55 protein-coding genes (2 of these 55 running past the window's edge) are annotated in these 56,895 nt (G+C 63.4%); 40 read left to right on the forward strand and 15 right to left on the reverse strand.

The window, feature by feature from the left end:
- The 5 genes from K289_RS0105830 to mtnK form a co-directional block, all read left to right on the forward strand.
- Positions 1-913, forward strand: partial view of a ribonuclease J gene (locus K289_RS0105830; protein WP_027550630.1) — the 3' portion only. 758 nt of this gene lie to the left of the window's left edge; the window shows 913 of its 1,671 coding nt (coding positions 759-1,671); the start codon falls outside the window, past its left edge; the stop codon is at positions 911-913.
- 66 nt (positions 914-979) lie between these two features.
- Complete coding sequence (mce, locus tag K289_RS0105835) at positions 980-1,384, forward strand: methylmalonyl-CoA epimerase (RefSeq protein WP_027550631.1); 405 nt, start codon at positions 980-982, stop codon at positions 1,382-1,384.
- Between the two features lie 9 nt (positions 1,385-1,393).
- A complete protein-coding gene (locus tag K289_RS0105840) occupies positions 1,394-1,669 on the forward strand; it encodes a DUF1467 family protein (RefSeq protein ID WP_027550632.1) in 276 nt (91 codons plus the stop codon).
- Between the two features lie 25 nt (positions 1,670-1,694).
- Complete coding sequence (locus K289_RS0105845) at positions 1,695-2,042, forward strand: hypothetical protein (protein ID WP_027550633.1); 348 nt, start codon at positions 1,695-1,697, stop codon at positions 2,040-2,042.
- Between the two features lie 118 nt (positions 2,043-2,160).
- A complete protein-coding gene (gene mtnK, locus K289_RS0105850) occupies positions 2,161-3,450 on the forward strand; it encodes an S-methyl-5-thioribose kinase (RefSeq protein WP_027550634.1) in 1,290 nt (429 codons plus the stop codon).
- Positions 3,451-3,577: 127 nt separating this feature from the next.
- Here mtnK and K289_RS0105855 read toward each other — a convergent pair whose 3' ends face one another.
- Positions 3,578-4,462, reverse strand: coding sequence for a hypothetical protein (locus K289_RS0105855; protein WP_027550635.1), 885 nt, complete (start codon positions 4,460-4,462; stop codon positions 3,578-3,580).
- Positions 4,463-4,725: 263 nt separating this feature from the next.
- On the opposite strand from K289_RS0105855, the gene K289_RS0105860 reads away from it, so the two are divergent.
- The 5 genes from K289_RS0105860 to K289_RS0105880 are packed head-to-tail and all read left to right on the forward strand — an operon-like array spanning position 4,726 to position 10,123.
- Positions 4,726-6,315 (forward strand): ABC transporter substrate-binding protein, encoded by a 1,590-nt coding sequence (locus tag K289_RS0105860; protein WP_027550636.1) that lies wholly within the window; start codon positions 4,726-4,728, stop codon positions 6,313-6,315.
- Positions 6,316-6,374: 59 nt separating this feature from the next.
- Positions 6,375-7,298, forward strand: coding sequence for an ABC transporter permease (locus K289_RS0105865; protein WP_027550637.1), 924 nt, complete (start codon positions 6,375-6,377; stop codon positions 7,296-7,298).
- Positions 7,295-8,116 carry an ABC transporter permease gene (locus K289_RS0105870; protein WP_027550638.1) on the forward strand — a complete coding sequence of 274 codons (822 nt, stop codon included), beginning with the start codon at positions 7,295-7,297 and terminating at the stop codon, positions 8,114-8,116. The genes K289_RS0105865 and K289_RS0105870 overlap by 4 nt, the downstream gene beginning before the upstream one ends.
- Positions 8,113-9,093, forward strand: coding sequence for an ABC transporter ATP-binding protein (locus tag K289_RS0105875; RefSeq protein WP_027550639.1), 981 nt, complete (start codon positions 8,113-8,115; stop codon positions 9,091-9,093). The genes K289_RS0105870 and K289_RS0105875 overlap by 4 nt, the downstream gene beginning before the upstream one ends.
- Positions 9,086-10,123, forward strand: coding sequence for an ABC transporter ATP-binding protein (locus tag K289_RS0105880; RefSeq protein ID WP_027550640.1), 1,038 nt, complete (start codon positions 9,086-9,088; stop codon positions 10,121-10,123). The genes K289_RS0105875 and K289_RS0105880 overlap by 8 nt, the downstream gene beginning before the upstream one ends.
- Before the next feature lie 33 nt (positions 10,124-10,156).
- Here the strand turns inward: K289_RS0105880 and K289_RS0105885 are convergent, their stop codons facing one another.
- The 6 genes from K289_RS0105885 to K289_RS0105910 all read right to left on the reverse strand — a co-directional run bounded on the left by K289_RS0105885 (position 10,157) and on the right by K289_RS0105910 (position 18,484).
- Positions 10,157-13,003, reverse strand: coding sequence for a winged helix-turn-helix domain-containing protein (locus tag K289_RS0105885; protein WP_084788556.1), 2,847 nt, complete (start codon positions 13,001-13,003; stop codon positions 10,157-10,159).
- Between the two features lie 6 nt (positions 13,004-13,009).
- Positions 13,010-13,750: a class I SAM-dependent methyltransferase gene (locus K289_RS0105890; RefSeq protein WP_027550642.1), complete on the reverse strand. Its 741-nt coding sequence runs from the start codon at positions 13,748-13,750 to the stop codon at positions 13,010-13,012.
- Positions 13,751-14,365: 615 nt separating this feature from the next.
- Positions 14,366-15,394, reverse strand: a complete 1,029-nt coding sequence (locus K289_RS0105895) for an ABC transporter permease (protein ID WP_027550643.1) — start codon at positions 15,392-15,394, stop codon at positions 14,366-14,368.
- Between the two features lie 12 nt (positions 15,395-15,406).
- Entirely contained in the window at positions 15,407-16,909 is a 1,503-nt protein-coding gene (locus K289_RS0105900; protein WP_027550644.1) for a sugar ABC transporter ATP-binding protein, read from the reverse strand.
- Positions 16,910-16,915: 6 nt separating this feature from the next.
- The gene (locus K289_RS0105905; RefSeq protein WP_027550645.1) at positions 16,916-17,938 is read right to left on the reverse strand and encodes a sugar ABC transporter substrate-binding protein; all 1,023 of its coding nucleotides are present in this window, start codon (positions 17,936-17,938) and stop codon (positions 16,916-16,918) included.
- A 141-nt stretch (positions 17,939-18,079) separates the two neighbouring features.
- Positions 18,080-18,484 (reverse strand): globin, encoded by a 405-nt coding sequence (locus K289_RS0105910; protein ID WP_027550646.1) that lies wholly within the window; start codon positions 18,482-18,484, stop codon positions 18,080-18,082.
- 481 nt (positions 18,485-18,965) lie between these two features.
- Here K289_RS0105910 and K289_RS0105915 point away from each other — a divergent pair, with 481 nt between their 5' ends.
- The 15 genes from K289_RS0105915 (at position 18,966) to K289_RS0105985 (ending at position 33,039) form a co-directional block, all read left to right on the forward strand.
- On the forward strand, positions 18,966-19,343 hold the full coding sequence (locus K289_RS0105915; RefSeq protein WP_027550647.1) for a DUF2946 domain-containing protein: 378 nt from the start codon (positions 18,966-18,968) through the stop codon (positions 19,341-19,343).
- A gap of 2 nt (positions 19,344-19,345) precedes the next feature.
- Positions 19,346-20,398 carry a hypothetical protein gene (locus K289_RS43935; protein ID WP_245283849.1) on the forward strand — a complete coding sequence of 351 codons (1,053 nt, stop codon included), beginning with the start codon at positions 19,346-19,348 and terminating at the stop codon, positions 20,396-20,398.
- Between the two features lie 39 nt (positions 20,399-20,437).
- Positions 20,438-20,770, forward strand: coding sequence for a copper resistance CopC family protein (locus K289_RS0105925; protein WP_245283850.1), 333 nt, complete (start codon positions 20,438-20,440; stop codon positions 20,768-20,770).
- Between the two features lie 14 nt (positions 20,771-20,784).
- Positions 20,785-21,717, forward strand: a complete 933-nt coding sequence (gene copD / locus K289_RS43940; RefSeq protein WP_051310500.1) for a copper homeostasis membrane protein CopD — start codon at positions 20,785-20,787, stop codon at positions 21,715-21,717.
- Positions 21,718-21,807: 90 nt separating this feature from the next.
- Positions 21,808-22,185 (forward strand): DUF2946 domain-containing protein, encoded by a 378-nt coding sequence (locus K289_RS0105935; protein ID WP_027550649.1) that lies wholly within the window; start codon positions 21,808-21,810, stop codon positions 22,183-22,185.
- 91 nt (positions 22,186-22,276) lie between these two features.
- Positions 22,277-24,676, forward strand: coding sequence for a TonB-dependent receptor domain-containing protein (locus K289_RS0105940; RefSeq protein ID WP_027550650.1), 2,400 nt, complete (start codon positions 22,277-22,279; stop codon positions 24,674-24,676).
- Between the two features lie 26 nt (positions 24,677-24,702).
- Positions 24,703-25,914 carry a sialidase family protein gene (locus K289_RS0105945; RefSeq protein ID WP_027550651.1) on the forward strand — a complete coding sequence of 404 codons (1,212 nt, stop codon included), beginning with the start codon at positions 24,703-24,705 and terminating at the stop codon, positions 25,912-25,914.
- Positions 25,911-26,408, forward strand: coding sequence for a TlpA disulfide reductase family protein (locus tag K289_RS0105950; protein ID WP_027550652.1), 498 nt, complete (start codon positions 25,911-25,913; stop codon positions 26,406-26,408). Before K289_RS0105945 ends, K289_RS0105950 begins: the two co-directional genes overlap by 4 nt.
- A gap of 29 nt (positions 26,409-26,437) precedes the next feature.
- Positions 26,438-26,971, forward strand: a complete 534-nt coding sequence (locus K289_RS0105955) for a copper chaperone PCu(A)C (protein WP_027550653.1) — start codon at positions 26,438-26,440, stop codon at positions 26,969-26,971.
- A gap of 11 nt (positions 26,972-26,982) precedes the next feature.
- Positions 26,983-27,405, forward strand: a complete 423-nt coding sequence (locus K289_RS0105960; RefSeq protein WP_035684112.1) for a hypothetical protein — start codon at positions 26,983-26,985, stop codon at positions 27,403-27,405.
- Positions 27,406-27,425: 20 nt separating this feature from the next.
- Entirely contained in the window at positions 27,426-27,941 is a 516-nt protein-coding gene (locus K289_RS0105965) for a YcnI family protein (protein ID WP_027550655.1), read from the forward strand.
- Positions 27,941-29,503: a CopD family protein gene (locus K289_RS0105970; protein WP_027550656.1), complete on the forward strand. Its 1,563-nt coding sequence runs from the start codon at positions 27,941-27,943 to the stop codon at positions 29,501-29,503. The genes K289_RS0105965 and K289_RS0105970 overlap by 1 nt, the downstream gene beginning before the upstream one ends.
- A 153-nt stretch (positions 29,504-29,656) precedes the next feature.
- Positions 29,657-30,976, forward strand: a complete 1,320-nt coding sequence (gene proS, locus K289_RS0105975) for a proline--tRNA ligase (RefSeq protein ID WP_027550657.1) — start codon at positions 29,657-29,659, stop codon at positions 30,974-30,976.
- Between the two features lie 73 nt (positions 30,977-31,049).
- Complete coding sequence (locus tag K289_RS0105980) at positions 31,050-32,330, forward strand: lipoprotein-releasing ABC transporter permease subunit (RefSeq protein ID WP_027550658.1); 1,281 nt, start codon at positions 31,050-31,052, stop codon at positions 32,328-32,330.
- A 7-nt stretch (positions 32,331-32,337) separates the two neighbouring features.
- A complete protein-coding gene (locus tag K289_RS0105985) occupies positions 32,338-33,039 on the forward strand; it encodes an ABC transporter ATP-binding protein (protein WP_027550659.1) in 702 nt (233 codons plus the stop codon).
- 138 nt (positions 33,040-33,177) lie between these two features.
- Here K289_RS0105985 and K289_RS0105990 read toward each other — a convergent pair whose 3' ends face one another.
- Entirely contained in the window at positions 33,178-34,257 is a 1,080-nt protein-coding gene (locus K289_RS0105990) for a zinc-binding alcohol dehydrogenase family protein (protein ID WP_027550660.1), read from the reverse strand.
- A 109-nt stretch (positions 34,258-34,366) separates the two neighbouring features.
- On the opposite strand from K289_RS0105990, the gene K289_RS0105995 reads away from it, so the two are divergent.
- The 8 genes from K289_RS0105995 (at position 34,367) to K289_RS0106025 (ending at position 42,298) form a co-directional block, all read left to right on the forward strand.
- Positions 34,367-35,140 carry a helix-turn-helix transcriptional regulator gene (locus K289_RS0105995; RefSeq protein ID WP_027550661.1) on the forward strand — a complete coding sequence of 258 codons (774 nt, stop codon included), beginning with the start codon at positions 34,367-34,369 and terminating at the stop codon, positions 35,138-35,140.
- Between the two features lie 167 nt (positions 35,141-35,307).
- Positions 35,308-36,621 (forward strand): TadE/TadG family type IV pilus assembly protein, encoded by a 1,314-nt coding sequence (locus K289_RS0106000; protein WP_245283852.1) that lies wholly within the window; start codon positions 35,308-35,310, stop codon positions 36,619-36,621.
- Positions 36,622-36,632: 11 nt separating this feature from the next.
- Positions 36,633-37,136 (forward strand): TadE/TadG family type IV pilus assembly protein, encoded by a 504-nt coding sequence (locus K289_RS0106005; RefSeq protein ID WP_245283853.1) that lies wholly within the window; start codon positions 36,633-36,635, stop codon positions 37,134-37,136.
- Positions 37,133-37,510, forward strand: a complete 378-nt coding sequence (locus tag K289_RS0106010; RefSeq protein ID WP_035683984.1) for a TadE/TadG family type IV pilus assembly protein — start codon at positions 37,133-37,135, stop codon at positions 37,508-37,510. Before K289_RS0106005 ends, K289_RS0106010 begins: the two co-directional genes overlap by 4 nt.
- A gap of 520 nt (positions 37,511-38,030) precedes the next feature.
- Entirely contained in the window at positions 38,031-38,249 is a 219-nt protein-coding gene (locus K289_RS50185) for a hypothetical protein (protein WP_245283854.1), read from the forward strand.
- A gap of 121 nt (positions 38,250-38,370) precedes the next feature.
- The gene (oxlT, locus tag K289_RS43945) at positions 38,371-39,717 is read left to right on the forward strand and encodes an oxalate/formate MFS antiporter (protein WP_198024664.1); all 1,347 of its coding nucleotides are present in this window, start codon (positions 38,371-38,373) and stop codon (positions 39,715-39,717) included.
- Positions 39,718-40,238: 521 nt separating this feature from the next.
- A complete protein-coding gene (locus tag K289_RS0106020; RefSeq protein WP_027550665.1) occupies positions 40,239-41,267 on the forward strand; it encodes a putative zinc-binding metallopeptidase in 1,029 nt (342 codons plus the stop codon).
- A complete protein-coding gene (locus tag K289_RS0106025) occupies positions 41,264-42,298 on the forward strand; it encodes an ATP-grasp domain-containing protein (protein ID WP_027550666.1) in 1,035 nt (344 codons plus the stop codon). The genes K289_RS0106020 and K289_RS0106025 overlap by 4 nt, the downstream gene beginning before the upstream one ends.
- A 51-nt stretch (positions 42,299-42,349) precedes the next feature.
- On the opposite strand, the gene K289_RS0106030 is transcribed toward K289_RS0106025, so the two are convergent.
- Entirely contained in the window at positions 42,350-43,600 is a 1,251-nt protein-coding gene (locus K289_RS0106030) for an MFS transporter (RefSeq protein WP_027550667.1), read from the reverse strand.
- A gap of 26 nt (positions 43,601-43,626) precedes the next feature.
- Positions 43,627-44,367, reverse strand: a complete 741-nt coding sequence (locus K289_RS0106035) for an MBL fold metallo-hydrolase (RefSeq protein ID WP_027550668.1) — start codon at positions 44,365-44,367, stop codon at positions 43,627-43,629.
- Between the two features lie 74 nt (positions 44,368-44,441).
- On the opposite strand from K289_RS0106035, the gene K289_RS0106040 reads away from it, so the two are divergent.
- Complete coding sequence (locus tag K289_RS0106040) at positions 44,442-45,110, forward strand: metalloregulator ArsR/SmtB family transcription factor (RefSeq protein ID WP_027550669.1); 669 nt, start codon at positions 44,442-44,444, stop codon at positions 45,108-45,110.
- A 123-nt stretch (positions 45,111-45,233) separates the two neighbouring features.
- On the forward strand, positions 45,234-45,437 hold the full coding sequence (locus tag K289_RS52180; RefSeq protein WP_084788558.1) for a GDCCVxC domain-containing (seleno)protein: 204 nt from the start codon (positions 45,234-45,236) through the stop codon (positions 45,435-45,437).
- Between the two features lie 146 nt (positions 45,438-45,583).
- Here the strand turns inward: K289_RS52180 and K289_RS0106045 are convergent, their stop codons facing one another.
- From K289_RS0106045 to K289_RS43950, 3 genes are all read right to left on the reverse strand, one after another.
- Complete coding sequence (locus tag K289_RS0106045) at positions 45,584-46,894, reverse strand: MFS transporter (RefSeq protein WP_035684118.1); 1,311 nt, start codon at positions 46,892-46,894, stop codon at positions 45,584-45,586.
- A 196-nt stretch (positions 46,895-47,090) separates the two neighbouring features.
- Positions 47,091-47,390 carry a DUF3551 domain-containing protein gene (locus tag K289_RS48465; RefSeq protein WP_256379994.1) on the reverse strand — a complete coding sequence of 100 codons (300 nt, stop codon included), beginning with the start codon at positions 47,388-47,390 and terminating at the stop codon, positions 47,091-47,093.
- On the reverse strand, positions 47,347-47,634 hold the full coding sequence (locus K289_RS43950) for a DUF3551 domain-containing protein (protein ID WP_035683989.1): 288 nt from the start codon (positions 47,632-47,634) through the stop codon (positions 47,347-47,349). Before K289_RS43950 ends, K289_RS48465 begins: the two co-directional genes overlap by 44 nt.
- A gap of 256 nt (positions 47,635-47,890) precedes the next feature.
- Here K289_RS43950 and K289_RS0106055 point away from each other — a divergent pair, with 256 nt between their 5' ends.
- Positions 47,891-48,622, forward strand: coding sequence for an outer membrane protein (locus K289_RS0106055; RefSeq protein ID WP_027550672.1), 732 nt, complete (start codon positions 47,891-47,893; stop codon positions 48,620-48,622).
- Positions 48,623-49,123: 501 nt separating this feature from the next.
- Positions 49,124-52,627: a DNA polymerase III subunit alpha gene (gene dnaE, locus K289_RS0106065; RefSeq protein WP_027550673.1), complete on the forward strand. Its 3,504-nt coding sequence runs from the start codon at positions 49,124-49,126 to the stop codon at positions 52,625-52,627.
- 188 nt (positions 52,628-52,815) lie between these two features.
- Here dnaE and K289_RS0106070 read toward each other — a convergent pair whose 3' ends face one another.
- Positions 52,816-53,223 carry a PaaI family thioesterase gene (locus K289_RS0106070; protein ID WP_027550674.1) on the reverse strand — a complete coding sequence of 136 codons (408 nt, stop codon included), beginning with the start codon at positions 53,221-53,223 and terminating at the stop codon, positions 52,816-52,818.
- A gap of 41 nt (positions 53,224-53,264) precedes the next feature.
- Positions 53,265-53,765 (reverse strand): glutathione binding-like protein, encoded by a 501-nt coding sequence (locus K289_RS0106075; RefSeq protein WP_027550675.1) that lies wholly within the window; start codon positions 53,763-53,765, stop codon positions 53,265-53,267.
- A gap of 172 nt (positions 53,766-53,937) precedes the next feature.
- Between K289_RS0106075 and K289_RS50195 the strand changes: the two genes are divergently transcribed.
- The 3 genes from K289_RS50195 to K289_RS0106085 all read left to right on the forward strand — a co-directional run.
- Complete coding sequence (locus K289_RS50195; RefSeq protein WP_156917818.1) at positions 53,938-54,165, forward strand: hypothetical protein; 228 nt, start codon at positions 53,938-53,940, stop codon at positions 54,163-54,165.
- Positions 54,146-54,886, forward strand: a complete 741-nt coding sequence (locus K289_RS0106080) for a carbonic anhydrase (RefSeq protein ID WP_027550676.1) — start codon at positions 54,146-54,148, stop codon at positions 54,884-54,886. Before K289_RS50195 ends, K289_RS0106080 begins: the two co-directional genes overlap by 20 nt.
- 172 nt (positions 54,887-55,058) lie before the next feature.
- Positions 55,059-56,895, forward strand: the 5' portion of a protein-coding gene (locus K289_RS0106085) for a caspase domain-containing protein (RefSeq protein ID WP_027550677.1). It continues 833 nt past the right edge of the window; 1,837 of the gene's 2,670 nt are visible here — the first part of the coding sequence; its start codon is at positions 55,059-55,061; its stop codon lies beyond the right edge, outside the window.

Below are 56,895 nucleotides of genomic sequence, written 5' to 3' on the forward strand. Positions count from 1 at the left end.
CCGCGAGGTCGTCGTGGTCGGGCGCGCCATGGAGCGGGTGGTGCAGGTCGCGCGCGAGACCGGCTATCTCGACGGCGTGCAGAATTTCCGCTCGCCGGAGGTCTACGGCCATCTTCCGCAGGACAAGGTGCTGGCGCTGTGCACCGGCAGCCAGGGCGAGCCGCGCGCGGCGCTGGCCCGCATCGCCAATGACGACCATCCCGAGATCACGCTCAACCGCGGCGACAGCGTGATCTTCTCCTCGCGCACCATTCCCGGCAACGAAAAGGCCGTCGGCTCGATCATCAACAATCTGGTGCTCCAGGGCGTCGAAATCATCACCGACCGTGACCATCTGGTTCATGTTTCCGGCCATCCGCGCCGCGACGAATTGCGCGACATGATCGCCTGGACCAAGCCGCAGCTGTTGATCCCCGTCCATGGCGAGGCCCTGCACCTGCACGAGCACGCCAAGCTTGCGCGCGCCGCCGGCGTGCCGCGCGTCCTGGTTTGCCGCAACGGCGATCTGGTGAAGCTCGGTCCCGGCGATCCCGGCATCGTCGGCGAGGTGCCGTCGGGCCGGCTCTACAAGGACGGCACGATCCTCGAAGACTCCAAGTCGCGCGCCGTGGTCGAGCGGCGCCGGATGGCGTTTTCCGGCTGTGCCTTCGTCGCCATCGCCATGACCGAGCAGGGCGAGCTCGCCGACGATCCCGAGGTTGATCTCGTCGGCATCCCCGAGAAGAATAAGGCGGGCGAGGCCTTCGACGAGCTCGTCTTCGACGCCGTGGTCTCCACCATCGAGGGCCTGCCCAAGCCGCGCCGCCGAGATCCCGACGCGCTGGGCGAGTCGGTCCGACGCGCGGTGCGGGCGGTGATCAACGAACATTGGGGCAAAAAGCCCCCCTGTCTGGTACATGTGCTGACAGTCTAATTTAAGCGTGATCTTTTCGGAAAACCGTTTCACACTTTTCCGGATCATGCGCGAAGGGAGAGAACCATGCTGGGCCGGCTCAACCATGTCGCGATCGCGACCAAGGATGCCGTCAAGGCCGCCAAGATCTACGGCGCCGCGTTCGGGGCGCAGATATCGGAAGCCGTCGCGCTGCCCGAGCATGGCGTCACCACCGTGTTCGTGACCCTGCCCAACACCAAGATCGAGTTCATCGAGCCCTATGGCGAGGGCTCGCCGATCGCAAAATTCCTCGAGCGCAATGCCGACGGCGGCATCCACCACGTCTGCTACGAGGTGGTCGACATCATCACCTCGCGCGATGCGCTGGTTAAGGAGGGCGCGCAGGTGCTCGGCGACGGCGTGCCGAAAATCGGCGCGCACGGCAAGCCGGTGCTGTTCCTGCACCCCAAGGACTTTTCCGGCGCGCTCGTCGAGATCGAGCAGGCATAAGGCCGGCCCATGGCCTATCAGATATCAACCGCGCTCGCGATCTACTTCGTCATCTGGTGGATCGCGCTGTTTTTGACGCTGCCATTCGGCGTTCGCAGCCAGCACGAGGACGGCGGGGGCGCGCCGGGCACCGATCCTGGCGCACCAATCCTGACCGGCATGCGGAGCAAGCTGATCTGGACCACGATCATCTCGGCGATCATCTTTGCGCTCGGCATGGCGGCCTACCACGCCGGATATTTGTCGATCGAACGATTGTCGAAATTGATGGGAATGCCGTTCTAGAGTTTGTTCGTTGTTGGGGGGACAAATGACTTTTCAAAGGATCGTCATTGCGCTTCTGGTGCTGATCGTCGCGGGTCTCGGTGCCATCGGCTATGTCGAGTGGAAGATCGCCGTGCAGGCCCGGACCCTCAAGGCGTTCGTCGAAGGCTACGTCTTCAACGAGGCGGTCATGGCCTGCGAGCAGGCCAAGAGCTCGACGCCGTTCAAATGGAACGGCGGCAAAAGCACCTCGGTCATCGGGCTGAACTCGGTCAAAACAGACAAATACAACGTCAGCGCCAGCTACACGCTGGTGGCGGACAGCGTCTATTGCGACTACGATCCGATCAAAAGAAAGGCCGAGATCGGCTCGAGCTTCCTGGAGCGGGAGTAACGATCCGGCCATGACAGGCATGATCCGGAAAAGCGCGAAGCGGTTTTCCGAAAAGATCATGCTCAAACAACAACCTAAAGCGCGATGACATCGCGTTTTAGAATGGGGTGGGATCGTCATGACGCAGGGGCGGGCAGGGGGCTATCGGATTCTGCATGAGGCGGCCTTGCGGGATTATCTCGCGGGCCTGCCGGACCTCGCGGCGGCCCTCGGCGGGCAGCCCGCCGCCTGGTCGATCACCGAGGTCGGCGACGGCAATCTCAACCTCGTCTTCATCGTGAAGGGTGCGCGCGGCGGCATCGCCGTGAAGCAGGCGCTGCCTTACGTCCGCCTCGTCGGCGAGAGCTGGCCGCTGCCGCTGTCGCGGGCCCATTACGAATATCTGGCGCTGTCGCGGCAGGCTGAGCTGGCGCCCGGCCTCGTGCCGGCGTTGCTGCATCACAACGAGGTGTTGGCGCTGACGGTGATGGAGCTGCTGGAGCCCCACATCATCATGCGCAAGGGGCTGATCGCGGCAACGCACTATCCGCGCTTCGTCGAGGACATCACCACCTTCATGGCGCGGACGCTGTTCTTCACGTCCGACCTCGCGCTCGCCGCCGCGGACAAGAAGGAGGCCATTGCGGCCTTCGCCGGCAATCATGCGCTGTGCAAGATCACCGAGGATTTGATCTTCACCGATCCCTATCGCGTCGCCGAGCAGAACCGCTGGACCGCGCCTTACCTCGATGTCCTGGCCGCGAGCCTGCGCGAGGACATGGAGCTGCATGTGGCCATCTCGCGGCTGAACCTGAAGTTCATGGCGAGCCCTGAGGCGCTGCTCCATGGCGATCTTCATACCGGCTCGATCATGGTCACGGATAGCGAGACACGGGTGATCGATCCCGAATTCGCATTCTACGGCCCGATGGGGTTCGACGTCGGCGCCGTCATTGCCAATCTCCTGATGGCCTATTTCGCCTCCGCCGGCCATGAGCGCGCGCCGGGCGAGCGGCGTTCCTTTGAGGTTTGGGTGCTCGAAACGGTCGAGAGAGTCTGGAGCGAGTTCGAACGAAAGTTCCTCGAACTCTGGCGGACTGAAGCCGCGGGCGATGCGTATCCGGCCACGCTCTTTGTCGGCGAGAAGGGCGCGGTGTGGCTTGAGGCCGAACGGCAGGCCTACATGCAGCGTCTCTTCGCCGATACCGTCGGCTTCGCTGCCGCAAAAACCATCCGCCGCATTTTCGGCCTCGCCCACAACATCGATTTCGAGCTGATCGAGGACCCGCAACGGCGGGCGATCAGCGAAGCCCGCGCCGTGCGGCTGGCACGTGCGATGATGGTGGAGACGGGGACGTTTCGGACGATCGCGGACGTCACCGGCGCCGCGCGAAAATTCCGGGACTGGCAGCCGGAATTGTCAGGCTGAAGACGTCGCGCGAGGCGTACCCGCACGCTCCGTCATTGCGAGCGCAGCGAAGCAATCCAGAATCTTGCCGCGGCGGCAGTCTGGATTGCTTCGCTGCGCTCGCAATGACGAGGGAGGAAGCGGAACGTTAATAGAGGCGCATCGAGAGCGGGGCGCCATCCGGACCGACCAGGAGACCCCAGGTCTCGTTGGCCGCGACCTCGAACTCCCGGTTCTGCGCCGCGCCGCCCTCGACCTTGAGCGTGACCTTGTACTTGCCCGGCGGCAGATCGATCTTCTGGTCGTCCGGCAATTCGCCTGCCGCGTCGTCGGAGTTCGCCAGCTTCTCGCCGGCGTGCGCCGCCAGCTCGATGGTCCTCTCGTTGACGGTGATGACCGCCGCTTCATCCGTCTTGTTGCCGAGCATCAGCCTCACTTGCCCCGGCTTCGGCCGGAGGCCGGCCGTTGCGACCGCTGGCTTGCGCAGTGAAAGGTCCGCGATTGTCTTGCCGCCCTGACGGGTAAGCCGGAGCAGCGCCGCTCCATCGGTTGTCGTGAAGGTGATCACGGCCCGCTCCGGTCCGACCACCGCACCGTCATTCTCGGTCCAGCCGCGCTGTCCGAGTGCGGCGCGATAGAAGCCGAGCACGGCTTTAGGATCGAGCGGCGTCTCGACGTGAGCCGACCTGATGAAAGGCGAATTCTTCGCTGTCATCAGGTCCCAGCCTGCTGGCAGCGGCAGACCGGCCTCTTCGGACATCTTGGCCTCGAACGTCCGGCTTGTTGCCCGTGCCAGAACCCCGACGGCATCGCAGAGCAGGCGTTCACCGAGATAGTCCGGGGCGCAACGGTCCCTGACCGCCCACCAGGTGTCGTCGACATACCCGTTTGACCGCGAGGTGTGGGACCAGCCGAATTGGATGGTGTCAGTCGAACTGTCCCGGGCCGGGTCCGGCGTGACGGGCATCGCCATCGCAGCCGTCGCGACGACCAGGGTGCCGGCGAGCAAGATACCTAGCGTTCGGCGGTCCATTTCTTTCGCGATCCTTGGAGCTCAGATAACGATCCTGAGCTTGGTCGCGTTGATCAGGAAAAATGTTCACTGGTCCCGGTCGCTCGATGACGCACCGCCTCAATCGGCGGCTTGCATCGCTGGGGGATGCAACCTGACCCCGAGGTCTCCGTCGAAGGGCCACCTCAGGAACCGCCCCGTCGCCATCAAAACGAAGCTTGCTTTCGACGGGCGACGAATGATCAAATCTCTTGTCGGATTGCACCTGCGTTGTTGGGGGACACATGATGTTCAGGATGATGGCGATCGTCGCGGGTTTGGGACTGGCGCTTGCCACCTCGGCGGAGGCCCAGACACCGCGCAAGGGCGGAACCATCCGCATGACCGCGCCCTATGGCTCGAGTTTCACCAGCCTGGACATTCACACCACACAGCGCGCCCAGGACGAGATCTACGCCAAGGCTTTGCACCGGTCGCTCTACATCTGGAATTCCGCCGAAGGCAAGCCGGTTCTGGAGCTTGCCAAGGAGGACGTGGTCTCGGGCGGAGGTCTCGTTCACACCTTCAAGCTGCGCGACGATGCCTATTTCCACAACGGCCGCAAGATGACGGCCGACGACATCATCTGGTCCTACAACCGCATCATGGACGGCACCAAGGCCTATCCCGGTGCGCGTTTTGTCCGTGTGATCGAGGGCGCGGCCGCGGTCGAGAAGGGCCAGGCCAAGGAAATATCCGGCTTGAAGAAGATCGACGACTTCACCCTCGAAATGAAGCTGACGGAGAAAATCGATCCGGGCTTCTACTTCTTCACCGCGCTGACCTCGATCTATCCTGCGGACGAGGCCGCCAAGGAAAGTTTTCTCCAGAAACCGATCGGTCTTGGGCCATTCAAGTTTGTCGAGCACGTGCCGGGATCGCGCATCGTTCTGGAGCGGTGGGACCGGTTCTACAAGCCCGGCAAGCCCTATGCCGACAAGCTCGTCGTGTCGGTCATGGGCGAGGCCGCTGCACGCGATGTCGCCTTCCGCAACAAGGAGACCGACACCTCGGTGCTCGGGCCCGCGCAGTATGTCGCCTATCAGGCCGACCCGGACCTCAAGGGCACCATCGTCGAAGTCGCCGAGGTCTTCACCCGTTACATGGGGATGAATCCCGCATTCAAGCCGTTCGCCGACAAGCGCGTCCGGCAGGCGATCAACTACGCGATCGATACCGACCTGATCATCAACAAGCTGGTCAAGGGCAAGGCCTATCGCGCTACAAGCTGGCTGCCGCTGACCTCGCCGCTCTACGACAAGAGCATGAAGCCGTACCCCTACGATCCCGCCAAGGCCAAGCAGCTGCTCACTGAAGCGGGCTATCCCGCGGGCTTCGAGTTCGAATGGACCACCAGCCAGAATGAGAGCTGGGGCTTGCCGATCGTCGCGGCCGTCATCCCGATGCTGGACAAGGTCGGCATCAAGGCGAAGGTCAAGCAGGTCGAGACCGCGGTGCTGTCGGAGGTGATCCGCACCGGCGATTATCAGGCCTTTATCTATTCCCAGCAGAGCGGCCCGGATCCCCAGGCGGCGCTGAAATGCTTCCACTCGTCGATGCCGCAATCGGCCTGCAACTACATGAACTACAAGAATGCCGAGTTCGACAAGCTGATCGATGAGGCAGGGCAGGCCGACGACGCCGCAAAGCGCGGCCAGCTTCTGCAAAAGGCGAATGCCCTGCTCTATGAAGAGGCGCCGGTCTGGTTCTTCAACTACAACAAGGCGGTCATGGCGGTGCAGCCGTGGCTCAAGGGGATTCAGCTGAATGCGACGGAGCTGACCCATCAGAACGTCGAGGACCTATGGATCGACGAGACCTCGCCCGCGAAGTGACACGCATTGTCGTGCTCCCTTCATCGCAATAAGCGATGGGGGGAGGGAAGAAAGTGCCGATGCTCTCCTTCCTGATCCGTCGACTCCTGCAAACTATTCCGACCGTGCTCGCTGTCGTGCTGCTGGTCTTCGTGCTGTTCAGCGTCGTTCCCGGCAGCATCGTCTCGACCATGAGCGACGACGCCGATCCTCAGGTCGAACTGCGCATGAAGAAGCAGCTCGGCCTCGACGATCCCGTCTATGTGCGTTTCGGCGTCTACATCGCCAAGCTCGCCACCGGCGATTTCGGGACGTCGTTCCGGACGCGCGAGCCGGTCACGACCATGATCGCCAAACGGGCATGGCCGACACTGCAATTGATCTTCACAGCCATGGCGTTTGCCATCGTGCTCGGCGTGCCGCTCGGCTTCATCGCCGCATTGCGGCCGGGCGGTCTCGTCGACAGTGCCGCGATGGTCGTGGCGGTGTCGGGTCTTTCAATTGCCAAATTCTGGCTCGGACTGGTGCTGATGTATCTTTTTGCGTTGAAGCTCGGCTGGCTGCCGAGTTTCGGCTATGGCGATGGGGGGCTGAAATATCTGCTCCTGCCCGCCGTGACACTCGGCGTCTCGCCGATGGCGCTGCTGGCCCGGACGACGCGCGCCGCCGTCCTCGAGATCATGACCGCCGATTTCGTCCGTACCGCGCGCTCGAAGGGCATGAGCGAGACCCGGGTGGTGAAGTGGCACGTGATGCGCAATGCGCTCGTCATCATTCTCACCACCGTCGGCCTGCAGTTCGGCGCGTTGATGGGGCAGGCGGTCGTGGTTGAGAAATTGTTCTCCTGGCCGGGCATCGGCTCGCTGCTCGTCGACAGTGTCCTGCAGCGCGACATTCCGGCCGTCCAGGGCTCCATTCTCGTGGTGGTGCTGTTCTTTCTCGCGATCAACTTGCTGATCGACGTGCTCTACGGCGTGATTGATCCCAGGATCAGATACGCATGAAGCTCCGCGCCAATCTCATCATCGGCGGCGCGTTGTTCGCGCTCGCGATCCTGGTCGGCCTGCTCGCGCCCTGGCTGGCGCACACCGATCCCGTCCTGGACGCCAACCTGCTGAACGCGGAAGAGCCTCCGAGCTGGACCTGGTGGTTCGGGACCGACGACCAGGGCCGCGACATCTATTCCCGCGTCGTGTACGGCGCACGCGTCTCGCTGACGGTCGGCATCGTCTCGCAGCTCATCAACAGCGTGATCGGCGTGGCCCTTGGCCTGAGCGCCGGCTATTGGGGCGGCTGGTGGGACGATGTCGTCAACGCCCTGACCAATCTCATGCTCGCGATTCCTTCGCTGATCTTCGCGCTCGCCATCATGGCGGTGCTGGGCCCCGGCCTGACCAGCCTGCTGATCGCACTCGGCCTGACCAACTGGTCCTTTACGTGCCGGATTGCACGGGCCTCGGCGCTGTCGCTGAGGAGCCAGGGCTATGTGCAGGCGGCGACCGTGCTCGGCTACGGCGATCTGCGGATCATGATCACGCAGCTCCTGCCGAACATGCTCGGGCCGATCGTCGTCATCGGCACACTGGGCATGGGCAGCGCGGTGTTGTCCGAAGCCGCATTATCGTTCCTCGGTCTCGGCGTGCGCCCGCCTTTTCCGAGCTGGGGCAGCATGTTGTCGGACGCCCGCGACCAGATCACGACGGCGCCGTGGCTCTCCGTGTTTCCGGGCCTTGCCATCTTCCTGACCGTACTCGGGCTCAATTTGCTCGGCGATGGCCTGCGCGACATTCTCGACCCACAATCGCGGAGCCGGCGGACATGACGGGCGCGCCGCTGATCGAAGTCGAGGATCTACGCATCGATCTCGACGATGGATCGAGGTGCGTTGCGGCGGCCGAGGGCATTTCATTCCGCATCGATCGCGGCGAGACCTTCGGCCTCGTCGGCGAATCCGGCTGCGGCAAGAGCATCACGGCGCTGGCTTTGATCGGCCTGTTGCGGCAACCGCTGTCGATCGGCGGCGGCGTCATCCGGTTTGAGGGGCGGGAGATCCAGCGGCTCTCCGCCGCCGGGCAGCGAGAGCTGCGAGGTAATCGCATCGCCATGATCTTCCAGGAGCCGATGACGGCGTTGAACCCCGTCTCGCCCGTAGGCCGGCAGATCGCCGAGATGTTCGTGCTGCACAAGGGCAAAAGCTGGCGCGAAGCCAACCAGCTGGCGGTCGAGGCGCTGGCGAGTGTCCGCGTCCCCGCGCCCGAGCGACGCGTGAACGATTACCCGCACCAGCTGTCCGGCGGCATGCGTCAACGCGTAATGATCGCCATCGCGCTCGCTTGCGGCCCGGATCTTCTGATCGCTGACGAGCCGACGACCGCCCTCGACGTGACCGTGCAGGCCGAAATCATCGAGCTGATGCGGAACCTGTGCGCCGAGAGGGGAACGGCCATCCTGATGATCAGCCACGATCTCGGCCTGGTTGCCAATGTCTGCCGCCGCGTTGCCGTCATGTATGCCGGCCGCATCGTCGAGGAGCGCGGCTCGGCCGATATCTTCCGGGCACCCTCGCATCCCTATACGCAAGGCCTGGTCGCCTCGCTGCCGCGGCTCGGTAGTCGTGCTGCGCTCGGCCGCACCCGGCTCAAGGAGATCGCGGGCGTCGTCCCGGCGATCACGAGTTTCCCCGATGGGTGCCGGTTCAACCCGCGCTGCGCGCGGGCGACCGATATTTGCCGAACCGTCACGCCGGAGACGGATTTGCTGGAAGCTGGCGGTCTGGTGAGGTGTCACCACCATGCATGAGCCGCAGGGCAGGCCGGGCGACGATCTCATTCTCAGCGTCGAGGATCTTGCGGTTCATTTTCCTCTGAGAGGCGGCTTGCTGGGCCGCGGCCGGCGGCTGCTCCGTGCCGTGGACGGTGTCGATCTCAAGCTGAAGCGAGGCGAATGCCTTGGCCTCGTCGGCGAGTCCGGCTCTGGCAAGTCGACGGTCGCATTGTCGATCCTTGGTCTCTTGACGCCGACGCGCGGCCGCATCGAGGTGGGCGGACAGGTCGTGACGGGCCGGCAATCCGGCGATCGAAAGTCATTGGCCCGCATCGTCCAAATGGTCTTCCAGGATCCCTACGCTTCGCTCAATCCACGCCAGACCGTACGTCGCACGCTTGAAGATCCCCTGCGCGTGCATGGCGTGACCGCCGCAAGCGAGATCGAGGAGCGCGTTGCGACGATGCTGCGGCATGTGGGCTTGCGGCCCGAACAGGCCGGCCGCTACCCGCACGAATTCTCGGGTGGCCAGCGCCAGCGTATCGGCATCGCGCGCGCGCTGATCCTCAATCCCAGGATCGTCATCTGCGACGAACCGGTATCGGCGCTCGATGTGTCTATCCGCGCCCAGATCATCAATCTGCTGCTGGAATTGAAGGAAACTCTCGGTCTCTCATACATCATGATCAGCCACGATCTCGGCGTCGTCGAACATATGAGCGACAGGGTCGCCGTGATGTATCTCGGCCGCATCGTGGAGAATGGCGACTGGCGGGAAATCTTCGAACGGCCGGCGCACCCGTATACGCAAGCCCTGATCTCCGCCATCCCCGATCCGCTGCGCCATGCACCGCTCGCGACGACAGGGGGTGACCTCCCCAATCCGCTCAATCCGCCGAACGGATGCGCGTTCAGCCCTCGCTGTCGTTACGCCGAGGCCGTTTGTCGCCGCGAGCCCAGTCCATCGCTTGAAATGCGTCCCGACGGGCACTCGGTTCGGTGCTGGCGAGCTGACGAGATTGCCGGTCAGACGGCATTAGTCTCGACCGAGGGTGGACATCCCTAGATGGGATCACGACGGCGGCGGTTGGCGTCCGCGTCATGCCGATGTCTTGTCCGATTCCAGGTCCGCGATCAGGCTTCTCGCCTGGACCAGGTCGCGGGTGCCGAACCCTTCGGTGAATTTTTCGTATGTCGCGACCAGCCGATCGCGCGCCTCAACGGTTCGGCCGTGACGCTGCCACAACAGTGCAAGGCTCATCACGGCACGCAGCTCCCACGACAATGCCGACTGCGCGCCGGCCACTTCCAGGGCGCGGAGCAACTTGGCTTCCGCGGCGTCATCGGCCCCTGGCGCGCGATGCCAGAGCAGCAACATGGCATCGACCCGAAGCAGCTCCGGCGCACTCCAGGGCAGGTCGACCGGCGGCTCGCCTGGCGGCGGCACCAGGATGTGCGTCCCGATCGGCCGATCCGCGAACGGCGCGATCCGCGACGGGTCCACACGCGGTTCGACAAACGATGCGATCAACGCCTCACCCTCGCTGCCCTGCCGAAATTCGAGCGCTCGTGCATAGCACAGCCGCCATTCTTCCAGGTTCCGATTTCCACCGGCGTGTGTGGCAAACATATCGAGCAGCCGTCCCGCCTCGGGCGCGCCGGTCCACAGCGCCACCGGCAAGCCCGCAAAAGCCAATGCATAGGCGAGGGCGAACGAGTGTCCAGTCGCGCCTGCGGCCGACGTCGCCGCCGCCGCCGCCGCCAACGCCTGATCCGGGAATCCCCGAATCCACAAGATGCGAGCCAGCAGAGCCTGCATCGCAACTGGTGTTTCGACCTGATAACCCATGCCCATCGACGGGGCGAGGCGGTGCGGCTGGCGGAGCGTACGTTCAGTCCATTCCTGCGCGAGTTGTTGATGACCCAGCAGATGATGGGTCAGAGCAATGACGCGGTCGGCGAGATGGGTGGCGCCGAGATCGCCCGCCTTGCGGGCAGCATCCGCGAAGCGAAGCGCGACGTCGAGCGCGGCACGATGATCCTCCCTGCCGCGATGCGCCGCCCATAGTCCCCACAATGCCCTGGTCTGCACCGCAACGGCGCCGATGCGTTCGGCGATTTCCAGCGCACGCGCAAAGTTCGCTCCGATGGCGTGCGTAGCTGGGCCAAGGTACCAAAACGAATAACCCAGGGCGATGCGCAGTTGCATTTCGTCATCGCCGCCCATCTCGGCATGGGGCAGAGCTTGTTCGATACGACCACGGGCGACCGTCGGTCGGGACAGGTCGAACCACAAAGGAACGGCCGCGATCGTCAGCGCCACCCCGAGCGACGGATCCCCCGCGCCGGAGAATGCCCAATCCAGTGCCGCGTGAATCTCATCGGCACGGCGGCCGGACGCGGCAGGACGTTGACCGGACGACTGTGCTTCGACTTCGGCCTGGCCCAGTACCTTCAGAAAATACTCGGCGTGACGGCGGGCCACTTCAGCAAAGGCGCCGCTCTCGGAGAGCCGGTCGAAAGCATAGGCGCGCGTCATTTCCAGCAGGCGGAACTGCGGGCCGACGGAGTTCTCGACTTTCAGGAGCAATGATTTGGCGACAAGACCGCCGATCCTGTCGACAAGATCCGCCTCGGTCATGCTCGCAACCGCGGAGGCCGCGTCCACCGAAAACGGGCCGACGAAGATCGCGAGGCAATGCAGCAGCACCCGCTCTGTCTCGGGCAGGAGCTTGTAGCTCCAATCGAGCGTCGCGCGGAGCGTCTGATGCCGTGGCAGCGCCGTACGCCGAGCGCCCGTGAGCAACGCGAAGCGATCGTCGAGACGGGCGGCGACGTCCTGGATGCCAAACGTGGCGGCGCGCGCTGCGGCAAGCTCGATGGCAAGTGGAATGCCGTCCAGCCGTCGAACGATTGATCCGATCGCCGGAAGGTTCTCGTCCTGGGCCAGGACGTTTTCCTGCACTGAGCCCATTCTTGCGATGAACAGTTGCACGGCACTGCGTGCAAGAACATCGCTCGATGCTTCCTGATGCTGCGATGGCACGTCCAGCGGGGCGACGTGGTAAACGAACTCACCCTCAATCCGGAGCACCTCCCGGCTGGTCGCCAGCAGTGTCGTATGTGGGCATCGGTGAAGGAGAGTCTCGGCCAACTCCGCCGCAGCATCGATGACGTGCTCGCAATTGTCGACGACCAGCAGCACCTTCCTCTTGCCGATGGCCCGGGCGACCGAAGCCGGCGTGATATCGTCGCTACCCAATTGAAGCCCCAGCACGCTCGCCGCTGTGGACGGCACCAAGGCGGGATCCGACAGTGAGGCCAGTTCGACGAAGAAGACGTCACTGGCGATGGTCGCAAAGAGCCTTCGGGCCACCTCGGATGCCAACACGGTCTTCCCGATCCCGCCGGGTCCCGTCAGCGTCACCGCACGGTAAGCAGAGGCGAGATTGCATAGGTGCTGCACCGCCGATTCTCGACCGACGAGCGCGCTTGCCGCTATCGGAACATTTGTCCGAAACGAAGTTGGCGACGCTGTCGCTTGCTCAGGCTCGGCAGGCGCACGGTCCTGCCGGATCGTCCAGTTGCCGAGCAGGCGATAACCGCGACCGGACACTGTTTGCAGGATACCCCGATCCGCGCCAAGCGCTTTGCGGATGGCCGAAATATGAACCCGGATCGTGCCATCTTCAACGATGGTGGCGCCCGGCCAGGTGTGCCTCACGAGTTCGTCCTTGGTCACGAGCTGGCCATCTGATCTCACCAACGTCTCGACGATCTCGAAAGCGCGGCTGCCGATCGAAACGGTGACGCCATTGGCGCGCAACTGGCGCGTCGAAAGATCGAGCTCCCACTCGCTGGAGCCAAAAACGCCTTGTTCGCACGGAACCAAGTTGACGTCCTGTTTCAGAGTTTCTTCAGTTCTAATTCGCGGAACATCCAGCAACCATAATCAGCGAGAGCCAGCACGATGCGCGCAAGCAACGATATCGCCGGGAGATTTTCGATCCGCTGCTTGCGGTGGAACGAACACCGCCAAGTATCCGCCATCGCCCGCGAGCTGATATGTCGCGACCTCGCGATAGTCAACGGCGGTCAGTTCGCAGCGCAATAGCTCAATCGGCGTGCCATGCTTTGAGATCGGACGCTCGAAGTCGACAATTCCGATCTGCGCGCCCGGCTTCAGGGCGGGCGTGAGATTGTAGAGGAAGGCATAGGGCTGGGCTATCTCATGATACATGTGCCCGAGGATGGCGGCATCCAGCGAGGAAGTGGGGAGGCGGGGGTCGTGTGGTTCGCCCATCGCGAATGTGACGTTTGTCAGCCCCAGTTGGTCCGTTCGCGTATGGAGCTCGACGAGGTAATCCCGCATGACGTCCTGGGCGACGACGGAGCCGCTGGGGCCGACGAGGTGTGAGAGACGGACCGAGTAGTAGCCGCTACCTGCGCCGATATCGCCGATCGTCATGCCTGGTTTCAGCTCAAGAAGGCGTGCGACCTCGCCGACCTCATTCAGGGAGTCGCGGTGCTCATCGGCTGAGCGGCTCAGGCTGGCGATCGGCGCAACCGGACGCCGAGGTGAAGGAAACTCCTTTGCAGGGAAGCCTGGTGGGCTCAGATAACCAATGTCTGCGGCGCCTGCCCAAGTTGCACCCAGTGCCACGACAATCGTTACCGTGCGGACTAGCGTCATTGAGGATCCGCCAGGAACCAGGCGCGGTCGTCCACTTTGCGAAGATTTTCCGGTGGCCGAAAGTGCCCCGTGCCTTGTGGAGGTCCAAGCGGTCTTGGCTTTGTAGCGAAAAGATCTGTGAGCTCTCTTGGGGACCACGGGAAACCTCCGAGGTCGCTCTTGCCGAAAGCGCTCTCGCGCTTCCGTCATCGGCAGTCTCTTTCAAATCGTATAGCGAAATGGATGACGTCTGAAGTGAGTCATGAACGACAAAGTTCTAGCTGAGCACAATAGGTCTGCTGTCGACGACACAGCCGGGCGTGCCCGGCTTGAGCTTAACGCTCCAGACACGCGATCGGTGCCATGATGGAGTTGTGCTCCTGTTTTGCCCGACGTGTCAAACGCCTTCACGGCGAGGGTAAAGTCACATCGTGACGGATTGTTGAGCGATTTCCACTTTGCATGGGGTTGTTTTCGAGATTTTTTTGGGTGCGGGTATCGCGCCGTCCCTTGCACCTCTCCCCGCTTGCGGGGAGGGGTCGGATCGCTCTTGCGATCCGGGTGAGGGGGTACAGGTATCTCGCCGATCTCACGTGGGGAGAAAGGCCCCTCAACCGCCACCGTAAGAACGTCCATCTACTCCGCCGCCTTCTCCCGCAGCCGCTGAGCATAGACGTTGATGATCAGCGCCGCCAGCAGGATCAGGCCGCGGATCAGGATCTTCCGGAAGCTGTCGATGTTGACGTGGTCGAGTCCGTTGTTGAGGACGCCAAGCACGAACAGGCCGACGATGGTGTTGCCGATGCCGCCGCGGCCGCCGAACAGGCTGGTGCCGCCGACAACGACGGCGGCGATGGAATCGAGCAGGTAGGTGTCGAACTCGTTCTGCTGCGCGCTGCCGAAATGGGCCACACCCAGCATGCCGCCGATGCCGGAGCACACCGCCGAGATCACCATTACCGCGCCGAGGATGAGCTTGACGTTGAGTCCGGAATATTCAGCCGCCTCGCGGTTGCCGCCCACCATGTAGACGTAGCGGCCGAAGCGCGTGTAGGTCAGCACCAGATGGCCGCCGAGCAGCATCACCGCGGCGACGACGACGATCCACGGAATGCCGCCGATCGAGCCGGAGCCGAGCGTCGCGATCAGATCGGGCACCTTGTAGGCGATCTGGCCACGCACCAGCAGCGCGGAGATGCCGGCCGCGATCTGCATCATCGCCAGCGTCATGATGAAGGAGGGGATGCCGATCACGGTCAGTCCCAGCGCATTGACGAGCCCGAGCAGGGCGCAGAGCAGGATTGACAGCAGGATTGCGGCGACGCCGGGCAAGGGCACGTTGGCGATGTTGACGTAGGATTCCTGCAGCGTGAAGTAGGCGACCGCGATGCCGGTGACGTTGGCGATGCTGGCGATCGACAGATCGATCTCGGCGCAGAGGATCACGAAGGTGAGCCCAACCGCGATGATGCCGGTCACCGACACCTGCGTCAGGATGTTGCCGAGATTGTCGAGCGTCGCGAAGGAGGGGCTGGCGAAGGCGAAGAAGCCGGACAGGAAGATCAGGGTGAGGAACGGTGCGATGTTGCGCATCTGCGAGCGCAGGAAAGGTGCAAGGCCGCGCGCCCGCTGAGCCGCCGCTGGAACCGTCTCACTGCTCGCCATTGTGCTTCTCCGTCACGCCGCCTCCAGCAGGCGGTCCTTGCTGACCGGCTCGTTGGCAAATTCCCGCACCAGCGCGCCACGCTTGAGCACCAGGATACGGTCGGCCAGCGAGAGCACCGTCTCCGGCTCGGTCGACAGCACGATGACGGCAAGACCCTTGGCGCGGAGGTCGCGGACGATGTTGATGACGTCGTTCTTGGCGCCGACATCCATGCCGCGGGTCGGCTCGCACAGGACCAGCAGCTTGGGCGGATAGGTCAGCCATTTCGCCAGCGCGACCTTCTGCTGGTTGCCACCGGATAGCATGCCGAGGTCGAGGCCGACGACGGGCGGCCTGATCTGCAACTGCTCGACCTGGCGCTTGGCAATGTCGCGCTCCTGCACCGGCTTGAGCAGCAGCGCGGAGATGCGATCCAGGATGCTGATCGAGATGTTCTTGTAGACCGGCTCCTGGTGGAACAACATGGCGCGGCGGCTTTCCGGGACCAGCGCCACGCCCGCGCGCCGCGCCGCCGCGGTGCTGGCAAAGGTTTTTGGCGTGCCGCCCACGGCCAGCGTGCCGCTGTCCGGTTTGAGCTTGCCGAACAGGATGCGAGAGAGTTCCTGTTGCCCGCAACCCATGAAACCGTAGATGCCGAGCACCTCGCCGGCGCGCGCCTCGAAGGAAACGTCCTGGAGGCTGCGGGCCAGCGAAAGCTGGTCGACCTTCAGGACCACCTTGCTGTCGCTGGGCCGCGGCAGCATCAGATCGTCGGTATAGCTGTGCTCGAGTGCTTCGCCGCCGCGGCCGATCATGGCCTCGATCAGAGCGCCCTTGCTGGTCGCGGCGGCTGCGGTCTCGGCGACCTTCCGGCCGTTGCGGAACACGGTCACCGTGTCGGAGACGCGCAAGATGTCCTCGATGAAATGCGAGATGAAGACGATGCTGGTGCCTTCCTCGCGTAATCGTCGGAGTGTAGAGAAGAGCCGCTCGACCTCGGGCGGGGAGAGGGCGGAGGTCGGCTCGTCCAGGATGACGATGCGCGCACCCGAGAACAGAACACGGGCGATCTCGATCAGCTGCTGGAGCCCGATCGGGAGATCGGCGAGCCGCGACATCGGGTCGACGTCGATGCCGAAGCGGGCGAGCTGCTCGCCGGCCTCGCGCGCCATGCGCCGCCACTGCACGAGGCCGAATCGGTTGGTCGGCTGATTGCCCAGGAAGACGTTTTCCGCGACCGTCAGGTCGGGTGCGACGCTGAGCTCCTGGTGCACCATGGCAATGCCGGCCGCGTGAGCGTCGCGGGCCGAGCGGAAATGCGTCTCCTGCCCCTCGATCAGGAAGCGGCCGGAGAATTCGGTGTGCACGCCGGCGATGATCTTCATCAGCGTGCTTTTTCCGGCGCCGTTCTCGCCGACGAGACCGTGGATCTCGCCGGGATAGAGCGCGAAGTCGACACCACGAAGCGCTTCGACGCCGCCGAAGCTCTTCGTGATGCCCTGCAGTTCAAGGATGGGCGAGCGACCCTCGGGCATGGAGGCTCAGATCAGGAAGTGGTCTTCCATCCATTGCATGCCGGCGGCGTTGGCCTTGGTCACGACCGGTCCGTCGGTGACGACGTTCTTGGGGATGCCCTGTCCGCTCTTCTCGCCGCCGACGACTGCGGCAACGCCCGCGATGATCGCGCCGCCATGGATGCGGCAGGAGGGATTGCGGACGGTTGCGAACATGCGGCCTTCGCTCACCGCCTGGATCGCCGGCGGCATGGCATCGACGCCGCCGATCAGGATGTTGGTCCGGTTGCGGGCCTTCATGATGTTGTAGGCGGCGAGCGCCATGTCGTCATTGTGGAAGAACGCCGCGTCAATCTGCGGATATTTCGTCAGATAGGTCTCCCAGAGGCGCGCGGTCTTGGAGACGTCCCAGTCGGCCGGCTGAGTGTCGAGCACCTCGATGTTGGGGAACTGCTTGACGACCGCATTGAAGCCTTTCGCGCGGCCCTGTGCCCCGGTGTGGCCGAGCGCACCTTGCGTCATGATGATCTTGCCCTTGCCGCCCATGGCGTTGCACAGCGCCTGCGTCACCGAGGCGCCCATGAACTCGTTGTCGGGGGCAAGGAAGGAGTGGACATTGATCTGGTCGAGCGGAGCAATCAGCGTGTCCATGTCGATGACAGGCGTGCCGGCATCGATCATCTTCTGCACGGGCTGGGTGAGGGTGCCGATGCCGAAGGCCTGGATCGCGACGAAGTCCCACTTCTGCGAGGCCATGTTGTCGATCGCGGCACGCTGCTTCACGGCGTCGAGCTGGCCGTCGAACCAGGTCACCTCCACGTTGAACAGCTTGCCCCAGAACTCGGCGGCCTGCTTGCCTTGCGCGCACCACGTTGCCTGCAGGCCTGCATTGGAGAACGCTGCCTTCAGCGGCTTCTCGGATCGTCCGACTTCGGCTGCCAATGCGGGGTTTATGCCCATGCTGCCAAGCATGGCAGTCGCGGCGCCGGCGGCCGCTGCCGCCTGAAGAAGATCGCGCCTCGTCGTCGAGAAATCTTTCGTCCCGGACATCGCTCGCTCCCATATATCTTATCGTCGGCGCGTCATTGATTGCGCGGCCGAGCGGAAAGTCTCTCACAATCGATGAGTTCACGCCACCCAATCTGCAATCGCGCGGGAAATCGCCGCGGCGCCTTGGTGCAGCGCGAAGCGCTAAGCCAAAACGCTGGCGAATGCCTCGATGTCGGCGAGCAATTTGTCCCAGGCCCGCGCCACGTCAGGTGACCAGTCATCGCCGAGCAGGTCGCGCAGCGTATCCCTGATGACGGCGAAGAAGGCGATGAACAGCTCGCGGGGCGTGCCATAGGCGTCATGCGAGGACACTTCGCAGGCGATCAGCCGGAAATGCCCGCTCCGTGTCCCGGCGAAGTCGAGGATGGCCTCGATCGTCAGCGCGAGCATCGATCCCTGCACGAGTTCGCTGCCCTGCGAGCGGAACATGGCTTGTGCTTCGGGATGTTCGCGAAACAGCCGCTGATAGACCAGCGGCGTGAGGTCCGCGCAGCGCATCGCCGCGAGATCAAAGCTCAGTTCAACCGGATTGGGGGAAGCACTCATCGGCGCAGCAGGCCATGCACGCAAAAAAAGAGCGGGGCCCTGGCCCCGCTCAAAAATTGTGTCGACCCTATTATCCCCGATTCTAAGATTTGATCTTGATTGACGGGGCGACGCTGCGTTTTGCGCGTCAGGGGCTCCTCCCGAGACTTGGACCACCAGACTTCGACCTCGCGGCCAGCCTGAGCAAGAGGGATGCTAGATCAACTTTTCTCACTTGTCATCATTTTCGGCAACGATTGTTCAAAATTCGAGCAGCTGACGAAATGATCGGGCTTCTCGCTCCATAAGTATATGACAGATATAAGAAATCTGTGGATATGCCGGGCTGCGACAGCTGCCGGAAAGGCCCGACCGCGTCCTGAGCCGGGGCGCTCGCGCACAGTTTTCCGGAATTTTGCCCTAGGACAAAAAGCCGACCGAACCGACCTCGACTCGGGCTGGTTGCGGTGTTTAGTTAACGGGCGAACGAATGGTTCGGCGGATGCGCGCGCGGCTGCAAAAATTCCTACCCATCGTCCTGATCGCGCTGGCGATGCAGGTACTGGCGCCGATTGCCGCGGGCTGGGCGGCCGGTCAGGCCGTTGCCGATCCGCTCCAGATCGCCGTCATCTGTCATAGCGCAGGCGAACAGGGCGCCGGCCTCGACGATCAGACGGGAGCGCCGACTGCGCATTCCGGTGCGTGCGCGCTGTGCTGCCTCGCACAGGCCAATGCCTCCCTCGATTCGCCGCTGCCAGCGACGTTCTCGAGTCCTTTCCGCCACGCCGAGAGCGTGGTTTGGCATGACGCGGCGGACCATGTCGCCGCACCTCCTCGCGGCTCCAGCGCCCAGGCGCGCGCGCCTCCGCAGTTGGCGTGAGCATGGCGGCCGTCCGGCTGCCGAACTTGCACGTCAGTTGGCGGAGACCTTCCATGCCTATCTCTCATCCGCGTGCCAGCCTTTTGGCGGTGGCGATCGCGATTCTTCCTCTTTCCCGAAGCATGGCCCACGAAATCGTCGGCAACCGCTTCTTCCCGGCAACGCTCAGCATCGACGATCCCGGCGTCAACGATGAGCTGTCGCTTCCAACGGTCGACAGTTTCAAGACCGGCGATGTTCCGCCCGTTCGGCAGCACGACGTGTCCGGCGAGCTCTCCAAACGTATCACCGAGGATTTTGCGGTGTCGTTTGGCTCGACCTACACCTTTCTCAATCCGAGGGATCCGACTATCCCGGGCGCCAACGGATTTCAGAACCTGGAGACCACGTTCAAGTACCGAGTCTTCAGAGATCCCACGCATGAATTCGTGATGTCGGTCGGCCTCAACATCGAATGGGGCGGCACCGGCGCGCAAAACGTCGGGGCCGATCCCTTCAACACCTACACGCCGATGCTGTGGTTCGGCAAAGGTTTTGGCGACCTGCCGGACAGGTTCTCCTGGCTTCGCCCCGCGGCCATCACCGGCCAGGTCGGCTACGCGATTCCCGCCAGGAATGTCACGACCACTTTCGGGATCGATCCCGATACCGGCGATTTGACCGCCGATGCCGAATTCCATCCGCGCGTGCTGAATTGGGGGGGAACCATCCAGTACAGCCTGCCTTACCTGAAATCATCCGTCGTGGACCTCGGCTTGCCGGAGTTCCTCAATCACCTGATTCCCCTTGTCGAAGCCAATCTGCAAACACCGGTCGCGAATACGCTCACCTCGGGCACGACGACAACAGGTACCATCAATCCCGGCGTCCTCTGGGTCGGCAACAAGTATCAGGTGGGCATCGAGGCACTGATTCCGATCAACCGGCAAAGCGGAACGCATGTCGGTGTGATCGGGCAGCTGCACTTCTATCTCGACGACATTGATCCACGCGGCATAGGCAAGCCGCTCTTCGGCGGGGCGGTCCAGCCCGCCAGCCCCTTCGCAAGGAACTGACCGATGCGACGCTCATCTCTAAGTTCGATGATACCGTTCATGGTCCTGTTCCTGGCTTCGGTGATGTCCGGCGAAGCGTGCGCCCACGCCTTTCTCGACCATGCCGAGCCGCGCGTCGGCAACAAGGTCGCGAGCCCTCCGCGCGATGTGACGCTCTGGTTCACCCAGAAACTTGAGGCGGCCTTCAGTTCGATAACCGTCACGGGCCCCTCCGGGCAGCGCGTGGACGCCGGCAAGCCGCGCGTCAGCGGCGACCGGATGTCAATTTCGCTGAAGCCGGCAGGGGCGGGCACGTACCACGTGAACTGGCGCGTGCTGTCCGTGGATGCTCACACGACCGATGGGAGCTTCACGTTCCAGGTCGGTCCATGAGGGCTTAACCGCCGATGGATTGGTCAGCAGCCCAAGCGCCATTGGTCGCAACGCGCGCCGTGCATTTTGCCGCGACTGCGATCACGGTCGGAGATGTCATGTTCCGAACTGTCATCGCCGCGTCAGCCTTCCGCCCTGATGCGGCTATGCCTGCAGCGTTCAGGGCGCCGACCTTACGGGTTTCGTGGCTCGGTCTTGGAGTTGCCGTGATCTCTGGCGCGATCTGGCTGTTGCTTCAAGCCGTCTCGATGAGTGGGATGCCGCTCGATGAGGCAATGTCGGCGGACGTGTTGTCGACTGTGATCAACGAAACGCAGTTCGGTCAGGTGACGACGCTTCGGGCAGGCCTTGCAGTCTGTCTGGCCGCCTGCCTCGTCTGTCATCGCGTGACGGTCGCGCGAAGGCTCGGATTTGCGGCTGCGGTCGCATTTGCCGCCAGCCTCGCCTGGATTGGCCATGCCGGCTCGACCGCTGGCGAGGCGGGGTACCTGCATCTTGCCGCAGATGCGCTGCATCTGACGGCCACCGCGGCCTGGATCGGTGGCCTGGCGTCATTGATCCTGTTCCTGGCGGCGGCCTACCAGAGCAAGGCAGTCTCGGTCACCTGCGACGTCGTAGGGCGGTTTTCCATCATGGGCATGGTCAGTGTGATCACGCTCCTGCTCACCGGCTTCATCAACGCGGCCATCCTTGTCGGCTCGCTGCATGCGCTGGTCGTAACCGACTATGGACAGCTCTTGCTGGCCAAGCTTGTCCTCGTCGCGCTCATGCTGCTACTCGCCTTGATCAACCGATTGGTGTTGACGCCGCGACTTTCCGCGTTCGGCAACGGCGCCTTGCACTGGCTCAAGCGCAACTGCGCCATCGAGCTTGCTCTCGGCCTCGCCATTCTCGCCATTGTCGGGCTGCTTGGCACGATGCACCCTGCGATACACCTCGTGAACTGAATGATTGTTCTGCGTCAACCTGGTGCAAGAAGCGATCTCGACTCCGTGACGGATCGTGTCTAGTTGGTAAGCGAACGAATGGTTCGGCGGATGCGCGCGCGGCTGCAAAAATTCCTACCCATCGTCCTGCTCGCCTTGGCGATGCAGGTACTGGCGCCGATTGCCGCGTGCTGGGCGGCCGGTCAGGCCGTTGCCGATCCGCTCCAGACCGCCGTCATCTGTCATAGCGCAGGCGAGCAGGGCGCCGGCCTCGAGGATCAGACGGGAGCGCCGACTGCGCATTCCGGTGCGTGCGCGCTGTGCTGCCTCGCACAGGCCAATGCCTCCCTCGATTCGCCGCTGCCAGCGACGTTCTCGAGTCCTTTCCGCCACGCCGAGAGCGTGGTTTGGCATGACGCGGCGGACCATGTCGCCGCACCTCCTCGCGGCTCCAGCGCCCAGGCGCGCGCACCTCCGCAGGTTTCCTGACCTAACGACACACCGAACCGTTGGGCCGGCGCTGCCGTGCCGACGGCGTGCTCAATGAACCGGCCGACGCGCCGGACGTCAGGAATTCAAGATGTTACGTATTCGTGCGATCAGCAGCGCGAGCTTGCCCGTGCTTTGCGGCGTGCTGTCCTCGATCGGCTCCAACGCCCATGCCCAGGAGGCGCAGCAGACGCTGCCGCCGGTCACCGTTGAGGCGCCGCAGGCGGCCCGTCCCAAGCCTCCAACCCGGCCATCGAGGCCGCGCTCTGCCTCGGCCAGCCCCTCGACCAGGCCGCTCGCAGCGAATTCGACCGGCAGTGGCCCCACCCAGAATAACACCGTGACCGCCAGCGCAGCGCGAGCCAGTCTCTATCAATCGCCGACCGGTCAGACCGAAACCACCATCGATCGCTGGCAGTTCGACAACCGACCGGCGTTTTCGGTCAGCGATGTCTTGCGGGACAGTCCGGGCGTTTCGGTCAAGCAGGGGAATGGTCCCCGTGATTTCGGCATCTCGATTCGCGGATCCAACGCCCGGAACGGGTTCGGCATCCGCAATCTCGTGATTTTCGAGGACGGCTTTCCGGTGACGCAGCCGGACGGGCTGTCGCGAAGCGACCTGATCGACCCTCGTGCCTATAGCGCCATTGACGTGATCCGAGGTCCCTCGTCGGCCCTCTATGGCAACTATGCGACCGGCGGCGCGCTCAACTTTCGAACCCGGCCGGGTGGTACGATCGACGGCGTCGAATACGGAGTCGACGGCGGCAGCTATGATTACCTCAACAATTATCTGGCGGCCGGCAAGAAGGTCGGTAATTTCGAGGGCTCGCTGTTTGCGAGCGACGTGCGGGGTGATGGCTATATCGGCAACAGCTGGTTCAATACGCAGACTGTCAATTTCCTCGGAACGCTCAAGGCGACGCCGGACGATCGCTTCACGGTCAAGATCATCAACAATGATCTCAGCACGCGGTTGCCGATCCGGCAGTCGCTGAACCAGTATTATCAAAACCCCTTGCAGCAGGGCTGCGCGACCGGTGCCACGGCTGCGCCCGGATGCGGCACGGTGACCTTGTTCAACAATGGATTCAACACGGCGGCCGGCACCGACAAGGAGACGGCCGTGCAGGCCGGGCTCGGCCGCAACGACCGCCGGACCATCGTTGGCGGCCGGTGGGAGCACGATTTCGACAATACGTTGACTTGGCGAAACCAGTTCGTTTTCGACGACAGGAACATCAATCAGCCGACCGGCTCGACCAGCGCCATCGGGGATTTTCCGTCGTACAATTACATGAGCGATCTGACCAAGCGCGGCGAAATCCTCGGACTGGAGTCGACCGCGTTCTTTGGCGCCTTCTACAACACCCTGACGGCGTCGAGCGACACGCGAAACTTGATGCCCGGGGGTAACGCCACGCTCGGCCGGCTGTCGAGCAATCTCTACAGCGAAACGACCAATTACGGCGTTCGCGCGAGGGAGGAGCTCAAGCTCACCTCGTCCTTGACGGCAGTCGCGGGCATCGGGTGGGAGACCACCGTTCTGAAGGGAATAAACACGGCGTATTCATACGCTGGTCCCACTGGAATCACGACGACGGCGATCACGACTGCGGACCGCCAGTTTCAGAACACCGCACCGGAGCTGGCGCTGCTTTTCAATCTGAACAACGAATGGCTGTTTCGTGGTCGGGTTGCGACCGGGTATGGTACGCCTCAGGTTTCGAACCTCTTCGTTCTCCCGACGGGATTGTCGGGCAACAATACCCAGCTCCAAACTCAAAAAAATCTTGGCTACGACATCGGCTTCGATTGGACGCCCAACAGGACGCTTAAGCTCAGCGCAACCGGCTTCTACGAGTTCTTCCGCAACGAGATCGTCAACCAGGCAACTCCGATCGCCGGGGTAACCTTTGCGTTCAACGCGCCGCGATCGGAACATCGGGGCGTGGAGCTTGCGGCCGACTGGAAGTTCTATCCCGGCTGGCGACTCCTGGCGGCGTATACCTATCTCGACGAGGTCTATACCGAATACGTCGAGAACCTCACCAACGGGACCGTCTTCAGCTTCAATCGAGCCGGCAACAAGATTCCGGGTATCTCGCCCAACGAGCTGACGGCCCGGGTCGGCTACGACGAGTTTGCCGGGCCCCTGGCGGGCCTGGGAGCCTTTGTGGAGGTGCAGTGGAAGGACTCCTTCTACATGGACAACGCAAACCTGCTGAAGGCACCGGGCTATGAGCTGGTCAACGTGAACGTCCACTACAAGACGGATCTGCTTTCCGAGTACTTCAGATCCTTGAACCTGTTTTTTGAAGTCAGGAACGTGTTCGATCGAACCTACGTTGCCTCGGCGAACAACATCACCAACTCGGTCACAGCGGCCGGCGTTCAAAACCCCGCGAGCGTGCTGGCAAACACAACGGGATCGATCTACGCGGGCTCGCCCCGCACGTTCGTCGCGGGTATGAAGGTGGCATTCAGATGATGCGGGCTCTCGCAGGGAGTAGGGCCATGGTTCGAAGTGGCTTGCTCGGGATACTCGCTCTTGCATGTTTGCAAGGCGCAGCGCACGGACAGATGCATGGTCAGCATGCGTCCGAAGCCGCCTGCGAAGAGCCCGTGTTACGCTGTGCGACCAAGGCGACGCCTGCGTTCGGTCCCGACGGGACGCTGTGGCTGGTCTGGATGGCGGGAGGGCAGGTGTCCGTCGCAAACTCGCAGGATGCGGGACACACTTTTTCAGCGCCTGTCCAGGTCACAACAAAGGGGTTGAATCTTGATTGGGGGCCGGACGCCCGGCCCAAAATCGTGGTCGATCGTCAGGGCGGAATCGCGCTCGCGTTCGCGACATTCAGGGATGAAGCATTCAACGGTCAGGTGCTTTACACGCGCTCGGCCGACGGCGGGAAGAGTTTTGCCGAATTGAGGCCGATCACCGCAAACAATGAGAGCCAACGTTTTGAGGCGCTGGCGCTCGATCAGGATGGGACGGTCTTTGCCGCCTGGCTCGACAAGAGGAATCGTGTCCCTGCGAAGCAGGCGGGTCAGAAATACGATGGGGCAGGGCTCTTCTTCGCGTCGTCACGCGATGGCGGAGCGACCTACGCGGAGGCCCGTCTCGCGCACGACAACACCTGCGAATGTTGCCGGTTGGGTCTGGCCTTCGCGGCGGCGGGGCGGCCCGTCGTGATCTTCAGGAATATCTTCGAGGGCGGCGTACGCGATCACGCGGTGATGACGTTCACTGACGTCTCGACCCCAGGTGAAATCCATCGGGTCAGCAACGACGATTGGCAGATCAATGCGTGCCCGCATCACGGGCCGAGCCTGACGGTTGCGCCAAACGGGACCTATCACGTCGCCTGGTATACGAACGGGAAAGCGCGGAAGGGATTGTTCTACGCGCACTCGCGCGACGAGGGCCGGACATTCTCTGCGCCCATGGCGGTGGGACGGCCAGATCGCAATCCGGCGCGGCCCTTTGTGCTCGCGGGCGCAGCGGAAACGGTGATGGTCTGGAAGGAGTTCGACGGCGAGAAGACCACGGTTCAGATGATGATCTCCTGTGACGATGGTGCGACGTGGTCACCGCCCAAGACCATTTCGAGCACGACTGACACATCCGACCATCCCTTGCTCGTCTCCAATGGCCGGCAGTCCTATCTGTCATGGATGACGAAGGCGGATGGCTATCGTCTCATACCGATCGAGGACCAGCCATGAAGCGTCGAATTGCTGGCATTCTGTGCCTGGGCATCCTGCTCGCGTCGGGATCTGCTCTTGGAGCGCAGCCGGCTCTCAAACCATTCGAGCGCGGCACCTGGCAACGCGTCCTCCGGGATCATGCCGGTCGTCCAACGCTCGTGCATTTCTGGGGCGTGACTTGCGGGCCTTGCAAGGTCGAGCTGCCGCTGCTCGGGCAGTTTGCGAAAGACCACCCGGATATCGATGTCATCACGATCAGCGCCGATCTCGTGCCGAATCTGCCGGCAGCGGCGCAATCCATGCTCGACAAGGCGGGGCTGTCGTCGACCGAGAATTTCATATTCAGCGACGGCTTTGTCGAGCGATCGAGGTTCGAGATCGACCCTGCCTGGCAGGGCGACATTCCCCGGACAATGCTGATCTCTCAGAACGGGACCATCACGACGATCGAAGGTTCGGCCGAAATTGCCGATCTCGAGAAATGGTCCGCCGAACAACGCTTCTCACACTGATGCTCAGTCTGCAAAAAAGGAGACCCGACATGAAGGTTATCGTACAAAATCTGCTGCTCGCAACGTTCGCTCTCGCTCTCATCGCTGCCCCCGCACGCGCCGACGACGTCAAGGCCGGCGACCTCGTGATCTCGCAGGCCTGGAGCCGGGCGACGCCGAGCGGCGCAAAGGTCGCCGGCGGCTATCTCACCATCGAGAACAAGGGGACGGCGCCGGACAGGCTCGTCAGCGTCTCGACTGAGATTGCGGGCAAGGCCGACGTCCATGAGATGGCGATGGACAATGGCGTGATGAAGATGCGCGCGCTCGACAAGGGACTTGCGATCGATCCCGGCAAGACCATGAAGCTCGCACCCGGTGGTTTTCATTTGATGCTTCAGGAGCTGAAGGGGCCGCTCAAGCAGGGCGACAAGGTTCCGGTGACGCTGGAGTTCGAGAAGGCCGGCAAGGTCGCGATCTCCCTCGACGTCCAGGGCGTCGGCGCGCAGGCGCCCGGCGATGCAGGCCACTCCGGACACATGGAAATGAAGAAAATGCCGGATCATTCGGGAATGAAGATGTGAGGGAACCGATCATGATTCCCATGACCTTGCGCCAAACCATCAAGGGCCTTGCGCTCGGAGCAGCCGCGCTACTCGCCGTTGTCGCCACGCCGCTTGCTGCGGCGACGGACGACGACAGCTTCTTCACGCATCTGCACACCGAGAAGGCGATGGCCAATGTCACGGTCTCGCCTGGCCGCGCCGGTCCGGTCGAGATCACCATCCAGCTCGAGACCACCGACGAGGCGCCGCTAACTGCGAAAGCCGTGTCGGTGACGCTCGCGGACATGCAGACCGGCAAGAAGCTGGCGCCGGTTGAGGCCTCGCGCGACGGCGATGAGGGCTGGCGCGTGAAGGTGGCGCAGTTGACGCCCGGACGCTGGATGCTGGGTCTTGGAATTTCGATCTCCGAGGCCGATCATGTGAGCGTGGAATCGCCGATCCTGATCAAGTGACCCTGTGGAAGAGGCCGAACATGTCGAAGCGATCCTGCCTGATCCTGATCGCCGCGCTCGTCGCATCGCCGGCGGCCGCGCATGTCACTCTGGAAACGAAGCAGGCCACGGTCGGTGCATCGTACAAGGCCGTGTTCGCTGTGCCGCATGGCTGCGCGGGCTCGCCCACGGTGAAGATCCGCGTCCAGATCCCGGAAGGCGTAATCGCGGTGAAGCCGATGCCGAAGGCGGGCTGGAACGTCGACGTCGTCGAGGGCAAATATGCCAGCGAGTACGACTATCACGGCAACAAGCTCTCCTCGGGCGTCAAGGAGGTGGCGTGGTCCGGCGGCAGGCTCTCGGACAAGAACTATGACGAGTTCATCATGCATACCGTCCTCACTGACTCGCTCAAGCCGAACGCGACCTTGTATTTTCCCGTCGTCCAGGAGTGCGAGACCGGCGTCGGCCGCTGGATCGAGATCCCCACGGAGGGAGCAGGGCATTCCGAGAGCAAGTCGCCGGCACCGGGCGTAAAACTCCTGCCAAAGCCCTGATGCGCTTGCTCGGCGCGCTCGCGACGCTGCTCCTTGTCGCCGGTTTCGCGACCGGCGCCCGGGCACACGCGGCGCTGATCTCGGTCGAGCCGGCGAGCGGCAGCATCTTGACGAGCGCGCCGAAGGCGGTGGAGCTGCGCTTCAACGAGGCCGTGACGCCCGGTGCGATCCGCCTCATCGACGGTGCGGGGAGGGCGCGCGACGATACCCGCGTCGGCGCATCCGGTGAGACGATCTCGATCGCCATGCCGGCGGGCCTGCCACAGGGCACGGCGGTGGTCAGCTATCGCGTCATTTCCCAGGATGGCCACCCGGTCGCGGGATCGGTGACCTTCTCGGTCGGCGTGCCTACGGCAACGAAGCCGCCCGCAAATGCGGACGGCGGATTGAATATCCTGATCTGGCTGGCGCGGATCGGTCTCTACCTCGGGCTCTTCGTCGGCGTCGGGGGTGTGTTCTTTGCGCGCGCGATCGCCGGATCGACCGTCGGAACGGCCGTGCCGCGTGCGGCGCTCTTTGTTGGGGTGCTGGGCGCGGTGGCCTCGCTTGGTCTGTTGGGCGCCGATCTCCTCGGCCTGTCAGCTGCGGCGCTGTTGACGCCGGCGTCCTGGAAGGTCGCATTTGCGACCAGCGCCGGGCCGGCGTTGCTTGGTGCCATCGCGGCCATGCTGATCAGTCTGTTTGCGCTCCAGCGGGCGGCGCATGCATGTATGGTTTCGATGATCGCATTCGTCGGCGTTGGACTGTCGCTCGCCATGACCGGGCACGCGGCAACCGCGCCGCCCGAGATGTTGACGCGGCCGGCCATGTTCCTGCATGGCCTCGGCGTCGCCTACTGGATCGGCGCTCTCGCGCCGCTCGCCGCGCTGGCGTCGAACCCCACGGCCGCAACATTGCCAATCCTGAACCGCTTCTCTCGCATCGCCGTGCCAGTGGTCGCCGTGCTGGCTCTGACCGGCCTCGCGCTGGCGATTATCCAGCTCGAAAATCTGGCCGCGCTGGTCGAGACCCGATACGGCCTCCTCCTGTCGATCAAACTGGCGCTGGTTCTCGTGTTGCTGGCGCTCGCCGCGCTCAATCGCTTCCGTCTGACACCGGCAATCGCGGGCGATCACAAGGCCGCACCGGCGCTGAAGCGCTCGATCCTCCTCGAATGCGGAATTGCGCTCAGCATCTTCGCCGTCGTCGCCGGCTGGCGCTTCACGCCGCCGCCGCGGACCATTGTTCCGGAGACGCCACTGGCGATCCACATCCACAGCGACAAGGCGATGTTCCAGGTGCTGGTCTCGCCTGGCAAGGCCGGCACGAACGATTTCGTGCTCCAGCTCATGACCGGCGAGGCGACGCCGCTGAAGGCCAAGGAGGCGACACTGACCCTGAGCCTGCCCGAGCGCGGCATCGAGCCGATGGAGCGCGAGGCCAAGCTCGGGCCGGACGGCTACTGGCATGTGCGCAAGGCCGAGCTGCCCTTCGCCGGGAGCTGGCATGTGCGGATTGACGCTCTCGTGACCGATTTCGAGAAGATCACGCTCGAGGACGAGCTCGAGGTCGCGCCGCCGTGAGGTACCGGACAGGGCGGTTCAAGCTGAACCTGAAGTCGACGGAAAAATGACAGGAATTTCCCTGCGTTAGCAGCTTTTCCTCATTCCCGGTCTTGTGTTTTCGCTCCCAATCCGGTTTCACTGCAACCCCTCACTGATTCTTCGAGTGTCTCCATGCGGTTGTCGCGGTTCTTTCTGCCCATCCTGAAGGAAAATCCGAAAGAGGCGGAGATCGTCTCGCATCGCCTGATGCTGCGCGCCGGCATGATCCGGCAGGAAGCGGCCGGCATCTATGCCTGGCTGCCGCTGGGCTTCCGGGTGCTGAAGAAGATCGAGCAGATCGTGCGCGAGGAGCAGGACCGTTCCGGCGCGCTGGAACTGTTGATGCCGACGCTCCAGCTCGCCGACCTCTGGCGCGAGAGCGGCCGCTACGATGCCTATGGCCCGGAGATGCTGCGCATTGCCGACCGTCACAAGCGCGAGCTCCTGTACGGGCCGACCAACGAGGAAATGATCACCGAGATCTTCCGCGCCTATGTGAAGTCGTACAAGAACCTCCCGCTCAATCTCTATCATATCCAATGGAAATTCCGCGACGAGCAGCGTCCGCGCTTCGGCGTGATGCGCGGTCGCGAATTCCTGATGAAGGACGCCTATTCCTTCGATCTCAGCGAAGCGGGCGCGCGCGTCGCCTACAACAAGATGTTCGTCGCCTATTTGCGCACCTTCGCGCGGATGGGGCTGAAGGCGATCCCGATGCGCGCCGAGACCGGCCCGATCGGCGGCGATCTCAGCCACGAGTTCATCGTGCTCGCCGAAACCGGCGAATCCGGCGTGTTCATCAATCGCGACGTGCTGGATCTTCCCGTGCCGGGCGAGGACGTCGACTATGACGGCGATCTGACGCCGATCATCAGGCAATGGACGTCGGTCTACGCCGCCACCGAGGACGTCCACGACGCCGCGCGCTTCGAAAAGGAAGTGCCCGAGGACAAGCGGCTCAACACTCGCGGCATCGAGGTCGGCCAGATCTTCTATTTCGGCACGAAGTACTCCGAGCCGATGAAGGCGCTGGTGGCAGGTCCCGATGGCGTCGACGTGCCGATCCATGGTGGTTCCTACGGCGTCGGCGTCTCCCGCCTGCTCGGTGCCATCATCGAGGCCTGCCATGACGATGCCGGCATCAAATGGCCGGAGGCGGTGGCCCCGTTCCGCGCCGTGGTGCTGAACCTCAAGCAGGGCGACGCCGCGGTCGATGCGGCCTGCGAAAAGCTCTATGCCGAGCTCAGCGCCAAGGGCGTCGACGTGCTCTATGACGACACCGACCAGCGCGCCGGCGCCAAATTCGCCGCTGCCGATCTGATCGGCATTCCCTGGCAGATCATGATAGGCCCGAAGGGGCTCGCCGACGGCAAGGTCGAGATCAAGCGGCGTAGCGACGGCGCCCGCGAGACCATGTCGCCGGCCGACGCGGTCGCTCGCCTGGTCGGCTGAATATTGTTCATCGCGCGATATCGAGGCCGCCAATCCGGCCACAATTGACCCCGAATCATGGGATTATCGAGCGATGGATGAGGCCATGACCGAAACCGTGCAAACCGCGCCTTTCGCGCCATTCGAGTGGATGCTGTCGGCTCGTTACCTGCGGGCGCGCCGCAAGGAAGGATTCATCTCGGTCATCGCCGGGTTCTCCTTCCTCGGCATCATGCTCGGCGTCGCCACGCTGATCATCGTCATGGCCGTGATGAACGGCTTCCGCAAAGAGCTGCTCGACAAGATTTTGGGCCTCAACGGGCATATCCTGGTCCAGCCGCTGGAATCGCCGCTGACCGACTGGAAGGACGTCGCCGAACGCATCAGCCAGGTGCAGGGCATCCGGCTCGCGGCCCCCGTCGTCGACGGCCAGGCGCTGGCGTCCTCGCCCTGGAATGCCTCGGGCGTGCTGGTCCGCGGCATCCGCGCCGACGACCTCAACAACCTCACCTCGATTGCCAAGAACATCAAGCAGGGCTCGATCGAGGGCTTTGACGAGGGGCAGGGCGTTGCGATCGGCCGGCGGCTTGCCGACCAGTTGTCGCTCCATGCCGGCGACAGCATCACGCTGGTTGCGCCGAAGGGGGCGGTCACGCCGATGGGCACGACGCCACGCATCAAGCCATACAAGATCGTCGCCGTGTTCGAGATCGGCATGTCCGAATACGATCTCGGCTTCGTGTTCATGCCGCTTGCGGAAGCGCAGGCCTATTTCAACCGCAGCAACGACGTCACCTCGATCGAGGTGTTCACCACCAACCCCGACCGGATCGACGCCTTTCGCAAGTCGGTGACGGAGGCCGCGGGCCGCCCGGTGTTCCTGGTCGACTGGCGGCAACGCAACTCGACCTTCTTCAACGCGCTCCAGGTCGAGCGCAACGTGATGTTCCTGATCCTGACCATGATCGTGCTGGTCGCGGCGCTGAACATCGTCTCGGGCCTGATCATGCTGGTGAAGGACAAGGGCAGTGACATCGCGATCCTGCGCACGATGGGCGCCTCGCAAGGCTCGATCATGCGGATCTTCCTGATCACGGGCGCCTCGATCGGCGTGGTCGGCACGCTGGTCGGCTTCATCGTCGGGCTCGTGATCTGCCTCAACATCGAGTCGATCCGGCAGTTCCTGTCGTGGCTGACCAGCACCGAGCTGTTCTCGCCGGAGCTCTACTTCCTCTCGAAGCTGCCCGCCGAGATCGACATCGGCGAGACCACGGCGGTGGTCATCATGGCGCTGACGCTGTCGTTCCTGGCGACGCTCTACCCGTCCTGGCGCGCCGCGCGCCTCGATCCTGTCGAAGCGCTCCGGTACGAGTGAGGGGCTGATGGAGCAGCAGGGGGCTGAAGATGTACCGGTCATTTATCTCCACGAGATAAAGCGGCAGTACTTGCAGGGCGAGGCGCCGCTGACCATCCTGGACGGCGCCAAGCTGGCGCTGTGGGCCGGGCAATCGGTGGCGCTGGTGGCACCGTCGGGCTCGGGCAAGTCGACGCTGCTGCACATCGCGGGCCTTCTGGAGGCGCCCGATTCCGGCGAGGTCTATGTCGGGGGCGCGCCGACCTCGCAGCTGCCCGACATCGAGCGCACCCAGCTTCGCCGTACCGACATCGGCTTCGTCTACCAGTCGCACCGGCTCCTGCCCGAATTCACGGCGCTGGAGAACGTGATGCTGCCGCAGATGATCCGCGGCCTAAAGCGCTCCGAGAGCATCAAGCGCGCCAAGGAGATCCTGTCCTATCTCGGCCTCGGCGACCGCATCACGCACCGACCGGCGGAGCTGTCCGGCGGCGAGCAGCAGCGCGTCGCGATCGCGCGCGCGGTTGCCAATGCACCGCGCGTGCTGCTGGCGGACGAGCCGACCGGCAACCTGGATCCGCACACCGCGGACCACGTGTTCCAGGCCCTGATGCAGCTCGTCAAGGCGACCCGGGTCTCGATGCTGATCGCGACCCACAACATGGAGCTCGCCGGCCGCATGGACCGGCGCGTGTCGCTGTCGAACGGCCAGGTGGTCGAGCTCGACTAAAAACGCGAAAACAACCCCATGCAAAGTAGCCTGCCGCTGCCGGTGACGCCTGCCATTTGACACGTCGGGCAAAACACCGGCACGTTGCCATGCTCGCAGCAGTGGCAGGGCGATCGCTTATGCCAACCCGGGCGAGCGCTACGGCCTGAGCACCGTCATCTTGAACGGGCCGGCATTGGCCGCCGCATAGGCCACCGCCTCGTTGGTATGGTCGAGGTCGAACGCCTTCGCCTCGTAGTCCTCGAGCCGCAACAGGCCCGCGCGCACCAGGGCGATCAGGCGCGTCGCTGCGTCCGGCGGATACATCCAGACGCCGTGGATGGTGACGCAGTTGCGCATGATCCAGGGGTAGGGCAGGTCGAGGCCTGCGCCACCCGCCATGCCGACCCCGCCCATCAGCACGACGCGTCCGTAAGGGCGCACCGTCATGATCGCTGCGCGCACCACATTCGTGCTGACCGAGGGCGGCATGATGTCGAACACGCAATCGATCGGCCCGGGTGCCGCGCGCCTCATCTGCTCGCGATCATCGCTCTCGTCGCCAGACAGCTTGACCGGCCGCACCCGCATCCCGAAGCGGCGGACGAGGTCGGCGAGAACCTTGTCGTTGCGGCCGGGCGTCACCACGCAGGCCGCGCCCATCGCGAGCGCGACGGCGACGGCCGCGCTGCCGAAATTGCCGGTGGCGCCGCTCACCAGCACGGTCTCGCCCGGCCGCAGGTCGGCAGCGAGGAAGCCGCCATAGGGCACGAGCAGCGTCCCCAGCGCGCACCATTGCGTGGCTTCGTCGGAGGTGATCTTGCCGAGCCGCTTCACGTTCTCCGTCGGCACCATCATCTGCTCGGCGAAGGAGCCGTGGCGAAAATGCTTTTGCAGGCGCATCCCGCCTTCGTCGCGCGCGCTCCAGCCCTGCAGCGTGATGTCGGGCGCCATCGCGTCGTCGCGGGAGCGCACGGTCGGATCGCAGAACACCCAGTCGCCGACAGCAAGCTTGGTCGCGTCCGGGCCGATCATGCGGACCCGGCCGATGCCGCCGGGGCCGGGGATGACGGGCAGGTCGAGCGCGTAGTTGCGCATCCCGCTGAAGACCTCGCCCGCGTAGGACAAGACGCGCGTTGCGACGACGTCGACGATGACCTCGCCGGTGCCCGGCATCGGGTCGGGGACGTTCTCGATCGCGAGCGGCGATCCAAAGGATTTGAGCACGGCAGCTTTCATGGGCTTCACCTCATATTCGGGTGAAGCGAATATGCGGCCGCCTTGAAGGCGCAGGAAGGCCTGGTATTATCCTAGTATTCTCTGGACCCTCCATCGCAGGGAGCAAGCCATGGCCGACCCACGCCGCGTCGAATTCGGCGATTTCCTCAGGTCCCGCCGCGAGAAGCTGTCGCCGAAGATGGTCGGGCTTCCCGCAGGGCGGAGGCGACGCACCGCGGGCCTGCGCCGCGAGGAGGTCGCGCAGCTCGCCGGCATCGGTGTCGACTGGTATATCCGGCTCGAGCAGGGCCGCACCGTGAGCCCCTCAGTCACTACGGTCGACGCGCTGGCCCGTGCGCTGCGCCTCAGCAAGACCGAGCACGCACATCTGAAGGCGCTGGCGCGCGACGGCGACAGGCGCCCGTTTACGCCCGAGATCGTGCCACCGCCCATTCGGCGGATGATCGAGAGCCTGAAGCAGCCGGCCTACATCACTGGGCGGCGCTGGGACGTGCTGGCCTGGAACGCGGCCGCCGAGGACATCTTCGCGTTCGGGCAATTGCCGGAGCAGGATCGCAATACGCTGCTCCTGGTACTGACGAACAAGCAGACGCGAAAAACCTACGGCGCGGGCTGGGCTGACGTCGCCAAGAGCATGGTCGCGATGTTTCGCGCCACCCACGACGTCTGGGCCGGTGATCCGGCCTTCACCGAATTGCTGACGCGGCTACGCCAGGGCAGTCCGGAATTCGTCAAATGGTGGGAGGCGCACGAGATCCGCAGCACGGCGTCGGGCCGCAAGACCATGAACCATCCAACCAAGGGCTTGCTCCGGTTCGAGCACACCAGCTTTCAGGCCAATGACGATCCCGCGCTGAAGCTCGTGATCTACACGCCGGTGTAGGAGCGCAGGCTCACAAGAGCGAAGCCTCGGCTTCTGACGGACGAGCGAAAAGAGCGGCAATCAGTTCTCACACAGTTTCTCTAAAATTGTCTCGCTCGCGTTGGGGCGGGTTTAAGTCGGCCTGCATCAGTATCCGGGAAAAAGTGGCAATCGCCCCAGGAGAGGACATGGAGCGCCGGAGACCCTGCAGTCGTTCATTCAAGGCACCATGGGGTAATGCGCGTCTGTACGAACAGAGCGCCAGCCTGTTCCAACAATTCGTTCGAGACCAGTCGGGCAGCTATGTCATTATTTCAGCGCTGCTGATGCCGGTCCTGGTCGGCACAGCAGGGCTCGGCACTGAAGTGGGATGGTGGTACTACAAACACAAGAATATGCAGAGCGCTGCTGACTCGGGCGCTGTGAGCGCTGCAACAGCGGCAAGTGCAGGCACCGACCTCTTGTCCGAAGCCAATGCGGTTACGGCAAATTACGGTTACGCGAACGCGGCAAACAACGTCACGGTCACGGTGAACCAACCGCCGAAAACGGGCAATTATACTTCGAATCCGCAAGCGATCGAAGTCATCGTGAGCCAACCGCAACAGCGGCTGTTATCAGCCTTGTTCGGCTCGGATCCTGTACTCATCACCGCGCGCGCGGTCGCCTTGCCCAATTCCGGGACAGGCTGCGTGCTTGCGCTCAACGCGAGCGCGAGCCCCGCTGTCAACGTGAGCGGCGGCAACCAGCTCAACCTGATCAAGTGCAACCTTTACAGCAACTCGAGTGCGAGCCCATCGCTCAACGTTGCCGGCAGTGCATCGGTCTCTGCGAACCAGGTCGGCGTGGTCGGCGACGTCTCCGGCACGAGCAACATCACGGCGACCAATGGCGTTAAAACGCACATACAGCCGGTCGCTGATCCCTATGCGAACGTCTCGCCTCCATCGGAGCCGAGTTGTACGAATGCCAAGATCACGGTCAACGCCAATGGAAAAACGAACTCCCTCAGTCCCGGCTGCTACGCGGGCAGCATTACGGTCAATGCCGGCGCAACCCTGAACCTTGATCCGGGTATCTATTATCTGGACGGCGCCAATCTGAGTGTCGCGGGAAACGCCACAATCACGGGCAACGGCGTGACCCTGGTTTTTACGGGGTCGGGAAGCAACTGGGGCACCGCTTCAATCGGCAGCAACGCGACCATCAATTTGACGGCGCCGACCACCGGCTCCACGAAAGGCATCGTCATGTATGGCGACCGGAATATGCCGGCCGGGACCGCTTTTAATCTCACGGGTGGTAGCACCCAGAACTTCGGCGGTGCCATCTACCTGCCAAAGGCCAATCTCAGCTTCAGTGGTGGTAACGGCACGAGCACATCCTGCACCAAAATCATCGCGGATACGCTGACGTTCACCGGCACCTCGAACCTTCAGGTTAATTGTTCCGCGCTCGGCACCGCGACGATAGGCTCGCAAACCGCGCAACTCATCGAATGAGGTTGGCCCCGATGCAGATTCAGCAGTCTTCATCCAAGATCCGCGATCGATTGATTGATTCTCTAACGGGACACGTGCGCGCTGCGGTCAGCGACAGACGTGGCGTCGCGGCCGTCGAATTCGGCATCATGATCCCGTTGCTGTCCCTGATGGTCGTTTCAGTGACCGACATTGGGCTCGCAATCTATCGCAAGATGCAGGTTGAAAATGCCGCACAAGCGGGCGCGCAATACGCAATTGCGCGCGGCTTTGACGCGAGTGGCATTTCCAACGCCGTAACAAGCGCCACGAACTCCACTGCCATCACCGCTTCACCTGGGCCGGTCCAGTTTTGCGGATGCCCAACGAATGCAGGAGTTAGCGCTGTCAGTTGCGGTGCGGTTTGCACCGGTGGCGCGCAGGCCGGCACATATACGACGGTCTCGGCGCAAGCGACGTACTATACGCTCATCAACTACCAGATCGTGGCGGCCACGTACTCTTATAACGCCCAGTCCACTGCGAGGCTGCAGTGAAACTCACAGCGTTATGGCAAGACAATCGGGGCGCGTCCGCGCTGGAATTTGCCCTGACCGCTCCCGTGTTTTTCCTGTTCATTTTCGGGATCATCGAATTCGGATTGCTGTTTTGGACGCAGCTCGGGATTCAGCATGGGACTGAAATGGCGGCGCGTTGCGCAACCGTCAACAGCACGCTCTGCCCAAGCGGCAGCGCCATAACGAATTACGCTGCCCAGCAGGCGTTCGGCCTCACGCTCCCAGCGGCGACATTCACCTATTCCACGCCAACATGCGGCAACCAGGTCAGCGCGAGTTATGCATTTCAGTTTCCGCAAGTTCTCAATCTCTCCCCGGTGACGCTGACTGCCCGGGCATGCTTTCCGAGTTGAGCTCGCAGCCAGGCCAACGAAGATCCTGCGCTGAAGCTCGTGATTTGCACGCCGGTCCAGGGGTGGAGCACAAAGGCCAAGCGTCAGCTTCTCGCGCCGGGCGGAAACATCGCCGCCCCGCAGAGCAAAGTCGCGTCCGGCCACGAACGGACGCGGCCCCGAACTTTGGGACGTCGGCCTTGAAGAAATTATCGACTATGAAGGAATGCCAGCATCAACAATCCCCCGAAAAACCAGGGCAGGAATAGACACTCGACCACGATAGCGCAGCGTCGATATTTCTTGCCGCGCTCACTGTAAGCCGACGGGTCTCGCAAAAAGGAGGGGCGCCGCCCCTCAAGCCGCCAATCGGTATAGCCTTTGAACTGAGCCAAGCCCGGTGCCAAGCTTCGGCGCATTTTCCAAATGAAGTAGGCATTCGCCAAGCCAAGACTTGGTATGCCCACCAACCAGACTAACCAGACCGCGTTTGAAGTGAACGACATGACCAAGCCGCCTCAGTTGGCGGCCCTTTGATATCATGCCAACGCCGCGATGTCGCCTTCCGGCCGAGCAGGCGCGGGCATTTGCACTGATCGCCCTCACGGAATTGCAGACGCGGCTATGCCAGCGCAGTCCGGAATTCGTCAAACGGTGGGACGCGCCCGAGATCCGCAGCACGGCGTCGGGCCGCAAGACCATGAACCATCCGACCAAGGGGTCTGCTCCAGTTCGAGCACACGAGCTTTCAGGCCAATGACGATCCCGCGCTGGAGCGAGTGCCGGTGTAGGGCGTAGCCTCGCTTCATCCTTCCGTCTAATGGTGATCCTGCAGAACCTGAGCAAGACTCGGAGGGTCAGGGGGGTGAAGGAGTGCCCCGATGACTGCTATGTCACGTACCGATCGGCCTGCGGAGCAGGCCTCCGAAGCTACCCGTTGGAGCCAATTGATCATCGGCATCATCTGCATGGTGATGATCGCCAATCTCCAGTACGGCTGGACGCTTTTCACAATTCCCATCAGCCAGAAGCACGGCTGGAACCTGGCCTCGATCCAGGTGGCGTTCACGCTTTTTGTCCTGTTTGAAACCTGGCTAGTGCCGGTCGAGGGCTACCTCGTCGATCGTTTCGGCCCGCGGATTATTGTGTTTGTGGGCGGGTGTCTTACCGGGCTCGCATGGGTTCTCAACTCCACCGCAGATTCGCTTGCGATGTTGTACGTCGCTCAGATCATCGGCGGTCTTGGCGCGGGCGCCGTTTACGGCACTTGCATCGGCAACGCACTCAAGTGGTTTCCCGACCGGCGCGGTCTCGCGACCGGACTGACGGCCGCAGGCTTCGGCGTTGGTTCAGCTCTCACGATCATTCCCATTCAAAGGATGATTTCAACTCATGGCTACGAGACGACATTCTTCACCTTCGGCATCGGTCAGGGCTTGATCGTGGTGGTGCTGTCGTTGTTGCTGTTCGCACCGCGCCATGGACAAACTCCGGAGGCCTCGGGCAGCAGGTTTGTCCAGCAAAGTCGTATTCAATACAAACCGCTGCAGGTACTCAGAGAGCCGACGTTCTGGGTCATGTATGCGATGTTCGTGCTGATGGCGGCGGGCGGGTTGATGGCAACGGCGCAACTCAAGCCCATCGCCAAGGACTTCCATCTCGATACCGTGCCGGTCACGCTCATTGGCATCACTCTGCCTGCGCTGACATTCGCGTTGACGATCGACCGAGTTCTCAATGGACTTACACGACCGTTCTTTGGCTGGGTTTCCGATTTCCTCGGGCGAGAAAACACGATGTTCATCGCCTTCCTGCTGGAGGGCCTTGGCATCTGGGCTCTGTACGTCTATGGGCAGAACCCCCTCGGGTTTGTGCTTCTGAGCGGAGTTGTGTTCTTCGCCTGGGGTGAGATCTACAGCCTCTTTCCAGCCACCTGCACCGACTGCTTTGGAGTAGAGTACGCCACAACGAATGCAGGCTTGCTCTATACGGCGAAAGGAACGGCCTCATTGCTGGTGCCGCTCGCCAACGTGCTGGTGATGGAGACCGGGGGCTGGAAAGGCGCCTTTATCATCGCCGCGCTCTTCAATGTTGTTGCCGCCCTGATGGCCGTCTTCGTGCTCAAACCAATGCGGCAGGAGTTGGTGGCGCGCAGGGGCGGAGAGCCCGCGTGGGCCGCTGGAGTGCAGCCGGAGCATAATCCGCATGCATCACGTCAATCTGGTTGATGCCGGGCCTCGCTATGCGCGGATGATCCGCGAGGAGCGGAGAAGCCGCAACTAGCTTGATGCAGATCAAGAAGAAGCCCTGTCGTGTGCGCGGAAGTATTCTCGGGCGCTAGCTGCGTCGAAGGCGCCCACTGGCCGATCCCCGGGATTCGGCCGGTCGCCTCGTTCATGAGTTCACCCGGAGTGGCAGCCATGGTGCAGAACCTAGTAGCCGGATTAGTCGTGGTGGCTTTGATTGTCATGGGCGTGCTTGCCTATGCCCAGAAACATGAAGGGTGCTTGCATGGGCGCTCGCTCCAAACCTTCAAGTCCTGCGGATCAGTCGGCGTTGACATATAGCGCTGGTCGCAACGCTGCGGCCAGCCTCGCGCGATTTGGTGCCCAGGTCCCCGGCAAATCCTGATTCGCCTACTTCCGTCCGTACCGACCGAGCCGTTCTTCAACCGAAACGGCACGGTTGTTGTAGGCAACAACCTGTGACACCATCCGAGCGCCGCGTTTTCACGACTTTCAGAAGCCCTATGCCGCGCCGGAAATATCCCTGGGAAAAGCTATCGGATCAACAACTGCTCCAGCACCGCCTCAGCAGCCTGAGGGTTACGGTCGAAGGCACCTGGCTCGAGGACTGCGTCCACACGTTATACGAAGAGCTCGATGAGCGGGGCATCCGGCTGCGGCCCCACACGTGGATATCGAGCGAATGGTTCAGTCCGGCAAACGTGCCCGGCATTGCCATTCCGTTCTATCTCGCCCATCCCCGCCTGATGAAGCTCGAGAACAAGATGATGCTCGACGTCGAGGGCGGCACCTGGTCCGAGTGCATGGCTATCCTCCGTCACGAGGCGGGTCATGCCTTGCAGCACGGCTACCAGTTGCACCGTCGCCGGCGCTGGCAACAGCTGTTCGGCCCCTCTTCGAAACACTACCCGCGCTACTACCGGCCCAATCCGGCCAGCCGGCGCTATGTCCAGCACCTTCGGCTCTGGTATGCGCAGAGCCATCCAGACGAGGACTTCGCGGAAACCTTTGCCGTGTGGCTGCGGCCGCGGTCCAACTGGCGAACGCGTTATGCTGGCTGGCCGGCGCTGAAGAAGCTGGAATATGTCGACGAACTGATGGAGGAGATTGCGGGGAAGCGGCCGCTGCTCACAACGCGTGAGCGTGTCGATCCACTGCGTGTACTCAACCAGACGCTTGGCGAACACTACCAGAAGAAGCAGGCATTCTATGCCTTCACGCCGCCGAAGACTTACGACCGTGACCTGTCTCGGCTGTTTTCGGCCGACCCACGGCATCGCCGCAAGCAAGCGGCATCAGTCTTCATCAGAAGGCACCGCGCCCAGATCAGGCGGTTGGTGGCGCGCTGGACCGGTGAGAACCAACTTACGCTGGATGCTGTGCTGGATGACATGATCTCCCGTTGCCGCGAGCTCGATCTGCGGGCCGTCGGCCCTGAACGGAGGCTTGTGATGGACTTCACCGTCCTGTTGACTGCCAAGACCATGCACGCGCTGTTTGGTCCGTCGCGGCGCAAATGGATCGCGCTATGAGACGCCGGCGCATCCTGGTTCTCATGCACCCGGACTTCGTGCCTCCGGATTCAACCGACGGGTATACCGAGCGGCAAATCAACGAATGGAAGACGGAATACGACGTCGTAAGCACCTTGCGCGCGGCCGGCCATGACGTTCGCCCGCTCGGCGTGCAGGAGGAAATCAAGCCGGTGCGCGACGAGATCGAAGGCTTCAAGCCGCATGTGGTCTTCACGCTGCTGGAGGAATTCCACTATCAGACGACGTATGACCAGCACATCGCGAGCTACCTTGAATTGATGCAGATTCCGTATACCGGGTGCGGTCCGCGCGGCCTGGTCCTGGCGCGCGGCAAAGACCTGTCGAAAACGCTGGTGCATCATCGCCGGATCGCGGTGCCGGCCTTCGCGGTGTTCCCGATGCGTCGCAAAGTCAAAAGGCCCGCGCGCCTTTCGCTGCCGCTCATCGTCAAGAGCCTGAACGAGGATGGATCCCGGGGCATCTCGCAGGCGTCCATCGTCGATACGGACGAGAAGCTCGCAGAGCGGGTCGCCTTCATCCACGAGCGGATCGAAACCGCCGCGATCGCGGAGCAGTTTATCGAGGGCCGAGAGCTCTATGTCGGCGTGCTCGGCAACAATCGGCTACGAGCTCTGCCGATCTGGGAGCTGAAATTCGGTAACATGGGAGGCCGCGTTGCGCGGCGCATCGCGACCGAGAAGGCCAAGCACGATCCCAGCTATCAGGAGCGTGTCGGAATTGTAGATGGGCCTGCGGATGACCTGGCGCCGGACGTGTCCGCCCGCATTCAACGGACAGCGAAGCGCATTTACCGGACGCTGGGCCTCGACGGATACGCGCGCATCGATTTTCGCCTCTCGTCCGACGGCACGCCGTATTTCATCGAAGCCAATCCCAATCCCGAAATCGCCAAGAGCCAGGAATTCGCGACAGCGGCCCGGCATGACGGCCTCGAATATCCGGACCTGTTGCATCGCATTCTGGCTCTCGGAATCAGACGGGCAAAAGCGGGCGTGTCCGTAGGCTGAAAGGTAACGCGAGACGCGTATGCCGGAAACAGGACGGGCGATCGCGCCTTCTCAGTGGGGACGTTCGCGCATGAACGCCGCCACGACGACGCCGGAGATAAAGGTGAGGGCAGCGATGGACCCGATTGCTGCCGACAGGCCGAATTGGTCGGCAATGATGCCTGCCGAAAGTGCGCCAATCGCATAGCCGAGGTCGCGCCAGAAACGATAGACGCTCAGCGAGCGCGCGCGCCAGCTCGGATGTGATGCGTCGGAGACGGCGGCGATCAGGCTCGGGTACACCATGGCCGTGCCAAGCCCGAGCAGCAGACTGCCGACGAACCACCATTCGAAATGACCTGTTGCCCCCGTCAGGAACAAGCCCGCGGCCTGGACCCACATGCCGGCGACGATCAGGCCCTTGCGGCCCCAGCGGTCGGACAGAGGACCCGTGGCGACCTGGAGGATGCCCCACGTCGCCGGATAGACGGCCTTCAATATGCCGATGCGATCAACGGCGAGACCGAAGGAGGCGAAGAACAGCGGAAAGATGCCCCAGCTCATGCCGTCGTTGAGGTTGTTCACCAGCCCGGCCTGCGATGCGGCGAACAGGTTGCGATCCCCGAACGAGGTGAGGACGAAGATCTCCCGGAAACTGATCGGGGATGCCTGATGAGCATGCGCCGCGGTCTCCAGCCGGACGTGTTCGCGCGTGTCGCGGACCAGGAGGATCGAGAGCGCGGCGCCGAGGATTGCATAGGCGACACCAAGGTAGATCGGGGTTGGCCGCAGCCCGTACTCCGACGCCAGATAGCCGGTGAGGTAGGCAGTCACGCCGACCGCAAGATATCCGGCGAACTCGTTCAGGCCCACGGCCAGGCCGCGCGACTTCGGCCCAACGAGATCGATCTTCATGATCACGGTCATCGACCAGGCAAGGCCCTGATTGATGCCGAGCAGGGCATTGGCGGCGATCACCCATTTCCAGCTTGGCGCCCAGATGATCATGCAAGGCACGGGAAGGCCGACGAGCCAGCCGAGGATCAGAACCCGCTTGCGCCCCCATTTGTCGGCGAGCTGGCCGGAGATCAGGTTGGCGCACGCCTTCACGACGCCGAAGCTGACGATGAAGGAGACGACAAGCGTCGTCGAAGCGATATGGAACTCCTCGGCGCCGATCAGCGGCACGACGGTTCGCTCGATACCGACCATCCCGCCCACGAAGGCGTTGATCAGGACCAGCAGAGCGAACTGCGGCCAGTTTTCCTTTAGCCCCAGCCGGACCGAAGGGGCGCGTTGCGGGGCGGCTGCCGCATCGCTCATGGCATCACACCGCTTCGCTCATGTCATCAGGCCGCAGCGGCCGTGACGCCTGAATTGGCGGCTCTGATCTTCGCGGCTTCCGGCGGGGCCGGCGGAATCTCGGCGACCATGAACCGAACGAACTCGGCTTCGTCCTCGATCGCGAAGGCCTGATTGTGCCGCTTCTCGAAGCCGATGGTCGACCATGGTTTGCCGCTCAGCCGACGACCGCAGACCGAGCCCGCATAGGCGCCGGGCATGACCTCGACATAGTCCGGCAGGCCTTTCAGCCTGCTCACGCTGCGAAACAGTTGCTTTGCACCGTCTTCGGCGCTGACCGCGAGTTCGGTACGACCGAGATCGCCAACCATCAGTGTGTGACCGGTCAGGACGAACCAGGGGTCGTCGGTGCGCGTCCGGTCTGTCACGAGAATGCAGATGTGCTCGGGCGTGTGACCCGGCGTGTGCAGAACCGTTGCCGTGACGTTGCCGAGCGGAAGGACTTCGCCGTCGGCCACAGCTTTGAACGGAAACGACACGCCCGCGGTCGACGAGAGCACGTAGGCCGCTCCTGCCGCGTCGGCGAGAGCCCGGCCTGCCGAAAGGTGGTCGGCATGGACATGCGTATCGATGACAAAGTGAATGCGCATGCCGGCATTGTCGGCGGCCTGGAGGTAGGGCTGGATATCGCCGACGGGATCTACGACCGCGCCGGCTGCCTTGCCGCCGCAGCCGAAGAGGTAGGAGATGCCGACGGGATCGCTGTGCAAGAACTGACGAAGGATCATGGACTTGCACTCCTCTCCAAGAGCGGCTAGACAACACTCAATCGATCTGCTGAATGATATATTCAGGACCTGCCGTGTCAAGCACCGGACCGAAGCACGCGATCTATGAGGGCCTCGCCGAAGTGGCGCAGGCATTGGGCCATCCGCACCGGCTTGAGCTGCTGGAGCACCTTGCCCAGGGGGTGCGCAGCGTCGAGGAGCTATCGGCGCGTGCTCATCTGAGTTTCGCCAACACCTCCCGCCATCTGCAGATCCTCAGGCGTGCGCGCCTGGTCGAGACCGCGCGGCGCGGCAAACATGTTCTCTATCGTCTGGCCGGCGATGCCGAGGTGGTCATGCTGATCAAGGCGCTGGGGCGCGTCGGCGAGCGGAATATCGCCGAGATCGACCGCATCGTGACCGACTACTTCCACGCCCGCGATGCGCTCGAACCTGTCTTGCGGGACGATCTGGTCGCAAGATTGCACGACGATCTGGTCACGGTGCTCGATGTGCGCCCGGAAGACGAATTCGCTCTTGGCCATCTGCCGGGCGCGCTCAACATCCCGCTTGCCGAGCTGGAACGACGCCTGAGCGAACTTCCGAGGAGCCGGGAAGTGGTTGCCTATTGCCGCGGCCCCTATTGCGTCCTTTCATTCGAAGCGGTCGCAGCGCTCCGGGCGCGAGGCTATCGCGTCCGCCGGCTCGAGGACGGCTACCCCGAATGGAAAGCCGCCGGCCTGCCGGTCGAGTCCGTCGCTTGAGACGAGCGGATCAGGTGAAGCAGGGATGACAAGCCTCATCGCGCAGAAGTCGCTTGGCCGATTGTTGGAGCCGAGGGCCCACAAGGCGCCCTCGGTGTTCCGGCCCGAAGCCCTGTTGAGCTGATGAAACTGGAATCGACCCTCACGTGTCCGGCTTGTGGTCATCAGGAAATCGAGACCATGCCAACGGATGCCTGCTTGTTCTTTTACGACTGCAGGGACTGTGGTCTCCGGCTCAAGCCCAAGCCGGGCGACTGCTGCGTCTTCTGTTCCTACGGGACCGTTCCGTGCCCTCCGATTCAAACGAAGGGGGCTTGCTGTTCGTAGCGCACACGAGCTTTCAGGCCAACGACGATCCTGCGCTGAAGCTCGTGATCGACACGCCGGTCCAGGGTGGCATAACCGAGCGGTCGTGGGCATCCGCCTGCGAGCGATGGAATTGCGGACACGGTCTGGCCGCACGTCTGCAGACGTTATGCCACCGGCTCCCTGGCGGAATCCGAACGGTTTCGGTCATCAGGGGCCAGCGGTGGCGCCGGTCTCGCGGGAGCATTCTCCAGTGGAGCTGCGTCTTTTCCTGAGCTGATCTCGACCGGAGCGTGTCCGGCGTCGCGACAGGCGACGATCCAGATCAGGAAACCCGCAAGCGCCAGCGCGGCGCCGACGGGACCGGTGGAGGTCCAGCCCAGCCCTTCCCGAATGGCGACGCCGCCCAGGAAAGGGCCGAGCGCATTGGCCGTGTTAAAGGCCGAATGATTCAGTGCGGCAGCGAGTGCCTGCGCGTCGCCCGCCACATCCATCAGCCGCGTCTGCAGGACCGCTCCGAGCGAGACGCCGGCACCGATCGCGAAGACGTCTGCCGCGAGCAGCCAGGGATTGCCGGCGGCGAGCGGAAACACCAGTAGCGCGCCCGCTGAAAACAGGAGGATGCCGCCCGCCGTCGGCATCAGTGCGCGGTCCGCGAAGCGCGGCACGAACAGATTGCCGAGCGTGGCTCCGATCCCGAACACGGCCAGAAAGAACGGAATGACCGCGGGGCTGACCTTGGTGACCTCGATCAATGTCGTCGCAAGATAGGTGTAGACGGCGAACATGCCGCCGAAGCCGATGGCGCCGATTGCCAGCGTGATCCAGACTTGGCCGCTCTTCAAGGCGCCGAGCTCTCGCAGCGGATCCGACCGGCCGCCCTGGTCGCGCGGCGCGAACAGGGCGCAAAGCAAGACCGTGAGCAACGCCAGCAACGACACAAGTCCGAAGCTCGCGCGCCACCCGGCCGCTTGGCCAATCAGATTGGCCAGCGGCACACCGACGATCGTGGCAGAGGTCAGGCCGAGCATCAGGCGGCCGACCGCCTGTGAGCGGCGATCGTAGGGAACGAGCGAGGCCGCGACCAGTGCGGCGATGCCGAAATAAGCGCCGTGCGGCAATCCCGAGAGAAAGCGGGCCGCGATCATCCAGCCATAGCCTGGTGCAAGCGCGGTGAACCCATTGCCGAGCGCAAACACGGCCATCAGGACCAGCAACTGCGTGCGGCGGGCGAAGCGTGCGCCGAGAACCGCGATCAGGGGCGCGCCCAGTACGACGCCGAGAGCATAGGCACTGATCGCGTGTCCCGCGGTCGGCTCGTCGATCCCGAGGTCGGCGGCGAAAAACGGCAGCAAGCTCATCGATGCGAATTCGGTGGTTCCGATCGCAAAGCCGCCCATCGCGAGCGAGAAGAGGACGATGGCGAGGTGAGGGGGCGCGGAGGCGTGGGGCGAGGTCGCTTGAGGCGAGGTCGTCATGAGTCCTGCATTGGTGGCGTCAACGGGAACCAGCCCAACGAACGTCGCCACCCCTGCAAGATTTATCCGTCGTACTTAAACCGGGATCAGTCTACGTCAACACCGGAGCTCCAGCACAAGGCAGGCCGCATATCAGCGTCCCGATTTGTGTGTGGCCATTCCCGCGCGAGCGCCCAAAACGTTGATGATGATGCAACTAATAGGCTTGCCTTGATCGGCGAGGGGCCGTCGGAGTCCTCGGCGGAAAATACGGATTCTCGACGCACGTCGCGGAGCGGCCGACGGCGAGATATCTGCATTGTTGCAGCGAGGTGTAACGGCAGTCGAGATAGCCTACGGGGCCGTAGATCTGCATGCAGACGGGATAGCGCGGATCATAGGTCTGGGCGAGCGCATGCCCGCTCGCGAGGAGCGTGCCGATCGCGGCGAGCGCAAGGCGAGCGCGGCGCCTCTCAGCGCGGCCAGGAGTAGCCGGGTGCGAGAACGCGCGGACGATTTGGATAGGCGTAGGGATCATCCGACTGTCCCGCGAAATAGGGATTCGCAATGCAGATAAGGGCGCGGCCGGAGGCGCTCGCCTGGCACTGCGCGTAACTGTCGAAGCGGCAATTGCTGAGTCCCGGCCATTCATCACCTCTCAGACAGAAGGGATGATTCACGCCATAAGCGCGCGCAGGCGCAAATGTGGCGAATGCAAGCGCAAATGTGGCGACAATAGGGAGAGTGGCGAGTCCGCGCATCACGATTCTCCGATCACGTCCCTGTGCAATCATCACTGTTCCGTGCGCGTGTTCTGCTCATGTCGTGTCGTCGACATTGGAATTCACGAAAACCCTTGTTTCAAAGGGTTTCCAGCGCGCTCTGCTCAATGTTCATCAATGAACCAGGGCCCTTTGGACCTGACTGTTGCGTCACGGTTACAGCAATTCGGTCGATCGCTGCTAAGAGGTGCGCATGGCCAGGGGCCTACACTGAAGAAACTGGAACGGGAATCAAATGAAGAAGAATTTGTTGCTTGCTGCCGTGAGCCTCGTCGCGCTCAGCGCGGCTGCGCCGGCGGTGGCTGCCGATCTCGCGGCGCGTCCGTACACCAAGGCGCCGCCCGCGATGGTCGCTGCGATCTACGACTGGAGCGGCTTCTACATCGGTATCAACGGCGGCGGCGGCTCGTCGCACGCGACCTGGGATCTGGTCAATTTCGGCCGTGAAGGTTCGCACGATGCGACCGGCGGCACGGTCGGTGGCCAGATCGGCTACCGCTGGCAGTCGGCGCAGTGGGTGTTCGGTGTGGAAGGCCAGGGCAACTGGGCCGACTTCTCCGGCAGCAACACCAGCGCGCTCACCGGCTTCAACAATCGCACCAAGATCGATTCGTTCGGTCTGATCACCGGTCAGGTCGGCTACGCCTGGAACAACGTACTCGTCTACGTCAAGGGCGGTGCGGCTGTGGTCGGCGCCAAGTACGACGTCCGCACCGTGGGCGGCGCGTTCATTGCTTCGAATGAGGACACCCGCTGGGGCGGTACGGTCGGCGTCGGCCTCGAATACGGCTTCGCTCCGAACTGGTCGATTGGCGCTGAGTACAACCACATCTTCCTGGGTGGTCACGACCAGAACCTGACCAACGGCAACGTGCTGGTTCAGACCGACCACATCAAGCAGGGCGTCGACATGGGCCTCGTCCGCCTGAACTACAAGTTCGGCGGTCCGATCCTCGCCAAGTACTGAGTCTCGTACTGATCGATCGCTCCCACCGGAGCGGATCGCGAAAGCCCCGGCCTTGCGCCGGGGCTTTTTTGTTGTTTGAAGTCAGCGAGTTAACCATCCTGTTTTGCGATGGCCGAGACGGCTTGACTCCTGAGAACAAAATGAGAACAATGTTCTTCATACGTTCTAGCGATGGAGCAAGGCCATGTTGAAGATCTTCGTGGAAGAAGCCGCCGCACTGGCGTCGATCACGCTGTTCGTCGGGATGATCGCGATCTGGGCGCAGGTGATTCCCCAGCTCTGAGCGGCGGCTTTGTAAACTCGTTGCTCAGAGCCCGAGTGAGGGGTCCCCACGGGGGCCCTTGGGGAAAAGCGGGACGACGCGGCCGATCGGCCGCTCCGGCGTGGACTCTGGCCCCGCGAGGCACCACCATTGTGACGCGAGTCGGCCGGGCGAGTGCATGATGCCTTGAGGAGCCGGCGACCGCTCCACTTTCATCTGCAAGAGGCCGTCACGCGACCATGCCGAGCGCCGGATTTGTCCACCTTCACGTTCACTCGGCCTATTCGCTGCTCAAGGGCTCGATCAAGATCGCCAAGCTGGCCGAGCTCGCCAAGAAGGACCACCAGCCGGCCCTAGCGCTCACCGACACCGACAACATGTTCGGTGCGCTGGAGTTCTCCGACAAGATGGCGGGCTCCGGCATCCAGCCGATCGTCGGCTGCGAGCTCGCCATCGATTTCGGCGACCAGGATCCGAATGCGCGCAACGCGCTTCCGCCGTCGCGCGTGGTGTTGCTGGCGGCGCAGGAGCGCGGCTATCGCAGCCTGATGCGGCTGAATTCGCGCGCCTTCCTGGAGACGCCCGACACCCATGCCTCGCACATCAAGTTCGACTGGCTCGAGGGCGAGACCGAAGGGCTGATCGCGCTCACCGGCGGCCCGGACGGGCCGATCTCGCTGGCGCTTGCCGCGGGGCAGGCCGAGGTTGCTGCCTTGCGCTGCGAACGTCTCGCCAGCTTGTTCGGCGATCGCCTCTACATCGAATTGCAGCGCCACAACATCGACAAGGAGCGGCGCGTCGAAAGCGGCTTGATCGACATCGCCTATGCGAAAGGCCTGCCGCTGGTCGCGACCAACGAGCCTTATTTCGCATCGACCGACGATTACGAAGCGCATGATGCGCTGCTGTGCATCGCCGGCGGCCGGCTGATCGCCGAGACCGATCGCGTGCAGCTCACGCCCGATCACCGATTCAAGACCCGCGCCGAGATGGCGGTGCTGTTCGCCGACATTCCGGAGGCGCTCGCCTCGACGGTGGAGATCGCCGAACGCTGCTCGTTCCGCCCGATGACGCGCAAGCCGATCCTCCCGTTCTTCACCGTCGGCGCCGCCGCAAGCTCCGATGCCGCAGCGGTCGAGGCGGCCGAGCTGAAGCGGCAGGCGGAGGAGGGACTCGCCAATCGCCTGCGCGTGCACGGCCTGTCGCAGGGCACGACGGAGGAGGACTACAACAAGCGCCTGGCGTTCGAGCTCGACGTCATCATGCGCATGAAGTACGCGGGCTACTTCCTGATCGTGTCCGACTTCATCAAATGGGCGAAGTCGCAGGGAATCCCGGTCGGGCCGGGCCGTGGCTCCGGCGCAGGCTCGCTGGTTGCGTGGGCGCTGACCATCACCGACCTCGATCCGATCAAGTTCGGCCTGCTGTTCGAGCGCTTCCTCAATCCGGAACGCGTCTCGATGCCGGACTTCGACATCGACTTCTGCCAGGATCGCCGCGGCGAGGTGATCCAGTACGTGCAGCAGCGCTATGGCCGCGACCAGGTTGCCCAGATCATCACCTTCGGAACGCTGCAGGCGCGCGGCGTGCTGCGCGACGTCGGCCGCGTGCTGCAGATGCCCTATGGCCAGGTCGACAAGCTGACGAAGCTGGTGCCGCAGAATCCTGCTGCACCCGTGACGCTGGCCGCCGCGATCGAGAGCGAGCCGAAGCTGCAGGCGTTCCGCGATGAAGACCCGGTGGTGGCGCGCGCGTTCGATATCGCGCAGCGCCTCGAAGGCCTGACGCGTCATGCCTCGACGCACGCGGCCGGCATCGTGATCGGCGATCGCCCCTTGAGCGAACTCGTGCCGATGTACCGCGATCCCAAGTCGGACATGCCGGTGACCCAGTTCAACATGAAATGGGTCGAGCCGGCGGGCCTTGTGAAATTCGACTTCCTCGGCCTGAAGACGCTGACCGTGCTCGACGTCGCGGTGAAGCTGCTCAAGCCGCGCGACATCCATGTCGATCTTGCGACGCTGCCGATCGACGACGCCGAAAGTTACCAGATGCTGGCGCGCGGCGACGTGGTCGGCGTGTTCCAGGTTGAAAGTCAGGGCATGCGGCGCGCGCTGATCGACATGCGCCCCGACCGATTCGAGGACATCATCGCGCTGGTCGCGCTCTATCGCCCGGGCCCGATGGCGAACATCCCGACCTATTGCGCGCGCAAGCACGGCGACGAGGAACCGGAATACCTGCACCCCGTGCTGGAGCCGATCCTCAAGGAAACCTTCGGCGTCATCATCTACCAGGAACAGGTGATGCAGATCGCGCAGGTGATGTCGGGCTACTCGCTCGGCGACGCCGACCTGTTGCGCCGCGCCATGGGCAAGAAGATCCGCGCCGAGATGGACAAGCAGCGCGACATCTTCGTCGCCGGCGCAGTGAAGAACGGCGTGCCGAAGGGGCAGGCCGAGACCATCTTCGAGCTGCTCGCGAAATTCGCCGACTACGGCTTCAACAAGAGCCACGCGGCCGCCTACGCGCTGGTGTCCTACCACACCGCCTACATGAAGGCGCATTACCCGGTGGAGTTCATCGCGGCGTCGATGACGCTCGATCTCAACAACACGGACAAGCTCTCGGAATTCCGCTCCGAGGCGCAGCGCCTCGGCATCAAGGTCGAGCCGCCGAACATCAACCGCTCCGGCGCGACCTTCGACGTCGGCGAGAAGACGATCTACTACGCGCTTGCCGCGCTGAAGGGCGTCGGCATCCAGGCCATCGATCAGATCATCGAGGAGCGGACCAAGCGGGGACTGTTCACCTCGCTCGCCGACTTCGCCGCGCGCGTCAATCCGCGCGCGATCAACAAGCGCATCATCGAAAGTCTCGCCGCTGCCGGCGCGTTCGACACGCTGGAGCCCAACCGCGCCCGCGTCTTTGCCGGCGCGGACTCGATCCTGGCCGCGTGCCAGCGCGCGCATGAGGCCGAGACCATCGGCCAGAACGACATGTTCGGCATGTCAGCGGATGCGCCCACCATCATGCTGCCGCAGATCGAGGCCTGGCTGCCGGCCGAGCGGCTGCGCCGCGAATACGACGCGATCGGCTTCTTCCTGTCGGGCCATCCGCTCGACGACTACGCGACCGTGCTGAAGCGCCTGCGCGTGCAGAGCTGGGCGGAGTTCTCGCGTGCGGTGAAGACCGGCGCGACCGCCGGCAAGGTCGCGGCCACCGTGGTCTCGCGGATGGAGCGGCGCACCAAGACCGGCAACAAGATGGGCATCATGGGCCTGTCGGATCCGACCGGCCATTTCGAGGCGGTGCTGTTCTCCGAAGGCCTCGCGCAATATCGCGACGTGCTGGAGCCGGGCGCCGCCGTGCTGCTCCAGCTCGGCGCCGAGCTTCAGGGCGAGGACGTCCGCGCGCGCGTACTGCATGCCGAGCCGCTGGATGATGCGGCCGCCAAGACGCAGAAGGGCCTGCGCATCTTCCTGCGCGATACCAAGCCGCTTGAATCGATCGCCAAACGTCTCGCCGGACCCGAGATGGCTGCCGCGAACGGCGGAGCGCCAAAGGTCGGCAGTCCCGGCATCGCGCCGCGCTCCAACGGTGACGGCGAGGTATCGCTGGTGATGATGCTCGACCTCGAGACTGAGGTGGAGATGAAGCTGCCCGGCCGCTTCAAGGTCTCGCCGCAGATCGCCGGCGCGATCAAGGCGGTCGCCGGCGTCGTCGACGTGCAGCAGCTCTAGTCCGTGAGCCCATAAACCTGGTGGCGTGACGCAAAAGGCGCGTCCGCCTTGCCGTTAGCGATTAAGGTCGCGCGGAGGCGCGAGGGGCCAATTCCGGACCAATTAAATCGCGCCACTGTGTCTCGCTACAGGCCGTCAGCCCCTGTAGCAGGCGCTATGGCCGGTCGAGGGGCGTACTCGAATAGCACCTATTTTTTCTGAAGAACTCGTAGCTGGGCAGTCGCCTCAGCAACCGTAACCCCTTGAGCATCGACAAGTGCAGCCTCGACAACGATTTCGCGGTCCGTACGCTCGACAATTCGCGCCCTCGCCGTGATCGGCCCAGGGGTGACGGGTTTTAGAAATCGCGTCTCAAGATTGCGGGTTACTGCCGTAAAATCCGCGGAAAGCGCTGCCAACGCGCGGATACCGGTGGCGGAGTCCAACATCGCTGCCAGGAAGCCGCCTTGGATGGTCCCGTGCCTGTTGGCAAATGACGGAAGAGCCTGAAATCGGATCAAGGCGATTTCGCCCGTTTCGTCAAAGCCCAACCACTCGCGTCCAAGCAGCCGAGCGCCGGGTGGCAGATCTATTGCCGCATCGGTCAAGTCGTTCACCGCTCTGTCCAATCACTACGAAGTTTATCGGGCAATCGATTTCAAGCAAGTATGCCGGAAATGGGTCCCTCGATCCGATGAACTTCACGTACGGCGTCGCAATTGGCGATCCGAGCGTGATGCGCGACCAAATTCGGGTAGGTGTGAATGTCAAAGCCAACACGAGGCGTCCAGCCCGTCACATACAAGCCGACGTCGGCAATTGAGTAGTCCTTACCCAACAGATACTCACGGGTAGACAGGTGCTGGTCGACAAATGCGAAGCGCGCCCTCAACCGCTCGCGGAAAACATCCTTCGCTCGCTCGTCCAATGCCGTGTGAAACAGTGGGGCAAGACCTCCCTTGTGCATCTCGCTCGAGAGAAAATTCAGCCAGGCTTGAAGTCTCGCCCGCCCCAGTGGGTTTATGGCTCTGTAGTCCTCACCATCCGGTGTCTTCTTGCTGGCTTCGTCGACCCTTACGGCGACAAAGGCAAGACCACTCTCGAGCAGGGCGACATGGGGCATGAGCGATATCGTGCCCGGCGCGTAGTATAGCTTCATGTCACCACCTTCCTGCTCCTCCCGGCTAACGGACGTTCAAGCGGCCTGTTTATTTGACGGGGTTAATGTGCGCCGGTGGCGATGCCAATCCGATTGCAGGTTCGTCCAGCCTCTGGCCTTTCGAACCGCAAGTCCCGGCATGGTGCCAAATGTCCGCTTCGGGACATGAAGGATGAAACTGAAAGTGAGCATTATGGGTTTGCTTTCGGGGGGCGAGTCCACGCCCCAGCCGAGCGTCGCGCGCATGCGCGGCCGTTCGGCCGGCGCCTCCGGCGCGGTCGCGGTAGATGTTGTGGTTTCGTCACGTCATCGCGGCTATGATCGTGGCGATGCGACTCGTTCGCGCGGACATTTTCGAATCGCGCTGGGGGAAACGATACATGTGCGACAAATGCACTGAATCCCTTAAGGACAAGATCGTGCCGTCGCGGCGGTCCGCGATGCTGTTTGCCGCCTCGGCACTTGGTCTCGTCATCGGTGGCGCGGGCTTCGCCAAGGAAACCAAGACGCCGCCCAAGCCGCAGAACGTGCTGTCGCCGGATGGCGCGCTGAAGCGGCTGATGGAGGGCAACGCGCGCTACGTCGACGGCGTGTCGCGGCGCCACGATTTCAGGCACGAGCGCGAGGCGCTGGTCGGCGGCCAGAATCCGTTCGCTGCCGTGTTGAGCTGCGCCGACTCGCGCATCGCACCGGAATATGCCTTCGACACCGGCCGCGGCGATCTGTTCGTCTGCCGCGTCGCCGGAAATTTCGCCGGCGACGAGACCGTCGCCAGCCTGGAATATGCGGTGGCCGTGCTCGGCGCGCCGCTGATCCTCGTGCTGGGCCACGACAGTTGCGGTGCCGTCGATGCCACGCTGAAGGCGCTCAAGGACGGTAAGCAGCCGCCGGGACACATTCCCTCGCTGGTCGATGCGATCGCGCCCGCCGCCAAGGCGGCGATGCAGCAGGGCGGGGAGGTGCTCGACAAGGCGATTCGGCAGAACGTGATCGACAACGTCGCGAAGCTGAAATCGGCCGCGCCGATCCTCAATGCCGCCGTGGAACAAGGCAAGCTGAAGGTTGTGGGCGGCATCTACCGCCTCACGACGGGAACAGTCGATCTGATCGCGCGGGGCTGAGCGACCCGGTCGAACGATCCGGCCGCGCGTTCGCCGAAGCTTACGCCGACCTGACGATGTGGCGCGGCCATGTCGCCGCCTCAATCCGGGCCTTTCGTTCAAGTGCCGTTCAGGCTGCGGCGCGCCTGATGCGCGGCAGCAAACCTCAACAACAATAGCGGGCAAGCAAGCCATGCGTGGGACACACAAGGCCTTCATCTGTTTCCTCCTGCCAATTCTTTTCGTTGCGGCGGCGAGCGGGCTCGTTGATCCGGCCCAGGCGCAGCAACCGGAAAAGCGCATCGCGCTCGTGGTCGGCAACGGCGCCTACGCCAAGTCGCCGCTGGCGACGACCGCGAACGATGCCGGCCTGATCGCGCAAACGCTGCAGGCGGCGGGGTTCGACGTCGTCGGCGCCCGCGATCTCGACGGCGACACGCTGCGCAAGAGCTTTCGCGATTTCATCCAGAAGGCGCAGGCTTCAGGGCCGGGCACGGTCGCGATGATCTATCTTGCCGGCTATGGCGTGCAGCTTGCCGGCGAGAACTATTTCGTCCCGGTCGATTCCAACATCGCGCGTGACACCGACATTCCGACCGAGGCGCTGCGCATCAGCGACTATGTCCGCCAGCTCGCCGCCATTCCGCTCAAGGCGAACATCGTCGTGCTCGACGCGGCGCGGGCGCAGCCCTTTATCGAGGGTGGCCAGCCGATCGCGAGCGGCCTGGCGCTGGTCGAGCCCGAGGCGAACATGCTGATCGCGTTCAACGCGGCGCCCGGCACCGTGGCGCCCGAGGAACCCGGGCCCTACGGCATCTACGCGCAGTCGCTCGCCGAAATGATCCGCACCGGCGGCCTGCCGCTGCCGGAGGTGTTCGATCGCCTCCGTTTGCGCGTCAACGAATCCAGCAAGGGCGCGCAGGTGCCGTGGGACGAGCAGAAGGTGAGCGCGCAGTTCAGCTTCTTCGTGAGCGCACCCGACGCGCCGCCGCCGCAGGCCGCGCCGGACCAGGTCGCCGCGATCCGCAACAAGCCGATCCGCGATCTCGGCGTGCAGGACGCCTATGCGGCAGCGCTTGAGCGCGACACGCTGCCGGCCTATGAGGAATTTCTCTCGGCCTATCCCGATGACCCGATGGCGAAGCGGGTGACGGTGATCGTGGCGGCGCGCCGCGAAGCGATCACCTGGCGGCGGACCTACCGGACCGACTCGCCCGAGGCGTACTGGTCGTATCTGCGCCGCTATCCGCGCGGACCGCACTGGTCCGATGCACGCCGTCGTCTGGTGATGCTGACCGCGCCGGTCGAGCCGCCGCCGAGCTTTGCGATGATCGACTACGACGTGCCGCCGCCGCCGCCGGCGGAGGTGGTCTATGTCGACCGTCCCGTGCTGTATTTCAGCGACCCTGATTTTGGCTTCGTGCCGCCGCCGCCGCCGCCGGTCTATTTCTGCCCGCCGCCGCCGCCGGATTTCGTCGTGCTGCCGCCGCCGCTTCCCGTGGTCGGGCTGTTCGTGCTGCCGCAGCCGGTGTTCGTGCCGATCCCGGTGTTTGTGGCGCCGCCGGTCTATGTCGCGCCGCCGCCGAACAACATCATCTTCAACAACATCCACAACACCACGGTCATCAACACCGTGATCAACCAGCCGCCGACGGTAACGGCGGCGGGTGATCCGGCTATTACCGCCACTGCGGCAGCATCCGGAAAGCCTATCGGGGCAACGACGGCTGTGCCGCCGACCGTGGTTCAAAAGGCTGCTCTCATCCGGGACAACAAGGCGCCGGTCCCCAACACGGTTTCGGTTGATCCGACAACGAAGGCCGGATCGGTAGCCTTGAAGACAAGGAGCCAAGTCACGTCGCCGACCGGCAACGCCGCTGCGGGAACTCTAACGGGCACGCCCGGAACCGGCAGCGCCGCGGCGAAGACGGGAGCTCAGGGCACAACGGTCACGGGAACGCAGGGCGCGCCGGCGACCGGTGGCGCGGCGACAGCGGCGACCGGCAACGCAACGACGAAGACGGGAGCCC

The organism is Bradyrhizobium sp. Cp5.3, assembly GCF_000426265.1.
Lineage (GTDB): Bacteria > Pseudomonadota > Alphaproteobacteria > Rhizobiales > Xanthobacteraceae > Bradyrhizobium > Bradyrhizobium neotropicale.

Coding starts and splice junctions, on each gene's coding strand:
- K289_RS0105870 (WP_027550638.1), top strand. CDS start 7,295: ATGAAGCTCCGCGCCAATCTCATCATCGGCGGCGCGTTGTTCGCGCTC.
- K289_RS0106030 (WP_027550667.1), bottom strand. CDS start 43,600: ATGAGCGATGCGGCAGCCGCCCCGCAACGCGCCCCTTCGGTCCGGCTG.
- mtnK (WP_027550634.1), top strand. CDS start 2,161: ATGACGCAGGGGCGGGCAGGGGGCTATCGGATTCTGCATGAGGCGGCC.
- K289_RS0105915 (WP_027550647.1), top strand. CDS start 18,966: ATGCGCGCGCGGCTGCAAAAATTCCTACCCATCGTCCTGATCGCGCTG.
- K289_RS0105970 (WP_027550656.1), top strand. CDS start 27,941: ATGCGCTTGCTCGGCGCGCTCGCGACGCTGCTCCTTGTCGCCGGTTTC.
- K289_RS0105935 (WP_027550649.1), top strand. CDS start 21,808: ATGCGCGCGCGGCTGCAAAAATTCCTACCCATCGTCCTGCTCGCCTTG.
- K289_RS0105960 (WP_035684112.1), top strand. CDS start 26,983: ATGATTCCCATGACCTTGCGCCAAACCATCAAGGGCCTTGCGCTCGGA.
- K289_RS0105995 (WP_027550661.1), top strand. CDS start 34,367: ATGGCCGACCCACGCCGCGTCGAATTCGGCGATTTCCTCAGGTCCCGC.
- K289_RS0105865 (WP_027550637.1), top strand. CDS start 6,375: ATGCTCTCCTTCCTGATCCGTCGACTCCTGCAAACTATTCCGACCGTG.
- K289_RS50195 (WP_156917818.1), top strand. CDS start 53,938: ATGAAACTGAAAGTGAGCATTATGGGTTTGCTTTCGGGGGGCGAGTCC.
- proS (WP_027550657.1), top strand. CDS start 29,657: ATGCGGTTGTCGCGGTTCTTTCTGCCCATCCTGAAGGAAAATCCGAAA.
- K289_RS0106025 (WP_027550666.1), top strand. CDS start 41,264: ATGAGACGCCGGCGCATCCTGGTTCTCATGCACCCGGACTTCGTGCCT.
- K289_RS0105950 (WP_027550652.1), top strand. CDS start 25,911: ATGAAGCGTCGAATTGCTGGCATTCTGTGCCTGGGCATCCTGCTCGCG.
- K289_RS0106045 (WP_035684118.1), bottom strand. CDS start 46,894: ATGACGACCTCGCCTCAAGCGACCTCGCCCCACGCCTCCGCGCCCCCT.
- K289_RS0105860 (WP_027550636.1), top strand. CDS start 4,726: ATGATGTTCAGGATGATGGCGATCGTCGCGGGTTTGGGACTGGCGCTT.
- K289_RS0105925 (WP_245283850.1), top strand. CDS start 20,438: ATGGTCCTGTTCCTGGCTTCGGTGATGTCCGGCGAAGCGTGCGCCCAC.
- K289_RS0105875 (WP_027550639.1), top strand. CDS start 8,113: ATGACGGGCGCGCCGCTGATCGAAGTCGAGGATCTACGCATCGATCTC.
- dnaE (WP_027550673.1), top strand. CDS start 49,124: ATGCCGAGCGCCGGATTTGTCCACCTTCACGTTCACTCGGCCTATTCG.
- K289_RS0105980 (WP_027550658.1), top strand. CDS start 31,050: ATGGATGAGGCCATGACCGAAACCGTGCAAACCGCGCCTTTCGCGCCA.
- K289_RS0106000 (WP_245283852.1), top strand. CDS start 35,308: ATGGAGCGCCGGAGACCCTGCAGTCGTTCATTCAAGGCACCATGGGGT.
- copD (WP_051310500.1), top strand. CDS start 20,785: ATGGATTGGTCAGCAGCCCAAGCGCCATTGGTCGCAACGCGCGCCGTG.
- K289_RS43950 (WP_035683989.1), bottom strand. CDS start 47,634: ATGCGCGGACTCGCCACTCTCCCTATTGTCGCCACATTTGCGCTTGCA.
- K289_RS0106055 (WP_027550672.1), top strand. CDS start 47,891: ATGAAGAAGAATTTGTTGCTTGCTGCCGTGAGCCTCGTCGCGCTCAGC.
- K289_RS50185 (WP_245283854.1), top strand. CDS start 38,031: ATGCCAACGCCGCGATGTCGCCTTCCGGCCGAGCAGGCGCGGGCATTT.
- K289_RS0105985 (WP_027550659.1), top strand. CDS start 32,338: ATGGAGCAGCAGGGGGCTGAAGATGTACCGGTCATTTATCTCCACGAG.
- K289_RS52180 (WP_084788558.1), top strand. CDS start 45,234: ATGAAACTGGAATCGACCCTCACGTGTCCGGCTTGTGGTCATCAGGAA.
- K289_RS0106075 (WP_027550675.1), bottom strand. CDS start 53,765: ATGAAGCTATACTACGCGCCGGGCACGATATCGCTCATGCCCCATGTC.
- K289_RS0105895 (WP_027550643.1), bottom strand. CDS start 15,394: ATGGCGAGCAGTGAGACGGTTCCAGCGGCGGCTCAGCGGGCGCGCGGC.
- K289_RS0105900 (WP_027550644.1), bottom strand. CDS start 16,909: ATGCCCGAGGGTCGCTCGCCCATCCTTGAACTGCAGGGCATCACGAAG.
- K289_RS0105945 (WP_027550651.1), top strand. CDS start 24,703: ATGGTTCGAAGTGGCTTGCTCGGGATACTCGCTCTTGCATGTTTGCAA.
- K289_RS43935 (WP_245283849.1), top strand. CDS start 19,346: ATGGCGGCCGTCCGGCTGCCGAACTTGCACGTCAGTTGGCGGAGACCT.
- K289_RS0105890 (WP_027550642.1), bottom strand. CDS start 13,750: ATGACGCTAGTCCGCACGGTAACGATTGTCGTGGCACTGGGTGCAACT.
- K289_RS0105910 (WP_027550646.1), bottom strand. CDS start 18,484: ATGAGTGCTTCCCCCAATCCGGTTGAACTGAGCTTTGATCTCGCGGCG.
- K289_RS0106020 (WP_027550665.1), top strand. CDS start 40,239: ATGCCGCGCCGGAAATATCCCTGGGAAAAGCTATCGGATCAACAACTG.
- K289_RS0105965 (WP_027550655.1), top strand. CDS start 27,426: ATGTCGAAGCGATCCTGCCTGATCCTGATCGCCGCGCTCGTCGCATCG.
- K289_RS0105855 (WP_027550635.1), bottom strand. CDS start 4,462: ATGGACCGCCGAACGCTAGGTATCTTGCTCGCCGGCACCCTGGTCGTC.
- K289_RS0105940 (WP_027550650.1), top strand. CDS start 22,277: ATGTTACGTATTCGTGCGATCAGCAGCGCGAGCTTGCCCGTGCTTTGC.
- K289_RS0105990 (WP_027550660.1), bottom strand. CDS start 34,257: ATGAAAGCTGCCGTGCTCAAATCCTTTGGATCGCCGCTCGCGATCGAG.
- K289_RS0106035 (WP_027550668.1), bottom strand. CDS start 44,367: ATGATCCTTCGTCAGTTCTTGCACAGCGATCCCGTCGGCATCTCCTAC.
- K289_RS0106080 (WP_027550676.1), top strand. CDS start 54,146: ATGTGCGACAAATGCACTGAATCCCTTAAGGACAAGATCGTGCCGTCG.
- K289_RS0106005 (WP_245283853.1), top strand. CDS start 36,633: ATGCAGATTCAGCAGTCTTCATCCAAGATCCGCGATCGATTGATTGAT.
- K289_RS0105845 (WP_027550633.1), top strand. CDS start 1,695: ATGACTTTTCAAAGGATCGTCATTGCGCTTCTGGTGCTGATCGTCGCG.
- K289_RS0105840 (WP_027550632.1), top strand. CDS start 1,394: ATGGCCTATCAGATATCAACCGCGCTCGCGATCTACTTCGTCATCTGG.
- oxlT (WP_198024664.1), top strand. CDS start 38,371: ATGACTGCTATGTCACGTACCGATCGGCCTGCGGAGCAGGCCTCCGAA.
- mce (WP_027550631.1), top strand. CDS start 980: ATGCTGGGCCGGCTCAACCATGTCGCGATCGCGACCAAGGATGCCGTC.
- K289_RS0105880 (WP_027550640.1), top strand. CDS start 9,086: ATGCATGAGCCGCAGGGCAGGCCGGGCGACGATCTCATTCTCAGCGTC.
- K289_RS0105955 (WP_027550653.1), top strand. CDS start 26,438: ATGAAGGTTATCGTACAAAATCTGCTGCTCGCAACGTTCGCTCTCGCT.
- K289_RS0105905 (WP_027550645.1), bottom strand. CDS start 17,938: ATGTCCGGGACGAAAGATTTCTCGACGACGAGGCGCGATCTTCTTCAG.